The sequence below is a fragment of the Bradyrhizobium sp. BR 1432 genome, assembly GCF_051547705.1.
Lineage (GTDB): Bacteria > Pseudomonadota > Alphaproteobacteria > Rhizobiales > Xanthobacteraceae > Bradyrhizobium > Bradyrhizobium zhanjiangense.
Map to the genome: position 1 here is coordinate 3,676,851 of NZ_JBPUGF010000003.1, position 54,312 is coordinate 3,731,162.

Genomic DNA, 54,312 nt, shown 5'->3' on the forward strand with positions numbered 1-54,312 from the left:
GGAAAGGGCTATTTCGAGGTCATCGGTGGCGACCTGGCAGGCAATATCGGATCTACGCGGGCGCGTCGACGAACGTCTGCGAGATCGACGAAAAGGGCCGCCCTACGCGCGGCCTGTGTTTCATGCCGCGTGGTAATCTGCCGGTCGGAGATCCAGCCGCCGGCTTCGGCGTTGGAACCAGGGTGCCGTTGTCGAGCGACCACAGGTAGTTTTCGGTATCGATGCCGTGCGTGGCCTTGACGTCAAGCCAAAACTGCGTGTTGGCCTCTTGCACGGTACCGTTTAAAACCCCAACCACGACGTTCACGCCGTCAATCAACGCCTTGAGCTGCGCGCCGCGGTTGGCGAGTTCGCCCGACAGGTCCAGGGGTTCGGGGTGGATGCCGGCCGGAATGCCGGCGTCGGCGGCTGCCTGCGCTGTTATGCTTTCCCAAAAGATCGCGCTGGAATGCTGCGAGAATCGTGCGCTGGAGGTAGCCAGAAGGTTCGCACCGACCAGTTTCATGTTTCGGCGAAGCCGGCTCCTTGGTTGAGCCGCCACGGTCCTCGTTTGGGCATCGGCTTGTGCCGTATCGGAGATTCAGGGCGTGCCGAATGGATCGGGACACCTGTCTGCAAGGCCCGCTTGAAGACAGCAACTAAGCTGAAAAATTCAAGGCTACGCCGCTGTCAGTGTAGAGTTTTAGACTGCCGTCTCCTTCGAGAGGCTCCGACGCGGTCCCGACGGAGCATGAGATGCATGTTGCAGAGGACGTCAGTTGGCTCGCACAGGATCTCGCCCGACCGCCGAACTGGCCGAGGCATGAACGCAGTTCGAATTCTGCGTTTCGGCGGTGCGTAGACCGACGGCCCCTCCCCCGTTCGCTCGACCGAAGGATCAGCCCCTCCTATTGGCGAAGCCAAACCAGGCGAATGGGAGTGCGAGGACGCAGAGCGCCGCCATAGGAAAGAACGCCGCCCCGGCATAGGAAGCATACAGTTGGCCGGACAAGAAGGTTAGTACTGCCGTTAGCAACCCTGAGCCAAACGCATAGAGAGATTGCGCAGTTGCGGCGACGCTTGCTGCGACCAGCGTCCCCATCATTCGCATGCAAGCGAGATGAAGCAGGGCGAACGTTAGTCCGTGCAACGGCTGTATCAGCGAGAGCAGCAATACGGAGGTGGTCACGCCCGCTACGCACCAGCGGACGATTCCGGCCGCAGCCGCCAAGATAGCCGCGCCACGCACGCCAAACCTATCCAGAAGCGCTGGACCGGCCAGCATGAACACCAACACTTCAGCAACCACCGCTTCCGACCACAGGAAGCTAATCGCCGAGGTGCTGATGTCCGCATCGCTCCACCTGATCACTGCAAATGCATCGTGCACGGCATGACTGCCATAGATCAAAGCTGATGCGATGATCATGATGCGAAATTGCGATACGCTGATCAGGGCTTTCATCTCTGACACAGCGAAGAATGGCGACCTCTGCGATCGGACTTGCCCAGGTAGCAATGCAGTGGCGCCAGCGGCGGCGATCAGGAAGGCAGCGTTCATCCAGATAACCGGGGTGAGATCGGCGGGGCTTACGAGTTGTGCGGCGACCAGTGTTCCCAGGACGAAAGCCGCGGAGGCAGCCCCCCGTATCCACCCGTACTCGAATGGCCTTCCCGCCAACCGAGGCCTCGCTGTATTGACCGATAACGCATCAGCGATCGAGGTGGTGGGGGCGAGAGCGGCAGCCTGAACCAACGCGACAAGAAGCAAGAACCAGAATTTATCGGCCCAAAACAATGCGACGGCTGCTGCGGCCGCCACGGCAGCACAGCCCGCGAGCACGAGGCGCAATGACCCGAGCCGATCCGCCAGCATAGCAACTAACGGTCCGGAAACGAGCCGCGTCAGGATTGCGGCAGCGAGGATCAGAGCGATCTGCTGAGTCGCCAGAGTTCGCGTTTCGAAAAATTTTGGCCAGAACGGAGATGCGGCGCCGAACGCCGCGTAGAGGGCGACGTACAGGACTATATAGGCGATTGGTGCGGGAATGCGCACAGGGGCCTTATCGGTGCTTTATAGCCTGCATGGCGTGCGAACGATGGAGCCAAGGCGCAAGTCAAATCGGAGCACTGGCTCCGAAAGCGAAGTTTGGCCGCACAGTCCACTCGGATCAAGTCGATCCGCACGTCCTGTTCGCGATCTGACGGCCTCCTTCTCTGTTCCGGGCGGCTCCGAACGAGTACTGTAGGTAAGTCATGCCGACCAACCACTACTTCGCTCAGAACGAAAGGGCCTAGCTTGAGACCCTGATCAGAGGGACTTCCAGCGATGCCATCCCGCCGACACGCGGGACGATTCTCAAGCGCTTGAAACTCCCGTCCATTCCGGCCGTTAATTCCGCGGTCTTTGCCTACCAGCTTGGCGTTTATACCTCTGTTGCGTTGGAGTTTCCGGTGCCGGCCTCCCGACCCTACTGGAAGGGCTATCTGAAGCTGTCCTTCGTCTCATGTCCTGTTGCGCTCTATCCCGCAATCTCGGCGGCCGAGCGTATCTCGTTTCGGCAGGTCAACCGCCGAACGGGCCATCGCCTCAAACACAGACTGATCGATTCAGTCACAGGCCAAACCGTTGATGCAACAGACAGGACGCGGGGCTATGAGGTCGGTGAGAACGACTTTCTGCTGGTCGAGGACCGAGACCTTGAGCGGGCGAGACGCATGCGCTCGGGGCCTGGTGAGGAGGAGCTTACCACGCCACCCCACCGTATAAGCCCGCCAACGGCTCCGGCCGACCTTGGCGACCAGGCCGACGAAGGCGCCTCCGACTATGAGGATGAAGACGAGGAGCAGGAGGAAACTGTCCCTCGCCCGCGGCCGCAGAATACACGCACGATCCAGATCGAACGCTTCCTTCCCGCAGGGCAGATCGATGCGCGATATTTTGAGAAGCCGTACTACATCGTGCCGCGCGAGAAGATCAGTCAAGACTCGTTTGCGGTGATTCGAGACGCAATGAGGCGGGAGGTCGTTGCCGGACTTGCGCGCGTGGTGCTGTCCTCGCGCGAGCGGCCAGTTCTGCTCGAACCGGCAGGCCGCGGCCTTCTCGGCGTGACGCTGCGCTTCGCGCAGGACATCCGGAATGAGGCGGACTATTTCAGCGAAATTCCGGAAATGAAGCTGCCGTCCGAAATGCTGAAGCTCGCGCAGCACATCATCCGAACGAAGTCGGCCGACTTCGATCCCGCTATGCTGGAGGATCACTACCGCAGAGCGCTCGTGCGCATCCTGCGGGGGAAGCAGGCGAAACGCCCAGTGCAGCCGCCATCGAGCAAGCCATCACGCGAGAACGTCGTCAACCTCATGGAGGCGCTCCGCCGAAGCGTCGCCGCAGAGCGTCCCGACCAGCCTGCGGGCCGGCGCGGCACGGGGAAACCGACCCCCGCAAAGCGCGGCGTGCGCCACCACAAAGCCGGATGACCGCGCGCAGGCCGCGCGCCGTCGTCGCCAGAGCTAAGCGTTGCCTAGGCTTGGGATCAGGTCGACAGCTCAGGCCCTCATGCCTCTATCAAAACCTTATGGAACCGCCGTTCATCGCAAAAGTTCATTTAGCGCATGAAAGGAGCCGGTGTGTTGCTGGTCGAGCCACCTGATAGCGCGCAGGCGATCGTCGACCCGCGGGATGCCGCCGACTCTGCAGGCCTAAGATATGTTTCCGACGAACGAGCGGGTATTCGTCGCAAGAAGGTGGGGACCGGCTTCAGCTACATTCGGCCCGATGGCTCAAGGCTCATCGACCCTGACGCGCTGAAGCGGATCCGGGCACTGGCGATCCCGCCCGCCTGGACTGACGTGTGGATTTGCCCGTTTCCGAGTGGTCACATTTAAGCGACCGGTCGTGACGCAAAGGGACGCAAGCAATATCGCTACCATGCGCGCTTCCGTGAGGTGCGGGAGAGCACGAAGTACGAGCATGTGGTTGCGTTTGCCGATGCGCTGTCATCCATCCGACAAACCGTTCGCGAGCACATGGCATTGCGCGGCCTGCTTCGGGAAAAGGTCCTGGCAACGGTCGTGCATCTCCTGGAGACCACGCTGATCCGCGTAGGAAATGATGATTACGCCAGGCAGAACAACAGCTATGGCCTGACCACGCTGAAGAATCGGCACGTCGCGGTCGAGAAAAACGAGGTGCGTTTCCGCTTCACAGGCAAGAGCGGCAAGCAGTGGTCGTTGCGTGTACGAGACCGCCGCGTCGCTAAGATCATCAGGGCCTGTCAGGAGTTACCCGGGCAGGAACTGCTTCAGTACCTCGACGAACAAGGCAATTGCCGGGATGTCACATCAACCGACGTCAATAAGTACCTCAATGAAATCACAGGGAAGGATATCACAGCCAAAGATTTCCGAACCTGGGCCGGGACCGTGCTGGCGGCCATGGCACTGAGTGAACTTCGGAGCTTTGACAGCGCCGCGGAGGCCAAGCGCAATCTTCGCAGTGCGATCGAAAAAGTCTCCGCACGGCTTGGCAACACGCCCACGATCTGCAGGAAGTGCTACATCCACCCTGAGGTGCTGAACTGCTACTTGGACGGCATCCTGGTCCTCCAGGTCAAGTCACAAGCCGAGACCGAGCTTCGGAACGCGATGGAAAATCTAAAGCCCGAGGAAGCCGCCGTGCTCGCCTTGCTGCGCGGCCGGCTCGCCAAAGAGGCGGACAGCGCCGGTGCCGAAGGGTTTTCAGGCAAACGCCGAGCGCCCGCTCCTTGACGGCGAGTTTGTCCAACCCTGTAAGGGCACAATTGGCAGTCCTTTCGATTGACGTTGCTGCTAACGATGAACACCGGTTCGGTTAGCTTCAGGAACAAAGCCCGGCCGCCTCGATTGCCGCTCCATGAAGTGGCTCCTAGGCATCGTTGCGGTCCTCCTGCTCTGCCTTGTGGTGTATGCCGGATTGGCTTTCGTTTTCCGCGTTGGATCTCGTTTCGGCCGTTCGGACCGGAGACGCCACTCAAGTCATGGCGCGAACGGATTTGCCGAGTATCCGCCATTCCCTTGTCGATCAGGTTGTGTCCATCTACCTCGATCGACTTGCCCAAAAGCGGTCGGTGCGCCCATTCGAGCGAATGGCGATAAACGCGTTCGGCGCAACGATCGCCGATGATCTCGCGATCAAGCTCATGACGCCGGAAAACCTGTCCGTACCTTTGAAGAGCGGTACTGTTCGCAACGCCGCGGAGAACATCACTTTCGGAACGATGTCTTCATTGGCCGAGCTCGACATCTCGAATATCTTCGTTTTCGCCGGACGGATCACTCTGGTGGAGCCTCTCGAGTTTGCGTTGCGGCTTGGCGAGAGTCAGGACGCAGGTACCGTCAGCATGCATCTCTACGGGACGACCTGGAAGCTCTCGGGGATTGCGCTACCGCCGGAGGTCTTAGCGAACTTGGCTGACCGACTGCCGACGCGGTGACCCCCTTGCGCCAGCCCTCCCGCGCTCTCTTCCGTGACTGGCTGCACTTCGCTGGCACGGTTCTTGCCAATCCAGCCTATCTCCATCGGTCCTGGCAGGGAGCCGTTTCGCGATGAAATAGAAATCTCGAATCCCAAAGCCGCGCAAGCCTACTCTGGCACACATGGGCTCCGATCTGGTGAGATTGCGTAAAGCCATGGAGGACCTCGAGGGGCTGAGAAAGAAGGTTCGGCTCGCCGAGGCCGCACGAAGGTTGCACTAAGCCTCGGCGGTTCGGGCCCCTTGATGACCCCGGGTAGCAACGCTGCGGGGTGGTACCGCATTCGCTGATATGGAGCGGTTCTCTTTACATTTGACAGTGGTGGCCGCATTCACCATTTGGCCTCATCGCTGGCTATTGCATTAGGGCACTCATTTCCGCAAAGCGTCGAGCAAGCGGCCCGCCGCAGGCGCCGTGATTTCAAATGACGCCGAGGTCCAACTGTTCGCGGTGCCCCGAAGTACGAAATAGGAGGCACATGGCCGCCCGCTCGTTACTGCCTCAGCTGGAGCTGCTCCAGTCCATCCTCGATCACGACGCGCACTCTGGCATCGGCTCGAGCTGACGACAGTAGCATCGATCTACGACGAACTCCCACCCGAGACGTGGATGGCGGTCATCGTGTGGCATTCGGAAAGAGCTTATGCGGCGAACCGATCCGGAAAGCCGCCCAGCAATTCATCCAGTAGCCGCTGCTCGCGTTCGATCCGGCTTCGGTAGAGCTGGCGCTCGCTCTCGGTTTTGGCGCTCGCCAGTAGCAGCCGATAGTGTCCGATGACCTTTTCGCTGCCGCGGATCAGGAGGTCGCGAACGTCGCTCATCACTCGGCCCCAATTCGTGCGGAGCGAGCGGGACCTTCCGGCAGCATAAACGCGACGGGGAAGGTCTCTGCGGCGAGGGATTGAACTGCGGCCTGCTCCTCGGCGAGGCGGCGTTCGATGAATTGGCGTTCAAGCTCCGATAGCTTCGTCCGAAGCAGTCGCTGGTAGCGGTGGATGTTGTTGCGGTGCGCGCGAATGCGGGCCAGATCTTCATCGAGCATCGTCGTCACTCCTGACGGTCGTCGCGGTCCTTGTGTTGAGAAGAAGGGAAGAGAATCCCAGCGGAAAAATATTCGGGCGCGGATCACTGTCAAGACGCCTCTTGCCGCGCATCCGAGTCCTTCAGGAAGGTGGCGCAGGGCGCGCCATCACCGGCAAATTTTTTGCGATCCACCGCTTGAAACGACCTTCCGTTTATCTAAGTCATTTTTCGCCGCGAGAGCGGTGTGCCGGGCGCCTCATCGGGCCCGGTGCGGGCGCCGGGCCGGTGTCTTCGGACCCCGTCTGAAACCCCTGTCTTGCGCTCCTTCGTATCCATCTTGCTCTTTGGAGGACTTGGTTATGAGGACGACCTTCGACTTCGCGCCCCTGTGGCGCTCCACCATCGGCTTCGACCACCTGGCAGACCTCGTCGATAGCACCATGCGCCAGGCGACCGAGGACCACTACCCCCCGTACAACATCGAACGGTCCGGCGAGGACCACTACCGGATCTCGCTCGCCGTCGCCGGCTTCGGAGCCGACGACATCACCGTGACGGCCGAACAGAACGCGCTCACCATCGATGGCAGGAAGCCCGAGAAGGCGGCCGGCGAATATCTCTACCAGGGGATCGCCGCACGTCCATTCAGGCGCGTGTTCAATTTGGCTGACTACGTCCAGGTGAAAGAGGCCGCCTTCCGCGACGGATTGCTGATCATCGATCTCGTCCGCGAGGTGCCGGAAGCCATGAAACCGCGCCGGATCCAGATCGCAGGCGGTGCTTCTCCGTCGCAGATCGAGCAGAAGGCAGCCTGACGCCAGTCAAGGTTCGATGGCGGAACGCGGCACGCAAGCGCAGCCGCGCTCCCCGCCGCATGCAACGAAGGAGAACATCATGGCAATTCGTGATCTCATCCCCGGTCGCGGAATCAGGAACTTGCGCCGACGCGCGGCAACTACGACCCCTTCATGGCGCTTCATAGCGAGATGAACCGCCTCTTCGACGATGTCTTCGGCGGGACGGGTCTGGCGCCGCTGATGGAAGGGCAATTCGGCTGGCCCAAGATCGAGCTCAGCGAGACGGACAAGGCGCTGACGATCTCGGCCGAACTGCCCGGCATGAGGGAGAAGGACGTCCAGATCGAAATCGCCGGTGGCGTCCTGACCATCCGCGGGAAGAAGAAGGCCGAGCGCAGCGACGAAGGCAGGTACTTCACCGAGCGTACCTACGGCCTTCGAGCGGCGGATCCCGCTCGAGGACGTCGAAGAAGACAAGGCCGAGGCGTCGTTCAAGAACGGCGTCCTGACCGTGTCGCTGCCGAAGTCGGAAAATCCGCGTGCGGGCGTCAAGCGCATCGCGATCAACACCCAGTAGCAATCCGGACGGCGGCGTGGCCGCCGTCCGGCACCAACTCGAACCGATCCCGAAGAAAAGGAGCGTAAGGGAGGCAACCGATGGCCAACGCCAACACAAACACCGGCAATCTCGATCCCCTCTTCCATCCGGCCGCGCACTATGCATCTGCGGACGACGTCCTCAACGACGATGAGCTCTCCGTGCCGGAAAAGCGGTCATCCTGTCGTCTTGGGCGTCCGACATGTTCGCAGTGGAATTCCTGCCCCGCGCTACGCGAGATACCCGGCATGGTTCGCGCGATCCGGCTCGTCGACATCCTCGCCGCGCTGCGGCGGCTCGACGGCGACGACGATGACCCGTCGCGCGGCGACGTTGTGCCGATGCGGCTGCGGCGGACTTGGGCCGCCGCGCTGCGGAGGTCAGCATGATACTCACGCAGGCCGTAGTGACGATGGTTCTGCTCGGGCAGGCTTCGGCGATGTGGGCCGTTCCGTTCACTACGTTCATGAGCGAGTCGAAAGGCCGGCTCGCGCAGCAAGCGCAGGCGACGACGCTATTCGCGCGTGCGGCGCAGGGCAGCCTCGAGCTTTTCCTTCTGCTTCTCCCAGCGAGTTCTCGTCGTCCTAGGCTCGCCTCTGGAGTGCGGTCCGTTCTCTTCGATCAAGTCAACCTCGGACTCATTGGAGGGGGCCGCGATCGCCAGATCGTAGAAGCCCAGTGAGGCCTGAGATGTCTTGAGCGTCCTAGCCATGAAGCATGCAGACTCGCAAGTCTCTTAGCGCCGGCGCGCGACCCAAACACCGAGCAGGAACGCGACGAAGAGCGACTGCAACGGGGCCTTCACCGTTACCTCGCGCAGCCGGCCGGCCCAGCGCATCGCGGCGTCAGACGAAGGCGACTGGAGCGGTTGCCGCCTCCTTCCCGCCTCCGCCGAGGCGCCGGGCCCCGCACCGGAAACCTGCTCGACGCCGTCGGCATCGCTCACAAGCCCCGAGGCTTCCGTCATCGCCGAGGCTTCCCTCATATCCATGCGGCTCTCCTATTCTGGCTTCACGCAGACTTGCGCGGCGGCTACGGCCGCCGGCTTCTTCGCCGCCGCTTCCTTCGCCGGCTTCTTGCCGGCGATCGGCATAAGCATCTCCGGTTGCCCCACCGCCGCCTTCTTCCCTTTCTTGGCCGGCTTCTTCGGAGCCTTGGTCTCGGCGGAGGCACCGCCGACACTCCGGCGCAGCGCCTCCATCAGGTCGACGACGTTGCCGGCAGCGGGCCGCTCCTTCGGCGTGATCGGCTTACCGCACGTGATCTAGAGCAGAACGTGCACGGCTACGGCGCGCGAGACAAGCTCGCGTTCAGCTCGGCCATTGCTTAAAGCCGGATCGTGGAGCCTCCTGAGCTGTCCATTGTGGCGCGCGCCAACATTCGTGAAGCCTTCTCCGAGCGTACCGCGCGCCGGAGCTACCAGGTCCTACTAATAGAATTGTCGCCTCAGCTTTAAAATCGAAGCGTCTACTTTACTGCTAAACAGACGCGTACGAAGTGCCGCCGACCGACATCCCACGCAATTTGAGTAGCTCACGATGAACGCGGGCGTGTCCATCCGATCGCTGCTCATTTGGTCGGTTCGGGACGCGAACTTCCTACGGTAGCCGGAATTTTATACTCGCCGCGGAGTTCATCCCACAAGGCCGTGTCGCTGACCAGCACGACGTGGTACTCACCGCGACCCGTGATCCCTGCATATTTTCCCGTGCCGCCAGTAAACTCGAAGGTGCCGCGGAACTCCTTCGGCTTCGCGTCTTTCAAGACGTACCTGGCAAAGACCTTGGATCCGTCGCCCTCTGTGAAGGTCTTATGGCCGCCACTGGAAGTGCCAGCATCCGTCAGATCAACAACCTGATAGCGAGCTTTGTCGAGGAAGGGCTTGCCATCGGCATTGAACACGGCGCCGTCGTATTCGGTGACCGAGACCGTATGGTCAGCCCTGTCTTCGAGCTTCACGCTCTTGCTGGACAGGGTGACCAGAACGGCTCGACCGAACCATTGGCCCGCTTCTTCTGCGAAGCCCGGAACAGCGGTCGCCGGGACTGCCAAAGCGAGCACAACACAACCGCACATCCACGATGAATTGAGATGATACCTCATGGTTTCCTCCCAGATGGTTGCGGGTTAACGGTGTCGAGCAAAGACCTCTGTGTGTGAATTTCCAATGCGTCTATAAGACGCGTGATCTCCATGTCTCACCGGTCCGGTAGGCTGACCCAACTCTTCGACAAGCAACCTCGGGCGGTAAGCGCGGTGAAGAAGTAGATCCAGACGTGGGAAAATCATGGTCGCCCAGAAGATCGCGGTGAGGTGCACAGCCCGGAGGTTCGCTTCCGACAGTTTCCAGTAAGCACGGCCAGGCAAGCACACCTCTAGGCTAAGTGCGAAGCTCGCCCCTACGCTGTTTCGGCGGCGACTTGGCCGCTGGCTTGTTGCTGTCGATTGCCCGTGATCTTGTATCATGCAGTTCAAATCCGGCACGCGGTGGATTCTTCGACCCGCACGAATAACGCCAGTACCGGATACCGCGCGGGTCGTCGCGGAGCTACTTGCGACCTAGCTCACGGAGCCGGTATGCCGCCGTAATGGTGTCAACCGAGCGGGCCATCGCAGCGAGCAGTTCCAACTGCTCTCGCTACCGTACTTCGGCGCACCTCGCGGTCGACCGCCGCCGGTGCCCTAAGCCGCCGCCTCAGTCGGCCGACCGCGGCGATGCCGGCCCGCACCGCGCGTTCGGCTTCATCCTCATGGGCGCGCGGTGCTTCACGCATCGCACCCTCCGCTTCGGTGCGAGGGTCAACATCTGGACACATCGCATATCGTATCACGCCGTGATCCTGAGGCATGCTATGTGCGTCAGATCGGCTAGGGAGTGACGCTGCGTCATGGCGCGAGCACAAGCGGATTACGGCCAAATCGCGTGACCGGCCGCCATCCACGACGCTTTCGCCTACTTCGCCGCTGTGCGACTCCGGCGCGCAAGACGATCGGTGCGTTCGCAGGTCGCAGTGAAACTACAGGCCGAGCCCAGCAGCATGAGGAACAGTGCCCGACTTGCCTGGTATCTGGCCGCCGCTCTGCTGGTTTCCGATCCCTGCATGAGCAGTCGGCCATTGGACGTGCAGAGATACCACCTGAATGTCCGGCGGCGCTGCCTCAGATGGATTTCGAAGAGCGGCAGGTGATCGGGCATGGCCTTCTTGTCGGCAATATACTTCCGTGGTCCTCGATGCGTTACGCGGGGTTCAAAAGTTCACGAAAAAAGTTTTGAAACCGCAAAGGATCGAAGATAGCCTCTCGCAATCGGAGCCCGGTTGCAAAGACCGACAGACCGGCACCAAGCCGCCCGATCTTCGGCTCCGGATAGATGTGTCAATGGGGCCGCGTGCGGAGCGCACTTTCCGCATTCGAGGGTCAGGATGTCTGCCGCACCCAGCAGAATAGCCCTCTTCATCGACGGCGCCAATCTTTACTTCACGACCAAGACGCTCGGCTTCGATATCGATTACAAGCGCCTTCTGAAGGAGTTTCAGGGACGGGGCATGCTACTTCGCGCTTTCTACTATACGGCCGTCATCGAGGATCAGGAGTTCTCTTCGATCCGACCGCTGGTCGATTGGCTCGACTACAACGGCTACACCGTACCAAGGCGACCAAGGAATTCGTCGACGCCTCCGGACGCCGTAAGGTCAGAGGCAACATGGACATCGAGCTCGCGGTCGATGCCATGGAACTTGCCGGACAGATCGACGAGATAATCCTGTTCTCCGGCGATGGTGAGTTTCGATCTCTGGTCGCGGCAGTGCAGCGCCGCGGAGTCAGGGTCTCGGTAGTCTCAACCATCGCCACCCAGCCACCGATGGTCGCCGATGAGCTGCGCCGCCAGGCAGACGTCTTCATCGATCTAGCGGAGCTGCAGGCCAAAGTCGGTCGCGATCCGTCCGAGCGGCAAGCGGCACGCGAACGCGGCGAGGCGCGTGGGCAGCAGCGCCAGATCCCGTCTAGACCGCGCGGCGAAGATGATGCATTCGATCGCTGAATGTCGCGTTAGCGTTTTGGAGGCTCTCGTCGCCAAGAAGGGTGATTTCCGCCTGATCGCCGAGCAGTGCAGCGACGTGGTGATGCGCGTTGGGCTCGACGAGCGCATTCTCTACGCCACTCCCTCATGCGCCCGCATCCTCGATTGGAACCCGGCGTGGCTACTGGGGACCTCAGCTCTCGAAGGCGTCAATCCGGACGACCGGCCGCGCGTGGAGCAGGTCGTTGCGGCATTGAAGGCCGGAGAGGCCGAAGAGGCACGGATCATCTATCGCGCCAATCACCGTCAGAGGAAGGAGATCTGGGTCGAGACGGGGCTGCGGGTCACGCGGTCGTTGGAAACCCATGAGATTGACGCTGGCGATCTCGCGCGAGTGACCGAGCAGAAGGACCTGCAGGACAAGCTCGCCGCGTCCGACGGCCTGACGGGAATCGCCAACCGGCCATTTCGACGAGACGCCTTGCCGAGGAATGGGCGCGGGCCAAGCGCGACGGCACGCCGCTCTCGTTGCTGCTGGTCGATGTCGATCACTTCAAGAAGTTCAACGATCACTATGGCCACCGGCCGGCGACGCCTGCCTGCGCGCGCTGGCGCGGATCCTCTCCGCGCAGATCCGCCGGCCGGCCGATCTCGCCGCGCTATGACGGCGAGGAATTCGGCCTCCTGCTGCCAACCACCGACGCGGATGGCGGCGAGCTCGTCGGCGAGAACGTGCGCCGGGCGCTGCGCGACCTCGGCATGCTGCTCGCGCTGAACCTGCCGTCCAAGATCGTCACGGTGAGCCTCGACGGCGCGACCAACATGCTTTCCGAGGGTGCGATGGACTGCGGCTCCCTGGTAGCGGCGGCCGATCGCGCGCTCTACTCCGCCAAGGACAGCGGCCGCGACCGGCTCGTCATGTCAGGACAGGTGGTCACCTGGCCCGGCGCCAAGAGCGCCTGAGCCAGCCTCCGTCGCTGCGAAACCGACCGAAGAGGAACTCATTCTCCGCGGTGCGATTGAATTTCGCGGAGGAGTTCGATGGCCAAGATCCCGAAGTCGGATGCCCCGCCTGCGGATAACGGCGGATGGAGTTTGGCGGCAGCCCTGGGACTTCTTGCGGTCGCGTTTCTGTGGGATCGCCTCGCCCGAGAACGTAGCGCGGCCCGACAGAAGCGAAGCATTTCCTAAGAAGCAGGATGGCGATCGGGACGCTTCCCCGGCCGCCGTCGCGACGGAAGGCGATGACCGCGGCCGGCTCGCCGACGCACCCTCCGAGATTCCGCTGCGCGGATGGAAGGACATCCTGCTGCGGGTCTACGGCAACATCTCCGAGCACCGCGTCCTCGCCCTCGCCGCCGGCATGACCTAGTATAGCCTGCTCGCGATCTTCCCGGCGCTGGCGGCCCTCGTCGCAATCTATGGGCTCTTCTCGGATCCGGGCAGCATCGCCAACCACCTCGATCAGGTCTCCGGATTCATACCGGGCGGCGCCATCGACGTCGCCAGAGATCAGCTCACGCGCGTGGCCTCGAAGGGCAATCAGACGCTCGGCCTCACCTTCGCCATCGGCCTGGCGGTCTCGCTCTGGAGCGCGAACGCGGCCATGAAGTCGCTGTTCGACACGCTCAACATCGTCTACGGCGAGAAAGAGAAGCGAGGCTTCGTGAAGCTGAATGCGCTTTCCCTCTCCTTCACGCTCGCCGGCATCGCCTTCGTCCTGATCGCACTCACCGCGGTAGCGGTCCTGCCGGTGGCGCTGAACTTCGTCGGACTGTCGAACGCCGCCGATCTTCTCGTTCGCATCGCCCGGTGGCCCGCCATGTTCGTTGCGGTCGCGCTGGCGCTCGCGCTCACCTATCGCTTCGGACCAAGCCGCGAAGCGCCACGCTGGCGCTGGATCACCTGGGGCAGCGCAATCGCGACCGTCTTGTGGCTCGGCGCATCGGCGCTGTTCTCCTGGTACGCCGCCAACTTCGGCAAGTTCAATGAGACCTACGGCTCGCTCGGCGCCGCGATCGGCTTCATGACCTGGCTGTGGATCTCCGCGATCGTGATCCTGCTCGGAGCCGAGCTCGATGCCCAGATGGAGCACCAGACCGCGCGCGACACCACGACGGGCAGCGAGAAACCGATGGGCGCACGTGGCGCCAGGATGGCCGATACGGTAGGCGCGGCCCGCAGCGCCTGATGATTCAGGCGGCGGCCCGTGGCCGCGTTTCGAAGGTCCGGACGCCAAATGGCCGCAGACTGACAGCCTGCGGCCCACCGGCAAAAATATCAGCACGGATGAAATACGCCAGCCCCGGTGCTGCGGGATAGATAGCCCGTCGGCGGCGCGTTTTGGAGTCCGTGAGTCTACGGACAGGGCGGCCTCAAGAGCAAGGTGCGAGACCGCAATCACATCGGACCGGGTTCCCGCGATCAACCTTGCTTCAGCGCGTCCTTGACCTCGCGCACAGGCCAGCTTTCGCCGGCCGGTATGACGCGGACCTTAACGCCGCCGCCGACCAGCGCGGGCGAGGCCGCGTCATCGTCCGCCGCGGCGACTGTCAGATCAGTCTCGGGCTTCCAGGCGAGCGTGAGATCCAAATCGCCTGGAAACACCTGCCATTGCGATCCGTCTTCGAGCTCGACGATGTGGCTTTCGGAATGGGATCGGATCTTCATCACGCCGCATCCAGACTCCGCGGCGGGTCGTGCTGCACGAACGGGCGCCGCAGCCGGCCCGCCTCGTCACCGTGGCACCTTGAACACCTGAACCGGATATCCGGCTGCGCGGATGACGTCCGCTGCAGGTTCGCGGCCATGGGCCAGGCGCCACAGCGCGGGCATTTTTCCAAAAGGGTATCAGTTTCGATCATCGCGACGGCTCCTTCAAGGCGAGCCCCTGTGATTTCGAACGGCCTGGACTTGCGCAGGTTCCCGCTCGGAGGCGGTCTCGAGGCGGTCCTCGTCGACCCGGGCAGATACATTCGTGAACCAACAATCGCTCTTGCCGTTGTGCCGCATCGGGACCGCTCTCGACCGCGTGCATCATGAGGACCGACCCGCACCAGCATCTCGATTCAGCCGGCGCCTGGGACCGGACCTACCTCGAGTCGCTGATCCGCGAGGATTTCGAGCGATGCCATCCCGACGACACCCTGGACGACCTCAAGCGGCGCGCGTCTTTTTCGAAGGAGGACAGAGGCCTGCTGCGGGATTGGATGGCGGTAGCAGCGGCTCGCGCCGCGGCCGTGTGCACGGCCAAGGCATCGCCGCCACGCTGACGATCCGCTGATTCGAGAAGGATCGCAATCTCACAACGATCCGGATCAACCCGGCGCGGCCCCGCTATCGAGTAGCTGCGAGACGGCGGCCGCCAATTGCGCCGGCGCAAAGGGCTTCTCAATCAGGACGCTCCATCGACGCCCTGCGCTTTCCAGTCCGACGCGCTGGCGCTCGTCATGTAGAGCACGGGAAAGACAGGCGCGATTTCCCTGATCTGCCGCGCCAGCTCCCTTCCGCTGATGCCATCATCACCCAGGTTCACGTCGATGAGCAGCGCCCAACACCCCTCGCGGCCCTCGCGAAAGGTAGACATGGCCGCCTCTCCCGAATGGACCGAGCAGGCCTCGAAGCCACCGTCGAGCAAGGCGTCCACGACCAGAACACGAACGGCATTACCCACTTCAAGCCTCAAGCCACCGGCACACCGTAGTAGGCGTTCACGGAGCGCGTGGACGCGGACCCACTTGAAATCGGAATGGATCATGAAGTTGACACGGCCGCCATCAGCCCTCTCGAGAGCCCGCCGGCAATTCCGGCGCCGGCTGCGGCGACTGGCCGATAGTCGCGGAAGGATATCCACGCCAGAGTGAGCGCAAGCACTCAGGTGGCGACCACGTAGCCGTCCATCACCCGAAAGACGTGCGTGAGCCACGATGTCAGCCTGGGCCCGATCGACTGCAATTCGGCCGGCGTAAGGCTCATGTACCGGATGTCCTCCGGCAGCAATGGTGGCTGGAAAAAGCAAGTAGATGCCAACGCCGACCAGCAGGACTCCGGAGGCCGCCGAACTTTGCATAGGCCTCGCCGAACTCCGTTCTGGCGTCCCCGCTCCTCGTCGTGGGCGAGCTTCACGTACATGATCGTCAGCACCGGAAACATCGCCAGCGTGAGGATCGTCGGCCACTGCAGCAGGAAGTCGAACATCACCAGCACGAAGCCGACGTACTGCGGATGCCGCACGTGGCTGTAGGGGCCGGTGGTCCCCAGGCTCCGGGTCTGCTGCGCGTCGTGCAGAACGCGCCAGGCGGCGGAAATCAGGATGAACCCGGCGCCGATGAAGATGAAGCTGAGGATGTGGAAGGGACCGGCGTGCGGATTGGTCTTCCAGCCGAACATCATCTCGAACAGATGGCCAGCGTCATGCGAGAACCAGTCGACGTTCGGGTAGGGCGATTGCAGCCAGCCCGACAGGAAGTAGATGGTGAGCGGGAAGCCGTACATCTCTACGACGGGAAGAGCACGACGTTCCGCAGCGCTGCCGAAATGCGCGCTGCGATGCGCGAGCTCGGCATCGCCGATTACGTCGGCGGTGGTGCGCTCGAATAAGAATTGGTGATTGCGAGGAGCCGGCACAGTATTCCTTGCGGGCGACGCGGCACGTCCAATAACGGAAAGCCGTCCCGATCGTGACCGCGTCGGTGACGCCGCTGGTATATTATCTCGATGACCTTGGGCGCGGGGCCGCTAGCTCGGTATTCGACGAACCGCCGCACGAGGCGCGCGTCCCCATTAGGAACCACGGCCGATCGTCCTACTTATTCCGACCGTGCTCGGGCCGGGCTGGAAGACCTACCCAAGGGATGATCAGATGCTCGGATTAGCAATTCTGTTCGCAGCGCTGGGATTGGGTTTCGCCATCGGCTATGGAACCCGAGGGATCATTTGCACAAAAACGCCGTGCTGAATATCTGGCCTACGCGCCCTACTTAGAACCCGTAGACGGCAGCCCAGATGCCAATCGCAGGGGGCGGTCGGTCACGACGGCCAGCAGAGCTTTCTTGATCGTGGCTGACCATCTGGGGTTCGCGCTTGCCTTTGATTTCACGTTGGCGCTGCTCGTGATCCTGCTGTTACCAAGGTTGTCGTAACGCCGACGAAGCAATCAGCAGCACGACGATGAGTGCCGGGATAAGGACCTTCTCCTGCATGCGAGCGCCTAGAGAGGTCCGTACTCGATGAGTATTGGTCCTGGATTGTGCCCGCTGCTGGAGATGGTTATTCGCGGATAGGGCTTTGCCGGCTGGCTCAAATGACCACGGCCGCAATGGCGATTGCGATCAATACGAAGACACCGCAAGTCGCACCAAAAACCATCGCAGGGCCTGATACTCCACCGCCTTCCAGTTGGTGACCCAAAGAGCTTTCAGCCCTCGCATGGCCTGTCGCTTCGCCAAATCCGGAATGAACAGCGAAGGCCGTATCAACCACCAACTCAAAACCCCAGCTACCGTCAGCACCTGAACGGCCGCATGATTCCCTGATGAGCGCCCAATTCATCCCCCAGTGTCGCAGTTTCTGAATTCCCGCACATGCTCCTTCGCGCCAGTGATGCCGTGCGCGGAGACTCATTCTTTCTTTTTAGCTTTTTAGCCGCCGCAACCCACCCGGGCAACTTGGAATTCCGCACGTGCCCGCACACCCGAAGTTCCAATAAAATCAGGAGTTTAGGACATGCTTGATCTGCATGGCATTTCGCGTGCCGCGTTCGATCTCGTCATCGCGTCCGAGGTGACGAACCAGGCTGTCTATGAGCGGAAGTACCGCCGCGTGCTCGAGCCTCCGAGCGACGCGAGCGGGCCGACCGGCGGCATCGGCTACGATTTCGGCACGCAGACGCGGGCAGATCGCGGCCGATTGGGGCGACAAGGTTTCGCCCGCCATGCTCAAGATGCTGTGTGGGGCCGCTGGCCTGCGCCGCGAAAAGGCCGAGGAAAATTCGCTCAAGTCCCGCGGGCTGGTCGACATCCCTGGGACGTCGCGCTCGACGTCTTCTGCAACCACGACCTGCCGCGCTATCTGGCTATCCTTGAGCGCTACTGTCCCGGTGCCGGCGCCCTTAGCCCGGATTGCAAGGGCGTGCTGTGATCGATCGCCTTCAACCGCGACGCTGCGGGTTTCGTCAAGGCCGGTCCGAGTTATGCCGAGATGCGCGAGATCCGCGCCTGCGTGGCGAGGGGCGAGCTGGCGCGCATGCCTGGCGCGGCTCTGGCCGAAGACGAGCGGCCTCTACGCGCGGCGCGAGGCCGAGGCGCGGCTGTTCGTGGGCGGCCTGGCCGCGCACCATCCGAAGGCGCACGCGAAGCTCGAGGTGACGCCGCCGGCGCCGGATCCCGACATCGTGATCCAGATCCAGGCCCGCTTGCGCGAGCTCGGCTACTACGATGCCGGCAGGGTCGACGGTCAGCTGGTGCCGAAGGGGCGGACCGAGGCGACGATCCTGGCGTTCCGGCCTGAGCATGGCCTACCGCTGGTGCCTGCGATCAGCGATGAAGGCCACCAACCCCGAAGCCGCCGCCCGAAAGCTCGTGCAGCTCGCCGCCAGTGGCGCCGGCACTCGTTACGCGGTTGAGCAAGGCTGCCGCTCGCTTTGCTGATGGCGCATGCAACCCTCCTTCTCACCCGTAGCCAAACGCCCTGAACAGCGCCGCTCACGGGACGAGCGGAGACGCGGGCGTGCCGAGGTGTTCGGAGGCGACCGAGAGGCGGGCAGGCCTGGCGGCGGCGAGAAGCCGCCGATAGTGGGTCTCGTAGGTCCGTGCCATCCGGTCCGAGGTGAAGCGCTCTTCGAACCGCGCCCGGACCTTGCGCCGGTCGATCCGGGCCAGCTCTTTCACCGCCCGGACAGCCTCCGCTTCGTTCTCGACAATGAAGCCGGTCACTCCTTCGTCGACGACTTCCGGCACCGATCCGGCCCGATAGGCGATCACGGGCGTCCCGCATGCCATCGCCTCGATCATCACCAGGCCGAACGGCTCCGGCCACTTGATCGGAAACAGCAGAGCCGCAGCGCCCGACAGAAACGGCTGCTTGCCGCGTTCGTCCACTTCCCCAACGAGCTCGACCCGAGCGCCGTCGATCTCTGGCTGGATATGTTTCTTGAAGTAGCCGGTTTCGCCCCGAGGCACTTTCGCAGCGATCCGCAGCGGCATGCCGGCCGCCCGCGCGATCCGGATGGCGTCCTCGGGCCCCTTGTCTGGCGTGAGCCGTCCGAGGAAGGCGAGGTACGATCCGGGAGCGTCCGACGGCCGAAACAGGTTCGCCGGCAAACCGTGATGCACCGTCCCGCACCAGTTCGCGTCCTCGACCGGAGTCCGCTGGTTGTCGGAGATGGAGACGAAGTACGCCTCCCGAAACTGCCGAACCACCTCGCCGATGCCAGGCAAGTCAAGGCGCCCGTGCAGGGTGGTGAGGAGCGGGATCCCGCTCCGGCTGAGCGTCGGCAGGTGCAGCCAGTCGATGTGCGCATGGATAACGTCGAAGTCGCCTGCACGACGCGAGACCGCTTCGATCAAGAGCGTGCAGGCCGTGTTCGGATCGACGCGCGGGCGCCCGAGACGCAAGGGTCGCGGCAAAACGGCATGCAACTCTCCGCGCGTCCTGGAATCGCCGCTCGCGAACAGTATCACCTCATGGCCGAGCTCGACCAGCTCGTCGACCAGCCAGGCCACGACCCTTTCCGTGCCGCCGTAGAGCTTCGGGGGAACGCTTTCCGCCAACGGAGCTATCTGGGCGATCCGCATCGGCCTCCGCCCTCAGCTGTCCGCGGCGGTGCGCGAGGTAGCGCATACCAGCAGAAGCCCAGCGACAAGCGCGATCAAGACAGTTCCTACCGATAACTCGGGATGTCCGTGCGCTCGCCGGCGACGCGCGAAAACCGTTCTCATGGGACCTCGCAAAACCGATCGCGACCAACGGCGACGCGGCAGCTTCGTTCCTGTGCGTGACGACCGGCACCTCATAGTAATCGTCGACCGAGCGCCTCGTTTGCGCGCCCCAACTCCAATTGTTCTACACCGAGCTACGACACAGCGTGCATGTGCTCAAGGTGGTGTGAGGCCTTTCGAGCTATCTCCAAGGAGGCATCAATGGCAAGGGCTCTTTCGACTTCTATCTCGCGACGAAGCATCGTCGCAGGGTTGGCGATGACGGCCATGCCAGTCATTGGCAAGTGCGGACAAAGCGTACTCTCAGGACAGGCAAACCACGCCTGAGAAAAGTCTCTATGAGTGGCTGGGCGGCGTTTTCGCCATCGCGGCGGTAGTGGATCACTTCAGCGACGCCGTCGTGAAGAACCCCATCGTCGGTCAGGAGTCGAAGAATCCGCAGCTGCGAGAATGGCACACCAAGAACTTGGAAAGACTGCCCGGCCTCAAGTTTATGCGCACGCTATGGGTCTGCGACGTTTCGGGTGGGCCCTTTAAGTTCACAGCTACCAGGCCCGGCGCAACGCCGCTTGGCTTTGAGGAGACTCACCGCAATCTTCGGATCTCCCCCGCAGAGTTCGACGAAGTCGCTGCGGAGCTCTTAGCTGCCGCTGACGAGACGATAAGGCGAGCTGCTGTGCTAACGTTGGTTTGTGGCTCGCGACCAATCAGTTGCGCGACGTGTCAGCGTATATTCTAAGCCAACGGGACTAGCGCGCCCAGACTGGCACTGACGATCGGAAACTTTAAGATGCGCTGCCTACCATTATAGGCCACCTGGTCGCGCCTCCCAGTACGTAGGCGTTCCGTAATACTGGTGGGTGCGCGTTTCCCAGTCTCGATCCTGCCACGAGTCATCACTGAACTCAGGCGCGTCCCTCAGCTGTTGCTCGGTGATATTGGTTCGAAAACCGCGAAGCGACGTATCATAGGTCAGAGCACCCCAGGGAATGGGGTAATGGCTGTGGCCCAACCCGACAAATCCGCCAAAGCTCATGACGGCATAAGCCACGCGACCTGACACCTTGTCGATGATGAGGTGATCTATCTCACCGATATTCTTCCCGTCTACTCCATAAACTTCGGTTCCTTGAATGTCTTCGCTTGAGATGCATTGATGATCCGGATGAGCTGTCGCGCGGGCCATGGCTTCGTCTCCCTCACAAGTGGGTTTTGTCGGCTTAACTCCGCCGCTACGGGGGCGTTCCTGGCTTGGGAGAACATTTAACAACGATAGCGCGCCAACCCCTTTTTTTGAGCGCAGCGGTCGCTTTTTCAAGATCGGGTTCGACGATGCGCATTCCGCAACGCTCGATTAGACCCTTGTTGGACGTGCGAGTCAGCCCGAATGTCGGCTCTGCGTTAATGGCGCCGATGGCGCCGCCGATCTCGAGACTGTCCGCCCTGCATTTGAAGCAGCGTGCCAATGCGCCGAAGGCGATTTCCGGGCGTACCGCCGGCAATTGGGCTTCACGGACTGATGGCAATGTGGGAGCCCTCACCCGAAGCTTCCGCTGAACCGCCGTGCACCGCCGAAGGCCCGATCGAAGGTTCGGAGCCTCAGCACGATCCCGGTTCAGACAGGCGGGGTACCGGTGTCGAGCAGCTGCGACACGGCGGCGGCCAATTGCGCCGGCACAAGCGGCTTCTCGATCAGTACGCTGTCGGCAACGCCCTGCGATTTCCAGCTCGCGGCCATCGCGAAAGGTGGACAGCGCCGCCTCTCCCGAATGGACGCCGTCCTCCCTCGCTCGTTCAAGCCGCAGCGCAGCGCTCGGTTGAGCGAAGGCGCATCGGCTTGCCGCCGGGAGGCTGGCGTGGCCCGCCGTCGAGCTCGCATAGCGCCTCGAGAATCTCGTCGATGGTGACGGGAGCCTTCAGCCCTTCCGGTGCCCGCAGGGACGGGCAGGATGCGATCGCAGATGCATCCGAGGCCCATGAGGCCAAAACAGCGCGCTTCTCGCCCGGGCTGAGGTCCGGATGCGAAACCACATCCCGAGGATGCTCGAACCTAGTGCCGGGATGAAGGAGGTAGTCGAAATCGAATACGTCGGCCGCATGGTCGCCTCCTGACATGGACGAGTTGCGGGTGTCCGCCGCGCGTGTCCGCGCGGCGGCGTGGATCGTGGACGTCTCAGGCCGATCAAGCCGCCTTGGATTCGATCTGCTTGACGTTGCCCGAGGTCGCGCCGTTGATGTCGATGCGGCGCGGCTTCATCGCCTCGGGGATCTCCCGTTGCAGGTCGATGATCAGCAGGCCGTTCTCGAACCTAGCGCCTTTGACCTCGACATGATCTGCGAGCGTGAACTGGCGCTTGAAATTGCGCGCCGAGATCCCGCGATGGAGGAAGGTCTTCTCCTCCTTCTCGGCTTTGTGGCCTTCCAAGGTCAGCACGTTCTGCTCGACCGTGAGCGCGACTTCGTCCGGCGAGAAGCCGGCGAGCGCCACCGAGATCTGAAAGCGGTTCTCGTCGAAGCGTTCGATGTTGTAAGGGGGATAGGTCTCTTCGGCGGTCCGCTGGACCTCGTCGAGAACGTCGAAAAGACGGTCGAAACCGATGGTCGACCTCCACAGTGGAGTCCAATCATACCTCATAGCCAAATCCTCCTCAGAGCAAGATGGGTACGAGCCGGCACCGGACACCTGACCGGCGCCCGCCTTGCAGGGCCCCGAAGGCACCCTGACCGCGTCTGCGGCGACAAAAAAATTTAGAAGCCGCGAAAAAGTTTCAAGGGGGATGCGATTTTTTTCGCGGGAAATTGGTCAACGGATCTCGGCTCGGCTCGGCAGTTCGACCCCTTCTGGCAGATCGTCCGGGTCCAGTCTCATTTCCAACCGGAAGCCATGGAGCGTCGCCCGCCGATGGCTGAACTTCGTGCCGTGCATCACGATGAACCGGAAGCGGTCGCCAACCATCATCTGCAGAATCGGATGCATCGCATCCATAGGCGGCGGGAGCAACCCCGTGATCGGATCGCCGTAGCCGTCGAGCGATCCGATGCCGAGCGGCCGGAGCGCCTTCCGCCCCTCCAGATCCAGGTCTCTCGACGGCAGGAACGTCAGCTCGATCCGGTCGGTCCTCAGACCCTTCGGATGCAGCAACCTGCCCCGGACCTGGAGATGGCGAAATTCGTGGTAGGGGTCGGCCGCGTTGCGCTCCGTGTTGAGGCTGAGCGAATAGCCCCAACCCCAGCCGTCGATGGCGACGACGTAGTAGACGTCTGGCTCGCGCGGCCGGCGTTTTCGCTCCTTCTTCGTCGGCTTCGGATCGGCTGCCATCGGAGGATCCCGCCTCTTGGCGTAACGAGCCCAGGCCATCCGAGTCGGGTCCTGCCGAAAATCAGTCTAGTCTTCGGGGAGCGACCGCGACCGCCCGCAGCGCCGCGAACGTGCCGCCCGGCTTGAGCAGAGCCTCGACCTCGGCTTCGAAGTCGTCGCGCGGCATCTGGGCAAGCTTCCGCCAGAGCACGGAGGCGTGCGGCTCGTGGAGCGCATTGTCGAAGACCAGCATAAACTGGGTCAACACCACCTCGTCGTCGCGAAGGCGGTCGCGCAACAGAGGCACGGCGTCGGCGGCTTCGCTGACGGCGAGGTCTCGTCCCGCAGCGCCTCCCGAAGCTTCTCTTCCATGAAGTCCAGGAGGTCGAGGACGAAGTCGGTACGTCGAGATGTCATGGCAATCACTCCGTTCGATGAAGGTACGGGGACGGAGTAGCCGCCGAAGGTTTCACATGGGTCTCATTGGCGGCCGCTACGGCCAAATTTGTTGACGTGCATCGACGCGAAGTTCTTAGCTTCCGACTCACGACGAAAACCTGCGGGAGTGCATCAAAACCGCCCCGTGGCTCCCCCGCTTTACGACCTCTTGCAGGAATACGTCCGCCGAGTTTCGCGAAGATCGCGGATTTGCGCTCGTCGGGGGATTCTCAAATCGAGGGACGTCTACGCCTTGCGATCGAAATGTGCACAGCACTGCCGGCTCCCGAATGCCCCCAGTCATGATCCATTGAAGCCGCGCAGACCGCACTACATCTAGCGGGATCGACCATCCTCGTTACCCAACATCAAGCGCATCGGCGATACCGACTCGCGATCTCTTGGTTTGTACAAAAATCGACTCACGATTCTTGGTTTTTTCGACTCGCGATTTTTTGGCGCCTCTCGAAAAATCAATGACTTATGCGACTCGCAATTGATTGGTCCCGACAGGGTGGAGCAGCCGATCAAATTCGAGTTGGTGATCAACATAAAGATTGCCAAGGCACTTGGCCTCACCGTACCGCCTTCGATACTCGTCCGCGCCGACGAGGTGATCGAATGATGCTGCGCTGCATGAGTCCGGAAGTGGCCCATCGCGTCACCTGGATGTCTGCCTTTGCACCGCTCTTCGTGGCTAAGCAGACATTGGGATACACAGTTTAGTAAACGCACTGTCGGACCCAGTAGCCACCGCTCACCCGTATCCACTGGCATGGGCTTGGTGGGGGTTCTTTGATGATCGGCCAACCATGAATATCGATGTTCGTTGGCGCAGTGATGCCGCGCCAATAGACGGCATTCGCTTCGGAAGAACGGAAAACAAGGACCGCCGCAACGCAGGTAATGGCTATGCAGCACAGCAGGAAACGGCTCATTTGTTGATCCCGGTGAGACGTTAAACCTTCGCCGAAGCTATGCGAGGTCCGGGGTTAAGCCAAGGGCCCAAAATTTCAGATGAGTGTGTCCCTTGGCACTCGGCTTGACTTCCCTACCCGGGTCTTATCCACACGCACGATTGCGTGTATCTCGGCCCCGGAGCCATTCCCAACTGATTGATAAGTTGCGTATCGGCCGCCACCGCACTTTCATAAGCGCATGGGTAGCGGTCAAGTTCGCCTCGGATCTTGCTGACCACTTTGGGTATCGTCCTGGGGATGAACTCTCCGGGATCGTTGCCAAGCTGGGTGGACGCATCCTCAGTCAGAATATCTTAGATTTTGGCAAGTTTTCTTCCTCTGGCTCGATTCGCATCGAGCGCGAGGGAAATTTCGAAATTCTTCTCGCCTCACACACCGGACGTTTGCGCGACCGATTTACTATTGCGCATGAACTCGGTCACTACTTTCTGCACTTTATTTATGCGAGGCGAAACGGCGCTCAAATCGAGCGGATGGAAGCTCTGCGCTACGGTTCCGGCCAAGTAGAATGGGAAGCCAATTGGTTTGCCGCAGGATTTCTGATGCCGGCGAATGCTTTCCGGGAGGCTCATGTCTCGCTATCGGGCTCAATAACTCGGGTCGCGGATAGGTTCGGAGTCTCCAGCGAGGCGGCGAGTACCCATGATGTAGGGCGTGAAGCAGTACGCATCATGTTCTCGCACAAACTCAGTGCAAAACTTATAGACCAGCTCAGTCTTCAACGGCTCTAGGTTTTGTAACTCATCTTCTTTTCCCTCAAGAGAGGGAGATGGCTTCATGTCGATCCAGAAAATTGGATATGGAAGGCCGCCGAAGACGCCCTTGAAACTCTGTCGCCCCGCAAAGAAGAAAGACAATTCTTCATAGTCAAATGTTTGTGGTTTGTGGAGAAGATGCAGCCCAATCGCGTGACCGAGCATCAACGCAAGATCCAACGACAGGACCATCCGCCTTCTGACAGAGTTCGTACAGCGAGTTACCAGTGTCAAAGTAGGGACTGGCCGGGCTCGTGGAGCAGGCGAGCGCGGCGACGGCAGCAAACCAACGAAGCATCATCTTCCCCCTAGAGAGCGCTTACCGCGTCAAGAAGGCGGTCGCCACCGCCCGAGCGCGAGTCGAATGTGCAGGGCCGCCCGTCACCGCGGGATTTCGATCATATTGCGCCATACGGGGCGGCCAGTTGCCCTAGTGAAGCGCGCAGCAATCTCCTCCAAATTCTCATCGTCATCGGTCAAGATGAGAACGCCCTCAATTCCGTCCTCAATCATACTCGTCACCGCCGTGGGCGCGTGACCGAAGGGGCCGATCGTGATCTCGTGCCCTCGCTCCATTAGTGTCGCGGTGTACCAACCAGCAACATCTACCGCAGATAAGATTGCAATCTTCATTTTCTAAATCACCGGACAATGCTGATCTCCGCCTGCCCACCCCAATAGCAGCGTCTTGTATCTCTCGCTCGCCAAGGTGTTGCCTGAACGAACCGTTAGCTTGGAGCCAGTCGGCTGCTTATCGACACGGGCGGAAACGTAGTAATTGCGCGTGCCCATATTGATAAGAAAGTGGTGTTAGCTCTCCATAGCCGAGTTCTGAATACAATTCGGAGTCGACCGCAAAGGATGCGTAGGCGCCGACGTTGCCGGCGAAACAGCGCTTCGCCGTCGTCGAAACTCTCCGATAAATTTCTTGGTAGTTTTCGGAATACGTCTGGACGATCGGTGCCGCTTTGGCCTCGAGATCGGGCGTTCCGGTCGAAACCGTCGCGGGATCCGTCTCCCGCAGCCGCATACAAGCTCGTCCTCCTCGCGGGCCCTGAGCTGCTGCTGCGCGCCCGCTGTCGCGGCACCAATCTCTGCCGCGGATGCATGGGCGCCCGCTTCGAACGACGCAAGCCGAGCCAGGACGGCCTTGGACAGATGGTCGCGGAAGGCGGCGCCCATGTCGGGTGGGGCGGATAGCAACAGGTAAGACGTTTCGAACTCGCGGCCGATCATTTCCGCGATCGACGCCAGCGCTTTCGCCTCGTCCTTCAGGATCTGATTGCCAATGCGTCCCGGCGGTCCCGCGGGACCCGGTCCGTCAGCATGCCGCGGATGCGCTGGCCCTTGACCGGTAGACCTTTTCGACCGTACCGAGATGGCTGACAAAGAACCGGCTCGCTCGCGCGAGAGCAGGGCAACCGCATGCGGTCGCTGCGGCCCTGGTTGCGCAGCAGCGGCCGCAAGTAGGGGCGGCGCGCAATATGGATCCGATAACCGGATCGTAGGGCGATCTGGTGCCAGATCGCGCGCTCGCGGCAGGCGAAGAATGCGACCCCACGCCCCAATTCCGGCAATTGCTCGTTCAGCGCGCGCTCGATCGCCTGTATGTCGGACTCCGCCGTGGCGCGCACAGCGCGGTCGGTCGTTTGAGGGATCGTATGGACGAGCGCCGAGAAAGCCGAGTGCCATGCGCGGCCAACGCCCCGCTCGGGGGTCAGCTGCAGGTACACGCTGACCAGGGAAGGCCCGCCGGTGTCGACTCCCGCAAGTCCGCGAAAATGCTCGGGCGAGAGCAGGCGGTAAGCCGTCTTTGGCCGCCGCGCGTCGTGCGGGATCGTCTTTCGCAAATATGGATGATGGGTGAGGAAACTTTTGCGAGCAGGTGCGTTCGTTGTCGTACAAAGTGCGCGCTACGATGGGGAGGACTGCCATGCGAACCACAATTGTTGCGATGCTTATAGCTGTTGGAATTACGTTCGCCTTGCCGGCGCTGGCGCAGCAGCAGACGGCACCGAACCCGCAGGTGCAGGAGGAGGCGGACAAGGGCATCAAGACCCGCCAGTCCGGCGAGTCAGGCTATGTCGGCGAGCAGGAAAAGCCAGGTGCTTCTGCTCATCCCCCTGGAAAGACTGACACGGCTCCACCGACAACCGGCTCAACCAGTGGCACCTCCACGGGGGTGCCAGGTAGCGGCGAAAAACAGCGGTGAGCTGAGTCTCACTTGGTGCGCGACCGCGCGCCTGGCGTGTCGTCCATTGCTCTTGCGCCTCGCTCGAGAAGCCCCACGTGACTGACTTCGAGCCCGCCAGCGGGCCTGGAGACGGACCATGCGAAGTCCGAAACAAACGCGACGCTCGCTTTTTTCGCCACGCTCGGAGCGTTTCTGACGGCGAGGAGGTTCGCTGCAGCGCAGGAAGACCAGCCCGGCAGCAGCGATCGGCCCAGGAGAGGCGATCTGCTGGTGGTCTCAGAAGGTGACCGCGCCGGCGCCCTCATCGTGCCCGACGACGTGAAGCTCGGTGAAGCGCCGCTGCACGCCTGGCCAAAGGACCCAAAGACTTCGGTCGTCCGCAACGGCTCTCGGCTGAACGAGATCCTTCTCATAAGGCTGGATGCCGGCGAGATGGATGAGGAGACCCGCTCGCGCTCCGCTGACGGCATTGCAGCCTATTCGGCGATCTGTACTCATGCCGGATGTTCTGTCACCGGCTGGCTGAAGTCCGAGGTAGGCGACAAAGACGTTCTCAAGTGTTTTTGTCACAATTCCGAGTTCAATCCGCGAGAAAGCGCGCAAGTCGTGTTCGGGCCCGCGCCCCGGCGTTTGGCAGCGCTGCCGCTTGCAATAGCCGACGGCTCGCTCACTATAGCTGCAGCATTCGTGGGAAAGGTAGGTGCTCAACAAGCAGGGTGACGAGGCGCGGTCGCATCGGATTCCCGCGCCTCAGATGGTCGCATTGAAAGAGCTTAAGGAGATGACGTCCATGACCAAAAGGCAATGGCTATTGTCGGGTTGTGTTGCGTGCACGACCTTTGTTGCAACCGCCGCATTCGGCGGTCCGATTGAAACTTACAGCCCGGTGACACAAGCCCGGCTAGAAAATCCTGAACCGAGCAACTGGATGCTGTACCGACGCACCTATGACGGGCAGGGCTACAGTCCGCTCGACCAGATCAACACCTCCAACGTCAAGACTCTTGCCCCGGTGTGGACCTTCTCCACCGGCGTGATCGAGGGCCATGAGGCGCCGCCGATCGTTAACAACGGGGTGATGTTCATCACCACCCCGATGGGGCAGGTGATCGCGCTGAACGCCAAGACCGGCGAAGAGTATTGGCGCTACAAGCGCCAGCTACCGGATGATTTATTCCAGCTGCATCCGACCAATCGCGGCGTCGGTCTGTGGCAGGACAAGATCTATCTGGCCACAACCGATGATCACGTGGTTGCCCTGGACGCGAAGACCGGCAAGGTGGTCTGGGACACCAAAGTCCAGGACTACAAGAAGGGTCAGTATCTCACCCTGATGCCTCTCGTCATCGACGGCAAGGTCATCGTCGGCGGCTCTGGCGGTGAGCTCGGCGTCCGTGGTTATGTCGTGGCCTTTGACGCGGATAGCGGCAAGGAGCTGTGGCGCACCTTCACCATTCCAGCGCCGGGTGAACCCGGCAGCGAAACGTGGACCGGCGACGACTGGAAGACCGGCGGCGGATCGGCTTGGATGACCGGCAATTACGACAAGGACACCAAGACCATCTACTGGGGCATTGGTAATGCTGCGCCGTGGCCGGGGGACGCACACCCCGGTGACAATCTCTATACGAGCTCCGTGCTCGGCCTCGATCCCGATACCGGCAAGATCAAGACACATTTCCAGTACCACCAGAACGACTCCTGGGACTGGGATGAAGTAGAGGCTCCGATACTGGTCGACCTGCAAAGAGATGGCCGCATGGTCAAGAGCCTGATTCATCCGGGGCGCAACGCGATCTTCTGGATCTTGGAGCGTAAGCCGGAGAAGATCAGCTACGTAGCCGGCTGGCCCTATGTTCATACCGACGTCTGGAAAGGCATCGAGCATGAGACCGGTAAGCCGATCGTCGACCCCGCGCACAAGCCGGTGGTCGGCAAGCGGGTCGAGTTCTGCCCGTCACTGTGGGGCGGCAAGGATTGGCCTTCGGCTGCCTATAGCCAGAGGACCAAGTACGTCTATGTGCCGGCCAACGAGAATACCTGCGGCGGCTTCACCGGCGAGAAGGTTGCGCTGAAGCCCGGCGAATTATGGCTCGGCACTAAGCCAGAGGACATCGGACTGACGCTCCGTCCCGGCGCCACACACATTGGCGAATTGCAGGCTTGGGATCCCTCAACCGGCAAGAAAGTCTGGTCGCACACGTTCCCGAAATCGCAACTGTTCGGGTCGGTACTCGCCACTGCCGGCGATCTCGTCTTTGTTGGTGGAACCAACGATCGCAACTTCCGCGCCTTTGATGCCAAAAGCGGCGAACTCTTGTGGGAGCTGAAGACCAACTCGGGCATCATGGGCATGCCGGTGTCCTACGAGGTGGACGGCACGCAGTACATCGCAATTCAGTCCGGCTGGGGCGTCGATGCACAACGCATCCAGGATGCGCTCGTCACCCAGAATGTAGGGGTGGAAAACAACGTGCCGCAAGGCGGCGTGGTCTGGGTGTTCGCCGTCAAGAAGTAGACTAACGGCAGGGTCGAGGAGAGAAGCGGCGGACTGCCAGTCCTGCCGCTTCTGCCTTCATTTGCCCTTGGTTTCGACCTTGGCTTTCTCGTCCTCGTTCATCTTCTTTACCATCGGATCGCGGCTGCTCTCGCCGGTGGTCTGGGTCGTGGTAGCGGGCGGAGCATTGCTGGGCACGGAGATTTGACCGGAGGGGTTCGCTTCCGGCCGGGTGGCGGTGGCCGGCGGCGGATTTGTCTGCGCGCTCGCAACCTGTGCATTCAGAACAAGGGCGCCCGACAATAGCGATGCCGCAAGTGCCGCTGGGGTGGCTTTCATTGATCCGTCTCCTGTTCAATTTTGTGTTCGGAACGACGAAACGGCCGCACACAGGCGTACCGTCTCACGTCTCCAACTGCTTACCGATCGGCAGCGCCCGAATGCGTTTCCCCGTTGCGGCGAAGATCGCGTTGATCAGGGCCGGCGCAAAGGGCGGCACGCCCGGCTCGCCGACGCCACTCGGCGGCGTCTCGGGACCGGGCGGCACAATGTGGACATTGGTCACCGCGGGAGACTCATCGATTCGGATCACCGGGAAGTCATCGAAGTTCTTCTGCTGAACCTTGCCATCCTTGAAGGTGATCTCGCCATATTTGGCGAGGCTGAGGCCCATGATCGCAGCACCCTCGATCTGGGATTGGATGCGCTCGGGGTTGACATAGGTGCCGCAATCGATCGCCGTGTCGACGCGTGGCACCGCCAGCTTGCCCTTGTCGTCGACGGCCACCTCGACGATGGTCGCGATGTAGCTGACGAAGCTGCGATGCGCGGCGATGCCGAGGCCGTGGCCCTTCGGGACCTGACGGCCCCATTCGCCCTTCTCGGCTACCAGCTCGACCACTCTGCGCAGCCGTGCGGTGTCAATCGGGTAGCTGTCATAGGGCTCGCCGTAGTTCCAGAGGTCCTTCACCGAGTTCGAGCTTGAGGATGCGGGGCGAGCCGATCAGCTCGAGCAGCATCTCCTTCTGGTCGCGGCCGGTCGCATGCGCGATCTCGGCGACCATCGACTGCACCGCGAAAGCACGCGGGATGTTCGACACCGATCGGAACCAGCCGATGCGAGTATGCGCAGCCGCTTCCGGGTTCTCGCAGCTGACGTTGGCAATCTCGAAGGGCATGTCGACCAAGCCCATGCCAAGCTCGAACGGAGCCTGATGCACCGTTCCGGCGGCAAAGGTCGAGGCGATGCTGGGTGCCACGCTGCGGTGGCGCCAGGCGATCACCTTGCCGCTCTTATCGAGCCCTGCCTCGATCCGTTCCACGGATACGGTATGCAGGAAGCCATTATGGATGTCATCTTCCCGTGTCCATTGCACCTTGACCGGTGCGCCGAGCTCCTTGGAGAGCAGGGCAGCCTCGATCGCGAAGTCGCATTTAGATTTGCGGCCAAAACCGCCGCCCAGCAGCGTCACGTTCACGGTGACGTTCTCCTGGGGAATGTCCAGCGTCTTGGCCACGTCTTCACGTGTTCCGCCGGCGCTTTGAACCGGCGCCCAGATCTCGGCCTTGTCGCCTTTGACATCAGCGACCGCGACCGGTGGCTCCATGGCGACGTGAGCAAGGTGCGGCAGAAAGTACTCGCCCACGATCACCTTATCGGCGCCCGTCAGCGCGGCTTCCACGTCGCCTTCCTTGCGCACCACGAGGCCCGGCTTGCGCGCGGCCTCTTCGAGCTCCTTGCGATAGGCACCCGACTCGTACTTGCCGTTCGGTCCATCTTCCCAGAGGATCTTCAGCGCATCCCGCCCCTTGATCGCCGCCCCCGTGTTCCGGGCGATCACGGCCACGCCGCCGAGCGGCTGGAATTTGGACGGCCACGGCCATCCCTTGACCTCCATGACCTTCTCGACGCCCGAGACCTTCATGGCTTCGGACCCGTCAAACGAGACGAGCTTGCCGCCAGTCACAGGCGGCCGAGCGATTACGGCGTATTTCATGCCGGGCAGCCGCACGTCGGCGCCGTAACGCGCTGCACCGGTCGTAATATCATGCAGATCGACAATTCCGATCTCGCCTTTGCCGAGATAGCGGAAATCCTTTGGGTCCTTCAGCTTCAAGCCTTCGACGCTCGGCACTGATTGCTGAGCGGCGTCGGCGGCCAGCTCGCCAAAGCCAAGCTTGCGGCCGCTTGCGCCATGGACAACCTCGTGGTTGGAGGCTTTCACCTCGGTGGCGGGCACGCCCCAGCGCTTTGCCGCGGCCTGCTCGAGCATGGTGCGTGCGGACGCACCGATCTGGCGCATGGGCATCAGATAGTGCCGCGTGCTGCGCGAGCCGTCGGTGTCCTGGTTGCCGTACTTGACCTCATCACCATGAGCCTGCTGGACGCGCACACGCTTCCAGTCGGCTTCCATTTCTTCGGCGACGATCATGGGCAGGCTAGTCCGCACGCCGGTGCCCATCTCGGCGCGGTGCGCGAGGACTGTCACGATGCCGTCCGGCGCGATCGACACGAACACGCGCGGATCGACCACGGTGCCGTGTGGCATCTGACTGGCGCCGGTTTCGTAAGCTAGGGCTGGGCGCATCATGACGGGAGCGGCGAGCACAAAGCCACCGGCGAGGCCAAGCCCCTTGAGAATGCTGCGGCGCGAAACGTTCTCGATCTTAATGTGCTTCTCAAAACCGCGAAGCTTGCTGGGATTGGTAAGGATGTTCATGTCACACCCCCGTCGACGCGAGATGGATGGCGTTTTCGATGCGCTGATAGCAGCCGCATCGGCAAATATTCCCGGACAGGGATTGGCGAATTTGGTCACGCGACGGCCTGGGATTCTCAATCAACAGCGCCGCAGCCTGCATGATTTGACCGGTCTGGCAGAATCCGCATTGTGGGACGTTAAGCTGCCGCCACGCCTTTTGAACGGGGTGATCGCCGGTTGGGTGAAGGCCTTCGATGGTGATGACCTCGCGGTCCTTGACGTCTGACACCGAGGTGACGCAGGCACGCGCCGCCTGCTTATCGACGAGCACCGTGCATGAGCCGCAGAGGGCCTGGCCACAGCCGAACTTCGTGCCCGTCAGTCCGATCTCGTCACGGATGAACCAGAGTAGCGGCAGATCGGGATCGCCGTCCCAGTTCTGTTCTTGGCCATTAATCTTCACCTTGATCATGATGATCTCTCCTCTCGGTACGGAACCGCCTGGAGCGTCTCATCGAGATGAGCGAGAAGATCTTTCCTGGGATCCCTTACAGTCAGCGCGAAACGACTGAGCTCGCTGAAGGACGGCACCGTGGAAGGCTGATTTAAATGTATGTGTCTGGCGTCCATCCTCCTGTATTGCTTTTGCTGTGTTCAAGGTATGGACGTTCATGAAGCTATCACAAAGCCGCAGGGCGTAGGGTTCACAACGACTTGTTGGCTGTTGCATTTTCCGACCGTCGCGCCTGCTTGAGCGTTTTTGATCATGGTCAGGCACGAAGAAACGAGCTTCCACCTCAGGGACCGCTTCTTCGCGCTTAGCGGGGGCCCGGCACGATCAGGCCACCCTCGGGGTGCCTGAGAAAGAACGATGCTGACCTTCAGGCGGCTGCCGGTAAGCCCTTCTGAGGTCGAAGTCACCAGGCTATTCCGGCTGGGACGCCTGAAGGCTTGAGGCACGGCTCGGTAAGCAAAGGCTGCGCACCCAAACTCGCTATGCATTTCACCGGCAAAATGGCCTCAAGCCGCGCGAGCCCGCCCTTTGCGAGAGGACATAGTCACAGGACGCTTACTGCGACAATGCTTGCGCAGTTCATAGCCCCATCCTGGGTCCTTTAATCCGAGCGCCAGGGCCGGAATAGGTCGGGCTTGCGAAGCATTGGCTGTCTACAATTGCAGCTACAGGGCAAAAAGGTATCAAATCAAGGTCGCGGACGTGGCGGAACTGGTAGACGCAAGGACTTAGAATCGCGCGGCGCCAATGAAATCGCTCCTCTTCCGATCTAACGCGGGCAGGCAATCTGCGTGAAGCGGATGGGAGACACGGCCGACGCCGCGATCGGGATCGATCGCGTTCATTCCGGGCGTAGGACCACGCCGCACGTGATCGGCAGCCAGAATTCAGGACCGCTCCGTTGGTAGTCGAGCTTAGCTCGGCTGGCCACGCCGCTCCATCTGTGGCAAGCTCGATTTTATTCAACGAGCTCAACAGGTATCTCGCCACCCGACATCGGGTGCCGTAGAGGCCAGCAGTTGAACCCCGTCTTTCGGTTCGGCGCGCATGGACAGCGACTTCCAGGTGTTATGGGAGGACGACGACCGCATCTTTTGCCGGGCATCGCGCCAGGGCTCCGATGGTGGCCGCAAAACTGTGCTGGCCGTGCTTCCCGCTGAGCACGCCCCATCAACTAGCCGGGATCGCCTGGCTCACGAATATGCACTAAAGGACGAACTCGACAGCGCGTGGGCCTTGCGGCCGCTCGAACTTGTCAGTGAGGGCGGCCGGCCCGTGCTGTTGCTCGAGGATCCCGGCGGCGAGCCGCTGGAGCGCCAGCTCCAAGCGCCCATGCAAGTGGGAACATTCTTGCATCTCGCCGTCCACATCACGGCAGCTCTTGGCAAGGTCCATCAGCGTGGGCTCGTGCACAAAGACATCAAGCCGCACAACATCATCGTGAATCGCGCGACCGGCGAAGTCAGACTCACGGGTTTCGGCATTGCCTCGCGACTCCCGCGCGAGCGCCAATCACCCGAACCGCCTGAAACCATCGCCGGCACCCTCGCCTATATGGCACCCGAGCAGACCGGACGAATGAACCGCTCGATCGACGCGCGCAGTGATCTATACGCGCTGGGCGTCACCTTCTATCAGATGCTCGCCGGGGCGCTCCCGTTTACCGCAGCCGATCCGATGGAATGGGTGCACTGCCATATCGCCAGGAGGCCTGTGCCGCCCGCCGAGCGTCGGAAGCAAGTGCCCAATTTCCTTTCGGCCATCATCATGAAGCTCCTCGCCAAGACGGCCGAGGAGCGCTTTCAGACCGCGGCCGGTCTGGAGAGCGATCTCCGGCGCTGCCTCGCCGCCTGGGAGGCTCGGCAGGGGATCGACCACTTCCCCCTGGGCGAGCGCGACATCCCGGACCGACTGCTCATCCCCGAGACGCTGTATGGGCGCGCGCGAGACATCGAAGTCTTGCTCGCGGCCTTCGACCGCATGGTCCAGAGCGGCACGCCTGAGCTGGTGTTGGTCTCGGGATACGCCGGCATCGGCAAGTCAGCTGTCGTCAACGAGCTGCACAAGGTGCTGGTGCCCTCGCGCGGCCTGTTCGCCGACGGCAAATTCGACCAATACAAGCGCGACATTCCCTATGCCACACTGGCGCAGGCGTTCCGCAGCCTGCTCCGGGGCCTTCTGGCGAAGAGCGAGGTCGAGCTGGCGCCCTGGCGCGATGCCCTGCACAAGACGTTAGGCCCGAACGGCGGGCTATTGGTGGACCTCGTCCCCGAGCTGAGGCTCATCATCGGCGAGCCGCCGCGGGTACCCGACCTGGCTCTGCAGGATGCGCAAAGGCGCTTCCACCAAGTGGTGCGGCAGTTCATCGGCGTGTTCGCGCGACCGGAGCATCCGCTGGCGCTATTCCTCGACGACCTGCAATGGCTCGACTCGGCGACGCTGGACCTGCTCGAGGATCTGCTGACTCAGGCGGATGTGAGCCATCTGCTGATGATCGGCGCTTACCGCGATAACGGGGTCGATGCCGCGCATCCTCTGCGGCGCAAGATCGCCGCCATCAAGAACCGCAGCGGCATCGTTGAGGAGATCGCGCTGGCGCCGCTTGCCACCGAGCATGTCGGGCAGCTGATCGCCGACTCGTTGCGTTGCGAGCCGACTTATGCCGCATCCCTGGTGCAGTTAGTGCAGGAGAAAGCGGGCGGCAATCCGTTCTTCGCCATCCAGTTTCTCCACGAGCTCGTCGAGGAGCGTTTGCTTGCGTTCGATCATACGTCGTCGTGCTGGACGTGGGATCTCGATCTCATTCGCGCCAAGGGCTATACCGACAATGTGGTGGACCTCATGGTCGGCAAACTCGCGCGCCTTCCGGCCAACACGCAGGCAGCGTTGCAGCAGCTCGCCTGTCTCGGTAACACCGCCACGATCACGCTGTTGGCCCTTGTTCTGGGAAGATCGGCGGCTGAAGTCGACGCAGCGCTGTGGGAAGCCGCGCACGAGGAGCTGGTCGAGCGACGGCAAGGCTACTACAGATTCACCCACGACCGGGTGCAGGAAGCCGCCTATTCAAGCAAACCGGAAGCCGAGCGTGCGGAAACCCATCTCGCCATCGGCCGACTGCTCGCGGCGAATACTCCCACAGAGCAACACGGGGACGTGATCTTCGACATTGTCAATCAGCTCAACCGCGGCGTTGCGTTGATCACCTCACGAGACGAACAAGCCAAGCTGACCGAGCTCAACCTGCTCGCAGCCAAGCGCGCCAAAGCGTCTACCGCCTATGACTCGGCACTGACTTATATCAATGCCGGCGTGGCCCTGTTGCTGGAGGATTGCTGGGAGAGCAGGCATGAACTTGCCTTCTCGCTGGAGATCAACCGGGCAGAATGCGAGTTTCTGACCGGTGCGCTGGCGGAAGCGGAGCGACGCCTGATGGCTCTCTCAGACCGTGCGGCCGGCCCTGTCGAGTTAGCCACGGTCTCATGCCTGCGCATCGACCTGTACACGAGGCTCGATCGGAGTAGCGATGCAATTGCTGTTGCTCTCGATTACCTCCGCCACCTGACCATCGACTGGCCACCCCATCCCACGGAGGAGGAGGCGCGAGGTGAATACGACCGCGTCCGGTCCCAACTTGGCGGGCGCCGTATCGAAGCTCTGATCGATCTGCCCTTAATGAGTGATCCGGTGTCTCTCGCGACTCTGGGCGTGCTGACCAGGCTGCTGCCGCCTGCACTATTCACGGATTTGAACCTCTTTTCCTTGACCGTTTGTCGAGCGGTTAATCTCAGCCTTGAGCACGGAAACTGCGATGCCTCGTGCGTTGCCTATATGAGGCTTGGGATGATTGCCGGTCCTCGCTTCGGCGACTACGAGACGGGATTTCGATTTGGTCTGCTCGGATATGAATTGGTCGAACGGGGCGGATTGACGCGATTTCATGCGCAGACCTACATGCTCTTCGGAGCGCACCTCGCGCCATGGACGCGACATGTCCGGAGTGCGCGGGATTCGCTGCTTCGGGCTTTCGACGTCGCAAACAAAACAGGCGACCTCACGTTCGCCGCGTACGCCCGCGTCAATCTGAATTCGAATCTGCTCGCGGCTGGTGACCCGCTCGCCGAGGTACAACGCGAAGTCGAGAGTGGCCTCGCGTTTGCGAAAACGGCACAGTTCGGGCTGGTCGTTGACGTTGTCGTCAGCCAACTGCAGCTCATCCGGACCCTGCGGGGGCTGACGTCGAAATTCGGCTCCTTCGACGATGAGCAGTTTGAAGAGCTTCAGACGGAGCGCCGGTTCGCCGAGAATGCCAACCTCATGCGAGCGGACTGCTGGTATTGGATCCGAAAGCAGCAGGCGCGCTTTTTTGCAGGCGACTACGCGGCTGCGATTGAGGCGTCACAAAGGGCGCAGCGGCTGCTGTGGACGTCTATATCTCAGCTCGAAACTGCCGAATACGAATTCTATGGTGCATTGTCCCTTGCGATGGCCTGCGCCTCCGCCGCGCCTCCCCAGTACCGGGAGTACCTCGCGGCACTGGCGGGGCACCGGCGACAGATCCAAATCTGGGCAAAGAATTGTCCGGAGAATTTCGAGAATCGCGCTGCGCTGGTCGAGGCGGAGGTCGCCCGCTTGGAGGGCCGCGAGCTCGATGCCGAGCGCCTCTATGAACACGCTATCCGCTCGGCCCGCGCCAATGGCTTTGTTCAAAACGACGCGCTTGCCAACGAACTGGCCGCACGCTTCTACGCGGCCCGCGGATTTGAGAGAATCGCTCGTGCGTACTTGGCCGACGCTCGGCGTGCTTATTTGCGGTGGGGGGCTGATGGCAAGGTGCGGCAACTCGACCGCGTCTATGCCCATCTGGCAGAGGAAACAGCGGCGGCCGGCCCGACGAGCACGATCGGGACCCCCCTGGAGCAGCTCGACCTCGCCACCGTCATCAAGTTGTCGCAAGCGGTCTCGGGCGCAATCGTCCGGGAGAAGCTGCTCATCACCGTCATGCGCACCGCTATCGAACACGCGGGCGCCGAGCGCGGCTTGTTGGTTCTGTCGCACGGGACCGAGTTGCGAATTGCCGCCGAAGCGACCACCGACGGCGACACGGTCGTCGTGCAGCTGCGCGACGAACCCGTGACTGCAGCACTCTTGCCGGAGGCGATCCTCCACTACATCTTGCGTACGCGGGAGAGCATCATTCTCGATGATGCCGCAGCCCAGAAAACGTTTTCAGCGGATCCCTACATCATTCAGCGCCAAGCGCGCTCTGTTCTCGGCCTGCCGGTGATCGCTCATGCCAATTTCATCGGTGTGCTGTACCTGGAAAACAATCTGGCTACGCATGTCTTCGCGTCGGGTCGGATCGCGGTGCTAAAGCTGCTCGCCTCGCAGGCGGCAATCGCGCTGGAGAATGCTCACTTGTACCAGGATCTCGCAGAACGCGAGGCTAGGATTCGGCGCCTGGTCGAGGCCAACATCATCGGGATTATCATCTGGGAGCTTGGAGGTCGGATTCTGGAGGCGAATGATGCGTTTCTCCGCATCGTAGGATACGATCGCGAGGATCTCATTTCGGGCCGCCTACGCTGGACTGACCTTACACCGCCGGAGTGGCTTGACCGCCACATGCGATTGTGGATCCCGGAGCTAAAGATGATGGGGAGTGTGCAGCCGTTCGAGAAGGAATATTTCCGCAAGGACGGCAGCCGCGTGCCCGTGTTGATCGGCATGGCTGCATTCGACGAGCGACGAGATTACGGCGTCTCTTTTGTCGTCGACCTGACGGAGCGCAAGCGGTCGGAAGAGGCGCTGCGGCAGAGCGAGGAGCGCTTTCGCACCCTTGTACAATTCTCCTTCGACGTGTACTGGGAATCCGATACGCAGCATCGCTTCACCCGCCAGGAGTTCGGCGAACGTCTTGCCGACGCGCCGGCGCCTGGCTCTGAAATTGGGAAGACGTGGTGGGAAGTGCCCTATTTGGAGCCTGACGCGGAGGCCTGGCGCAAGCACCGGGAGACGCTCGATGCCCACCTGCCATTCCGTGATTTCGAGCTGGCGCGGCCTACGCCCGACGGCGGCAAACGCTACGTGTCCATCTCGGGACTGCCGGTCCTCGACAATGCAGGGCGCTTCATAGGTTACCGCGGCGTCGGACGGGACACCACCGAGCGCAAGCGGGCCGAAGAGACCTTGCGGGAGGTGCAAAGGGAATTGGCGCATGCGAACCGCCTCGCCACCATGGGTGAGCTCACGGCCTCGATCGCCCATGAAGTAAGCCAGCCGATCGCTGGCGCATCGATGAATGCCGATGCCGCCCTGCATTTCTTGGACAGAAACCCGCCGGCTGTTGGGAGAGCCAGGGACATGCTCGGCTATGTTGTGAACGACACTGATCGAGCCCGCGACATCATCGGGCGGATACGTGATCTCATCAAAAAAGCACCGCCGCTGAAGGATCGCCTGGATATCAACGAGGCCATTCGGGGCGTGATCGAGCTCGCCCGCAGCGAAGCGGTGAAGAACGACGTCGCGATGCAGACGGAACTCGGAGACGGTTTGCCACTCGTCGAAGGTGATCGCGTCCAATTGCAGCAAGTGATCCTGAACCTGATGGTCAATGCCATCCAAGCCATGGGCACGGTCGCAAGGGGATCGCGAAGCCTGCTCATTACGACCGCTCGGGCCGAATCTGACGGCATTATCGTCGCGGTGAAGGATTCGGGACCAGGATTGGCCCCGGACGCTCTCAAGCGCATCTTCGACCCCTTCTACACGACGAAGCCTGGCGGTCTGGGGATGGGACTGTCGATCTGCCGCTCGATCATCGAAGCGCATGCTGGGCGCCTGTGGGTGACGTCCAATGCGCCCCATGGCGCGACTTTCCACTTCACGGTGCCAGCCCACCCGGGCAGCGCGTCGTGACCATCCCGCATGGGTTGCTTTTGAGACCCCGCTCCGGCGTTCACGCCAGTTCCGAAGTGTCAATCTGGAGTGGGCCCTGGGCCGGACAGGGGCGAATTTAAGATTTGACGGCTATGCCGGGCTTTCGAAGGACGAAAGCCCATGGCCGAGCACCGCATTCAGAGCATCGAGTTCAAGCGTCAGCCGCCATGTTGCAACGACTGACAGCGATCACGACCAACCTCCCCGGGGGCCGCCACAGTTGGCGGCCCCGTTCATGTCCGGCTGAGATGTCGCCTATTGGCCCAGGCCGTGTGAAAATCCCGCAACTTGGGGCGCACCGGCGCATTTCGCGGCCGCCGAGCTTCTTACTCAGTGGAATCGACCTCTCATCTCAGTGGCAACCAAGAGTTCATGTAGGCGCTGATTTGGTCGCGCAGAGGCCGGCCTCACGCCTGCATCGCCTCCAGCAATCCGCCTACGCCCACGAGCATCATCACGCGCTTCATGTTGTAGGCGAGCACGTTGAGCGCCATCTCGGTGGCCACCTTTGGCAGCTTTTTCGTGAGAAAGTGTGTTGCTCCCATCCAACACTTCATCGTGCCGAACGGATGCTCCGCTTCTGACGGCGGACCCCCATTGCATTGGGGTTGTGGTCGAGCCGATCCTGAACCTTTTCCAGAACGGCCTCATGCTCCCAGCGTGAGATGCGGCGCTCGGGACCTGTCGTGCACTGAGCTTTGAGCGCGCAGGTCTTGCAGGTGCTTGTCCAATAGCGGCGCAGTGTCTTTCCGTCCTCTACGTTCGTATAGTGATAAGTTAGCCGCTCGCCGGCGGGACAGCGATAAACATCATTGGCGGCGACATAGACGAAGTCCTGTTTGCCGAAGCGGCCAGCAGCCTTGGCGCCCGAAGTCATCGGCTTCGGCAACGTCACCGTGATGTCGGCTTCCTCGCAGGCCCTGATCTCCTCGCCATCGTAATAGCCGCGATCTGCCACGACTTCGAGAGTCTCGACGTCGCGTGCCTGCCTGGCCATGTTGGCGAGTTGGTGGCGATCGCTGCCCACGTTGGTCACCTCGTGAGCCACAATGAGATGATGCTGCGTATCAACTGCAATCTACGTTGTAGCCAACGATCCCGGTGTCCTTGCCACTTGTCGCCATCGAGCGCGCGCGTCAGGATCGGTCAGCGAGATCTGTTTGTCCTCACTCTTTATCATCTCCGCATTGATCGCATTGAGTCGGCCGATCTCCTCCTTGAGCTTCTCGATCTTGCCCTTCTCAACCTTCGCCTCCGGCACCGTGTCGCCATGCCGATCAGCGGTCTCGAGCTGCGAGAGATAGCGGGCGATGCTCTCATCGATCCGCTCCAGACGCCGCTTCATCTTGGCCTCGGTAAAGCTCTTGTCCCGCGCATTGACAGCCTTGAACTTTGACCCGTCAATGGCGACGCTTGCTGCACTGAACAGATCAAGCTTGCGGCACAGTGCGACGAACTCGCGACAGACCTCACGAATGGCCTTGCCATTGTCCTTGCGGAAGTCCGCAATGGTCTTGAAGTCCGGCGCCCACTGCCCGGTCAACCAGATCATCTCGATATTGCGCTGGCATTCCCGCTCCAGCCGTCGGCTCGACGGCACGCGATTGAGGTAGCCGTAGATGTAGATCTTGAGCATCATGCCGGGATGGTAGCCGGGTCGCCCCGTGTCGAAGTGGCTGGACGCCAACGAAGCCGAGCTTATCCAGATCGAGACCGTCGACGAATATGTCGACCGCTCGGACCGGATTATCCCCGCTCACATAGTCATCGAGCGACGACGGAAACAGCGTGCTCTGCCCCCGATCCAACCCTTCAACAAAGCGCTTCATCAGATGCCCCGCAAAATCGCCGGGAATCTTATCGCCCGAATCACAGCAAACAGAGCCTTTTCACACAGCCTGGGCCCTAAGCTGAACAACGAAAGGGCCGCCGCCATGTCGGCTGCCTGCGGGAGACCAGACGTTGCACGATGGTTGCGTTGACGGGCGCTCCTGACCCAAAGCAGTCATGCAGCCAACCACCTCACTTTCGACAACGAGAGACGTGCAGCACGATCCACGTCAGAACTTGACCCGCTTTGGCCCCTGCGCAAATTGCGAGCTGAAGCTCTGTTGCGAAACCATTGCTGGCACACCGATCATCGCTGCGTATCGACTTTGTAAGCCAGAACAGTGCCGTCCATCATCATCGGGATCATGATGATATTGTCCGGCCCCACGCCGAGATCGGCGCTCCCCTTCGTGAGCGGAAGGAGGCGCGTCGGCTTGCCATCTTTCGCAACGTGGAATAGGCCGCCGCTCATCCAGTCGGTGACAAGATAGTTGCCCTTGCCATCGGGCACGACACCATCGAAATTGCCGGCCGGTGTCGAGTCACCAAGAGCAGACACTTTCTTCGTCGCGAGATCGACCACCTTCATGTGGCCGGGCACCTTGGTTGAGAAATCCGGGGCCATCTTGCCCCACGACGCGACCACAAGCCTTCCGTCCTCGGCGAGGAGCCCGTTCGGGTTGTCGAGCGCGTCATCCTGCATCAGGAGAGACAGCTTGCCGCCGTCGAGCACCCAAATGCTGTTTGTCACCATGTCGGATGCGTAGACCCGTCCCGTCTTGTCAGCCGTGAGGTCGTTCAAGAACTTGGATCCAGGTGCCTCGTATCTCTGGATGATTTCGCCCTTGGCGACGTCGATTTCTGCAATTCGATCCACATCTGCCGCGTACAGCTTGCCGTTGGCAAGCGCGAGCCCGGTCGGACTGTCGAGGCCTTTGACCCACTCCATTGTCACGACCTTTCCATCCGGCCCGAGCTTTGAAATGAAACCGTTGCCATCCTTTTTCATCGCATCGCCGTTGACGTTCGACACATAAATAGCCCCCGCTGCTCGGTCAAAGACGACCGACTCGGGCTGCTTGAAGCCACTCGCCTCCCACACCTTCTGAGGTTCTGCGGCGACGGCACTGAAGCTGAGCATAGCAAACACTAATGCCGAGAGTTGAGGTGTCCTCATGATAGCCTCCTCGTGATTGCCCGCAGCTAGGCTACCACGCCAGATGTTCCCGCCCGTTTCACGATTTATGTCCCGCATACCGGAAGACGGAACGAACGATTATTCCATTCCTGTGCGGGTCGAATGTTGCGCTTCAGGGAGAAGCGCGGCGCGGAACGATGGCGATGTTGAAGGTCGGGTACAGCGACCTCAACACGGGTGAACTCGATTGCGCTCGGAAAACAATAGTAATCAACAGTGGCCTAGCAAGACGCCCGCGCCGAAGCGCGGGTCAGAGCGTGACCGAGTTGGAGTTTGGCCCATCAGCGAAGTGGCGGCACGTCTGCTTGAGGTCTGCTCAGTGGGGTGGAGCGGACTAGATTTCCTCAGGTTGAGTTCTTCGCATTATGACGCAAAGCGGCTGGACTAAATCGTCGGCATTGCGGGGCGACGCTTGTAGTTGACTTTGGCCCTGCTTCCGTCGGAGCTGTCCTCATAGGTCGGCGGCCCGCCCCTGCGTCACGGATCGAGTGAAGCAAGATAGGCTACTATCGCCAGCATGTCGTCCTGATCGAGGTTGTTCACCACCTGCGCCATCAGCGGGCTCCACTCGCCGCGCCGCGCGCCATGCCCGAAATCGTAGAGCTGGCGAAACATGTAGCTCGGCGAGCGGCCGGCGATGCTCGGTAACGGCCCGAGCCCCTTGAGCTCCAGCCCGTGGCACGTGGCGCATACGATAGTCTTTCCCGACCCGCCTTTCACCAGTGCCTCGCCTTTCGCTAGGCTGCCGACCGGCACATAGGCGGTGAAGGTCGAGCGCGGATCGCGGCTCTCGAAACGCAGCAGGTCGTCGGGAATTTCGAGAATGCGTTGCCCAAGCGGCTCACGTTCACCGCCCTCCACCGCTGCCCAGAGGAACGCCGCGATGTAACTTTTCGGCGCGGCATCGCTCTCGACCACCTTGATGCGTTTGCGCGGCTGGAGGCCGGAAAAATAGGCCGCCGCTGCTTCCACTTCCGTATCGGTGATCGGCTTGGAAAGGGCGATCATCAAACTCGGCGGCAGGCGGCCAGCGACGGCGGTGCCGCGCAAGCCGCTCTTATAATCAGCCATTTGTTGGATGATGTAGCTCTTCGGAAGACCTGCGAGGTCAGCGTTTTCCGGACCCCCAGGCCCGTCGGCGCGGTGACAATACCCGCAGGCGAACACGTTGGGCTTGCGGCCGTTGGCTACGATGTCCGGCAGTGGCCGATGGTCGGCCGGGTGCCAAATCGGCGCGATGAATGGGTCCCGGAGCTGGCTCCAGGTATAACCGGCCGTGCTGTTCGGCACACGCACAACGTTACCGTCATCGACCGGCGGCTTGTAGTTGGGATTGTTCTCCGGATAAGCCCACTGTGGCGGCGAGTTCGCCATGGCCGTCGTGATGGATAGCGCCACGCAAACTGTTGCCAACGCAAGGAAAGCTATGGCGATTTTTATCGCGCCCTTTAACCTCTTCATGATAAGCCCTCCTGCTTCTCAGGCCGTGTTCCGCGGCGGAACACACACGAGAGGACGCCACTGCAAAAAGGTGATCAGTGGAGAAGGCGATGCCTGCCGACAATTGCTGCTCATCACAATAGTCGGGGGGACTTCGGCACATCCCGTTGAGCCGCTCAATCGTTAGGCTACATCGATCACATGGTGGGGGAAAGAGGCTTGACTGCTCTTGGCCCTTCGGAGACCTGGATCAGGGCCGGTACCCACGTCTGCTGTTCGGGGTAGACCGGAAGTGGTCGGCGCACTGCTAGAACGGCGCGAATGACCCGACCAACCTTTAATCCAAATCATTTCAGTGGCTATGATGGCTCGTCGCGCACTGCCGAAATCGGAGGAAATGACATGATCGGAGCGATCATGATTGGGCGCCGGTGTTTTATAAGTTTGATGGGAGCGGCCACCGTCGTCGCGCCGCTCTCGACAAGCGCGCAGCAGCCGGCCACACCGGTCATTGGATTCCTCAACAACCTGTCGCCTGATGCGATCGCCCGCCCCGTAGCCGCGTTCCGCGACGGCCTGAAGGAAGCCGGCTTTATCGAAGGCCACAACCTCGTGATCGAATATCGCTGGGCCGAGAATCACAATGATCGCTTGCCCGCGCTGGCTGCCGATCTGGTCCGGCGCCAGGTTGCGGTGATTGTTGCGACCGGCGGTGGCGCCTCGGCGCTAGCCGCAAAGGCTGCGACCACCACAATTCCGACCGTGTTTTCCTCAGCCACTGATCCTGTCGAGCTGGGCCTTGTTGTTAGCCTAAACCGACCCGGCGGAAACGCCACCGGCGTTCACGTGATGACCAACTCTTTGGAAGCCAAGCGGCTGGACCTGCTGCACGAACTGGTGCCAACCGCCGCGACCATCGCCATGCTGGTCAATCCGGGTACCCCCGGCGCCGACAGCCAGTTGACGGAAGCGAACGCGGGTGCGCAAAGCCTCGCGCGGAAGATTCACGTTCTGAGGGCACACAACGAGCCGGAACTTGACAGGGCCTTCGCGATCCTGGCCGAGCAGCATGCCGACGCTCTCCTTGTCGCGGCCGATCCGTTCTTCAACGCTCACCGCCAGCAGATCGTCACACTGGCAGCGCGCTACGCCGTTCCCGGAATCTACGAGTTCCGAGAGTTTGCCGTGGCCGGCGGCCTGATGAGCTACGGGATCAGCCTGGCCGACGCGTACCGGCAGGTTGGACTTTATACCGGCAAAATTCTTCAGGGCGCCAAGCCCGCCGACTTGCCGGTTATGCAGCCGACCAAATTCGAGTTGGTCATCAATCTCAAAGCCGCGAAGGCGCTGGGCATCACTGTCCCGCCGATGCTGCACGCCCGCGCCGACGAGGTGATCGAATAGAGACGCCTCTGCTGCGTTGCACGAGTCCGGAATTGGCCCGATGGCGAAGTTCGGTTTGACTCAGATATGGTCTGCTGATCGGGGCAGACCGGAAGTGACACGGCGCCATTCAAATCGGCGCTGTTGACCCGACGCCGACGTGGCAACGTGCGTCGTCGTGCAGCCGATCAACTCGACTTTACGCCATTGGAGCATCCGAGCTGACGTTCGCCGCTGTGCCGCTGGTCTCGAAGGCACGGCGGCGTCCACGCGCGTCACCGCGCGCTGCCCGTGGTTAGCTCTTGCGAGTGCACCGGGATCATCAGGTGCTCATTGGGTTTGCCGGGGAACATGACGTAAGGCCGATATCGTCCGTGAAAGCTTCGAGTGAACCGAGCATCGTCTCTTCGCCATCCCGATTGAAAGTAGGACCAGGGTGCGCGTTGACGGTGATCATCCCTTTGAGGATCGGAATAATGATTTGCTCCGGTCCTGTTCCCCCACTTTTGGCAGCCTCAAATCCATCGGCAACGTGCCGCATGAGGCGATAGATCCGGGAAGCCTGCTCTTCGACGATTTTCCTCACCATCGGCTTTTGGTCCGCCGTCGCCAATCTACGGGTTGCGTTAAACCGATTGAGGACAAGGGCCATTTCCTTCCCGAACTTCCACTCCTCGATCCGCTCGAGGAGCTTCTGTAGGCTTTTTTGGCCCGTGCCTTCGCTGACGGTCTTGGCGAGATGAGCATGTAGTGGCTCAGGCCGTACCACATCGATTAGGACTGCGCCGTGGCGGGTCGATCGAATGTCGTCCGGGGGGCGCTCTGCCTGCGGGATCGATGAAGACCACTATGGTTTCGTCGGAAAGCCCGTCTACCTCGCCTAGAGCCGGCCCGAAATTAAGGCTGCCAAAGAATGACACGAAGGCATTCGCCTTCCCCGTCGCCGCCGCGGTCGTGAGCACGATTGTATGACCAAAAGCGAAGGGATTCGGAGGCAGGCTCTCCAGATGCGCTCCGCTCTCCCACCACACGAATTCATTTGCGCCCGGAGCAAGAAGAAAGTCTTTGATGGGCTTAAGGCCTGGCTTGCGCGCATAGTCCTGATAATGGTGTGCGAAGAAAGTCACGGCAATATAGGCCACTGCCTTGAGACCCTCGTCTCTGCCAAAGACGAGCTGAACATGTAGCCGCTCGTCCTTATTGGCGGCGGTTGTTGTTGCGCGATGAACCCTTCCGTCGAAGATGACGAGTTGATCACCCTCGGGCGAAGTGTAGTGAAAAGGTTCGGCGTCATCCTTATGATCTGGACGAACGGCCAGCAGGGCGTTGATTGCCTTAAGCTGATCTCCGATGGCCTTTGCCAGGGGAGAGAACCCATTGTTGTGCGGCCCGCAATAGATGCCTCGATTGGTGCGCCTGCCGGCGAGCACCGCAGGAAATACATGTTCCGCCGAACCGGCCCGTTTTCCGCAAATGATACACGTCTTTGTCATCTTGTGTGCCAACACCAACGACCTGTGATTACGACATTGCTCCGGCCCCCGATCCTGCTATGAGAGGCCATGGTGATTGAGAAGCATACAATCGCGATCTGGAAGGATGTAGACGCCGACCGCGGGCAGACTCCGCTCATCGAAGCGCTTTGGCGCGCCCGAGAAGCATCGAACCTGCCACATTCACTGATAAGCTTTCGTATGAAAGCTTATCAGTTGCGCTAGTCTGCGGTGCGGACAATTTCAGGCATCTCGATGATCTTTTTTGGCGACGATCTCCGTGATGGGATCGTCGCGGTCCACTGGCCAAGGCTGCCCACCGACACGGACGAGAGAGCGCCATCTTGCGTATGGAAGCGCCAGCCGAACTGCGTCAGCCTGCCAAGACGAGCATCGTTGAGTTGAAACGTCACGATTGTTGAGCACGTCCGCTAAGAAGCATGCTCCAGGACACGATCCGCCTGTGCGCTGCGCCCACCTTCGTCCGGCCGCATGGCGATCACCGCGACGAGGCCGAGACCGACACCGATCATGACGTAAAAGATCGGCGCGAGCGGGGAGCCGGTGAGCGCGATCAGCCAGGTCACGAAGAACTGGGCAAAGCCGCCAAACACCAGCACCGCGACATTGTTGACGATCGACAGCGAGGTGGAGCGGACCCGGATCGGGAACAGTTCGACCAGCGTGGTACAGTAGACGCCAAGGAAGAAGGCGCTGAAGGACCCGATCACGACCTGGCAGACCAGGAGCTTTGCGATCGAGGGCTCGGCGACCACCCAGGCGTAGAGGGGATAGAGCAGCACGAAATAGCCGATCAGGGAGGCCAGCAGCAGCGGCTTGCGCGGATAGCGGTCCGACACGGCGCCGGCGATCGGGACGACAATGACCATCACGATCGCCGCAATCATCTGTACCAGGAAACTCTGCATCAACGGCAGCTTCAGGGTCTCCTTGGCGTAGGTCACGGTGTAGCCGAAGGTGACGTAGAATGAGACTGCGCTCGCGACCACCATGCCCATGCCGATCAGGAAATTGCGACCGGGATTTCTCAGAGCCTCGATGAAGCTCTCGCGGTGCGCCGTCGCCATGTTGCGCCGGGACGCTTCGGGCTCCAGCACGCTCGTGCGCATGTAGAGCAGGACCGGCACGATCGCGAGACCAACGAAGAAGGGAATGCGCCAGGCACCCGCGGTGAGCTGCTCCTGGGTGAAAGCGAGCGTCAGGATCGCGCCGAGAACCGCGCCGAGCACGTTGGCCATGAGCTGGCCTGCGATTTGCCAGGAACCATAGAAACCGGTGCGGCCGGGCGGCGCCGCCTCGATGAGATAGGCCGTCGAGGTCCCGAACTCGCCGCCGACCGAAAATCCCTGCAACAAGCGGGCGAGGAGAACGATGAGCGGCGCCGCGATGCCCGCGGTGGCGTAGGTCGGCGTCAGCGCCAGCAACGCGACCGCGACGGCCATCAGCCCCATGCCGAGCGTCATGGCGGCCTTGCGCCCCCGCCGATCGCCGAAATAGCCGAGCACGATGCCGCCAATCGGCCGCATGAAGAAGCCGGTGCCGAACAGCGCCGTCGTGAGCAGCAGCGCGTTGATCTCGCTGCTCGGCACCTTGGGATCGACCGGGAAGAACAAGTTCTTGATGACGGGCGTCATCAATGCAAACACCGTGAAGTCGTACCATTCCATCGCGTTGCCGGCGATCGCCGCCACGATAGCCTTCCTGTTCGTCTGCATGTGCGCCTGCCCTTGTTGATGGTGCTAGTCGATGAGGCCGTGAGCTACGTCGGCGTCCGCATCCCGCCATTCGTCGCCGAGGATCTCAGTGGTGGAAAATGCCTTGAGGTTGGCGAGGTGAATCTCACGGTCGTCGACGAAGAGGCGGCGGACGATGCCGCGCGTAAGCCGGTCCGCGCCCTCGCTGATCGCCGGGATGTCACCGGAGAGCTTGCCGTGGCTGAGCGTGGCGGGATAGTTGAAGCAGTGCAGCCGCGACAGCATCGGGCAGCTGCCCGGCACCTTCTCCAGGAATTCGAAGCTGTCGCCGAGATCCGGCGAGCCCGACAGTTCCGCATTGTCCATTCCGGCCGGCGCCGGAAAGCGGTCACGCCAGAATCGGATATGCGCTGCGAATTCCGCAAGCTCCGGCCGCAGCGCCAGATCGGCCTTGAAGCCGGTGCCGAAAATGACGAAGTCGGTGTCGTAGCGACCCTTCGGAGTCGTCACGACCAGATGATCGCGCTCGACGATGAGATCCTCGATCGGACTCGCCAGATGGAAATGCGCCTGGGGATAGGCGGAGACGCGTAGCACGCTTTGGCGCGGCGGCGGCGTCTGTGCCTTCAAGGTGTAGTCGAGAAAGCGCCACTTCCATTCATCGGACAGGCCGGCAAAGCCGTGCACAACACCCTGGCTGCCGATCCCTGTGAACTTGTTGACGCGTGGAATATCCGGCCGGCGGATGAAGATATCGAGCCTGGCGGCGCCGGCCTCGAGCGCAACGGCCGCATTGTCCATCGCCGAGGCGCCGGCACCCACGACAGCGACGCGCTTGCCAACAAGCCTTGCGAAATCGATTGCGTGGGCCGAATGCGCCCAGAACCGCCTGTCCAGACGATTGGCGAGCGGCGGCACGTAAGCGCCGCCGAGGCCGTCGCGTCCCGTCGCCAGCACCACATGACGCGCCAGGATCCGTCGCGCGCGACCGCCTTCGACTGTATCGAGCGCGAACAGCGCGCCATGGGCACGGATGCGCTCCACCGAGACCTCGTTGTGGACCGGAAGGTCGAGTACCTTGCGATACCAGATCAGGTAATCCATCCACATCGTGCGCGGCGCCCGATCGAGCGCCTGCCAGGCCGCCTTGCCATACTGCGCTTCATAGAAAGCGCGGAACGTGAGCGCGGGCATGCCCATCGCGGGACCCGTCAATTCCTTGGGCGAGCGCAAGGTCCGCATCCGCGCGAACGTGACCCACGGCCCCTCCTCTCCTGGCCGCGCGCGATCGAGCACGAGATGGTTGTCGACGCCGAGCCGTTTCAGCATCGCGGATGCCACGAGACCCGCCATGCCGGCGCCGACAATCACGACGTCAACGATAGTTTCGCCATCCACGACGCGGCGGGGCACCCAGGACTTGGCCGGCAATTCCAGCCAGGCGAGATCCTGCTTCAGGCGCTCTTCAAGCGCGGCAAGACCCGCTGGATTCGGCGCGACCGTCATCATGAACTTGCTTTCTCGGCTTCGTCTGCTTCGTCGTCGGCCTCGCTCAGCGCGGCCGAACCGGCGTGGAGCTTGGCGCCCCGCATCATTGCGACGGCGGCGCGCAGCGCATCATTGAGGGCTGCAATCGTGGGCGTCAGTTCGCGCCCTGTCGGCGACAATGCAGCAAACAGGAAGGGAATGGAGACGTCGAGGCTGCGCGTGACGACGCCTTCCACCGGAAGGCTCGATGTCAGCACCGGTTCGACGATGGCAATGCCAAGCGACTGCTTGGCCATCGCGATCGCGGTCAGCGAGGAATTGGTATCGATGACTTCACCCGCCGCAACGCCCTCGCGTTCGAGCGCCTCGTCGACCCGGCGACGCAGCCGGTAGGGGTTGGCCATGGTCAGGAGGCGCCGGCCGCCAAGGTCCTTCAAGCGGATCACTTTCTTCTTGGCGAGCGGATGATCCGTGGCGAGGCAGGCCACACAGGGCACCTGGCAGACCCATTGCACATCGAGGCCGGGATGCTGGACAGGCAGGCTCGCGAGACCGAAGTCCACCGACTGCGACAGCACCGATTGGACCACGTTCTCGGCCGACAGCGCCTGCACATGCACTTGGCTCGGCAACAATTCGCGCTCGAGTGCGGCAAGCGCCGCCGGAACGAAGCCTGCGGCCAGCGCCGGAATCGCCGCCACGCTGAGCACCGGAAGCACGCCCGCACCAATCGCGTTGGCGCGCTGGCGGATGTGCTTCAGCCCCATCAGCAGCCGCTCGACCTCGGCATGAAATAGAATGGCCTTTGGCGTGGGACTGATGCGAGGTCCGTTTCTGGTGAACAGGAGATAGCCGACGTCTGTCTCCAGATCCTGAATCTGGCGCGTGACCACCGGTTGCGAGCGGCCAAGCAGGCGCGCAGCCCCGGTGATGCTGCCGGCCGACATCACGGCCGCAAAGGCCTCGAGCCAGCGAATGTCGATGACGTCATGATTCATGGGCCGCCGTCCTACTATGCGAATATAGAATGAACAATATTTCTTGATGTGCAATAGGCATTATGAGATATTTGCTCTCATGCTGATGGAATCTTCGTCCGCCCACCCCGAAAATTCGTCCCGACCGGCTTATCGCCGCGGCTGGGTCGACGACGCGGTGGCCGCAATCGAGGCGGACCAGTGCCGCACGGCCGATACCCATCTGATCCGGCTGATCGTGCCGGCCCTTTCCGGCATCAACATCTATCTGAAGGATGAATCGACCCATCCGACCGGCAGCCTCAAGCATCGCCTGGCGCGCTCACTGTTCCTCTATGCACTCTGCAATGGTCACATCCGCGAGGGTACGCCCGTGGTCGAGGCCTCGTCGGGATCGACCGCGGTTTCGGAAGCCTATTTCGCAGAGATGATCGGTGTGCCGTTCTACGCGGTGATGCCGCGCACGACATCCGCCGAGAAGATCGCCGCGATCGCGCACTATGGCGGCAAGTGCCATCTGATCGACGACGGCCGCGCGCTCTATGCGGAAGCTGGTGCGCTCGCCTCGCGCCTCGGCGGCCACTACATGGACCAGTTCACCTTCGCCGAGCGCGCCACGGACTGGCGCGGCAACAACAATATCGCGGAATCGATCTTCACCCAGCTGAAGGGCGAGCCCCGCCCGCTGCCGGACTGGATCGTGATGGGCGCGGGCACCGGCGGTACCTCGGCGACCATCGGCCGCTATCTGCGCTATCGCCAGTTCCCGACACGACTCTGCGTCGCCGACGTCGAGCATTCCGCCTTCTTCGACTGCTTCCGTGACCAGGACTGCTCGCAGACCTGCGAGCGGCCGTCCCTGATCGAAGGCGTCGGCCGTCCGCGCTGCGAGCCCTCCTTCGTGCCGGGCGTGGTCGATCGGATGATGAAGATTCCGGATGCGGCGACCATTGCCGCCATGAACGTGCTCTCGCGCCGCCTACGACGGGCGGTCGGCGGCTCCACGGGCACCAACTTCCTGGCGTTGTGCCGGCTGGCGTCGGAGATGCGGCTCGCCGGCCGGACGGGATCGCTGGTCACCCTGATCTGCGACTCCGGCGAGCGTTATCGGCAGACTTATTACGAGCCGCAATGGCTCGCGGCGCGCGGGCTCAATCCGGAGCCCCATGAGACCGCGCTGATGTCATTCCTGGCTACCGGAGAGCCTCTCGACCTCACCGTCGAGGACACAATCAATCCAAGAATGCAGGGTGCTGCATGACGACGCTGATCGAGACAATGGCCGCCGTTCCCACCGCGTCGCGGCTCGGCGAAGCGCTGAAGGCGCGTGCCGAGATTTTGCGCCTCAGCGAGGCTGCCCACGATGCGGTGATCGTGCCGCGCGAGCCCGGCGGACTGAGCCATGGCCTGCGGGCTGCGCTTGCCGCGCGCATGTGCCGGCATCTCCGCGACGACGCCCTCGCAGCGCATTACCAATCCTATCTCGCGCATTCGAACGATCTCGACGTCGCAGCGCTCGCCCATCCCAACGGCAAGTCCGGCGCCGCACGACACGATGCCATGGCCGATCATGCCGATCTCCTGACGCTCGCGCCACGCGAGGCCACACGGCAGGATATCGAAACGCTCAAGGCAGCCTCCATCGATGAAGCTGATATCGTACGCCTGTCCGAGCTCGCCGCCTTTGTGAATTACCAGTTGCGGGTCGTCGTCGGCCTGAAGCTTCTGAAGAGGATTGGGGGCCGATGAGCGAACCGGTACGCAGCTTCACAACCACCGTCCCGACCTGGGCGCCCTATGTCACGCCAGTCGAGCTCGCCAAGGCCTCCCCGGAGCAACTCGCCGCGATGAAGGTGACCCCGTCTAACAAGGGCGTGTCGCCTTACATCCTGACCCTGGCACACGATCCGGAGTCGCTCGAGGTGCGCTCGCCGCTATTCAATCTCATCATGTACGGCAAGGACGGCCTGTCGCCAGCGGAGCGGGAGCTGGGCGCGCTCTCCGCCTCCATCGTCAATCGCTGCATCTATTGCGCGGCGGTGCATTCGTCGCGCTTCATCGGCCTCACCAAGCGCAACGATATCGTCGATACCATCTTTGCCGACGAGCGCGATGCGAAGCTCGAATCGCGGCAGCAGGCGTTGTTCGCCTTCGCTACGAAACTTTCGACCATGCCGGTCGAAGCCGGCGCGGAGGACGCACAAGCGCTCGTTGACGCCGGACTGAGCGAACTCGAACAGTTTGACCTCGTACTGTCGGCGGCGATCTTCGGCTGGGCCAACCGGCTGATGCATACGCTGGGCGAGCCGGTGACGCGATCCAGTCTACTGCAACTGCGCCTGAAACGGTGATCACATCAAACTGAAATCACGCGAGGCAATCTCGTAGTGCTTCGATCACCAAACGTCGTAGATACCTTGCGCGCTTATGGAGACGCCGCTCGATATGCCGTTTCAGTCGGACGAGAATAGGCGCCCGGGCTAGACTGATAAGGTTTTGTTAGATTCCTTATCTGTCGCGATCTTCGGCGATCCGTGTACCGATCTCTAGCCGCACTCTGACCATGGTGAATGAGTGGACGACGAGCTTTGTGTCCAACAGCCTT

The 54,312-nt window shown here is 61.7% G+C and carries 54 protein-coding genes and 9 pseudogenes; 27 read left to right on the plus strand and 36 right to left on the minus strand.

Annotated features, from left to right (window positions below):
- Nucleotides 1–52: 52 nt before the first annotated feature.
- A complete protein-coding gene (locus ACSKB8_RS17660; RefSeq protein ID WP_438105457.1) occupies nt 53–505 on the minus strand; it encodes a hypothetical protein in 453 nt (150 codons plus the stop codon).
- Nucleotides 506–877: 372 nt separating this feature from the next.
- A complete protein-coding gene (locus tag ACSKB8_RS17665; RefSeq protein ID WP_438105458.1) occupies nt 878–2,035 on the minus strand; it encodes an MFS transporter in 1,158 nt (385 codons plus the stop codon).
- Nucleotides 2,036–2,433: 398 nt separating this feature from the next.
- Between ACSKB8_RS17665 and ACSKB8_RS17670 the strand changes: the two genes are divergently transcribed.
- From ACSKB8_RS17670 to ACSKB8_RS17680, 3 genes and pseudogenes are all read left to right on the plus strand, one after another.
- Complete coding sequence (locus tag ACSKB8_RS17670) at nt 2,434–3,456, plus strand: Ku protein (RefSeq protein WP_438105459.1); 1,023 nt, start codon at nt 2,434–2,436, stop codon at nt 3,454–3,456.
- Nucleotides 3,457–3,591: 135 nt separating this feature from the next.
- Nucleotides 3,592–4,746, plus strand: a pseudogene (locus ACSKB8_RS17675) (DNA topoisomerase IB).
- Nucleotides 4,747–4,994: 248 nt separating this feature from the next.
- Complete coding sequence (locus ACSKB8_RS17680; RefSeq protein ID WP_438105460.1) at nt 4,995–5,450, plus strand: hypothetical protein; 456 nt, start codon at nt 4,995–4,997, stop codon at nt 5,448–5,450.
- A 681-nt stretch (nt 5,451–6,131) separates the two neighbouring features.
- On the opposite strand, the gene ACSKB8_RS17685 is transcribed toward ACSKB8_RS17680, so the two are convergent.
- Together ACSKB8_RS17685 and ACSKB8_RS17690 are read right to left on the minus strand one after the other, a co-directional pair.
- A complete protein-coding gene (locus ACSKB8_RS17685; protein WP_438105461.1) occupies nt 6,132–6,311 on the minus strand; it encodes a hypothetical protein in 180 nt (59 codons plus the stop codon).
- Nucleotides 6,311–6,532, minus strand: a complete 222-nt coding sequence (locus tag ACSKB8_RS17690; protein ID WP_438105462.1) for a hypothetical protein — start codon at nt 6,530–6,532, stop codon at nt 6,311–6,313. Before ACSKB8_RS17690 ends, ACSKB8_RS17685 begins: the two co-directional genes overlap by 1 nt.
- A 340-nt stretch (nt 6,533–6,872) precedes the next feature.
- Here ACSKB8_RS17690 and ACSKB8_RS17695 point away from each other — a divergent pair, with 340 nt between their 5' ends.
- The 4 genes and pseudogenes from ACSKB8_RS17695 to ACSKB8_RS17710 all read left to right on the plus strand — a co-directional run bounded on the left by ACSKB8_RS17695 (nt 6,873) and on the right by ACSKB8_RS17710 (nt 8,590).
- On the plus strand, nt 6,873–7,328 hold the full coding sequence (locus tag ACSKB8_RS17695) for an Hsp20 family protein (protein WP_438105463.1): 456 nt from the start codon (nt 6,873–6,875) through the stop codon (nt 7,326–7,328).
- A 79-nt stretch (nt 7,329–7,407) separates the two neighbouring features.
- Nucleotides 7,408–7,887: pseudogene (locus tag ACSKB8_RS17700) on the plus strand (Hsp20/alpha crystallin family protein).
- An 80-nt stretch (nt 7,888–7,967) separates the two neighbouring features.
- A complete protein-coding gene (locus tag ACSKB8_RS17705; RefSeq protein WP_438105464.1) occupies nt 7,968–8,297 on the plus strand; it encodes a hypothetical protein in 330 nt (109 codons plus the stop codon).
- A complete protein-coding gene (locus tag ACSKB8_RS17710) occupies nt 8,294–8,590 on the plus strand; it encodes a hypothetical protein (RefSeq protein ID WP_438105465.1) in 297 nt (98 codons plus the stop codon). Before ACSKB8_RS17705 ends, ACSKB8_RS17710 begins: the two co-directional genes overlap by 4 nt.
- A 54-nt stretch (nt 8,591–8,644) precedes the next feature.
- On the opposite strand, the gene ACSKB8_RS17715 is transcribed toward ACSKB8_RS17710, so the two are convergent.
- The 4 genes and pseudogenes from ACSKB8_RS17715 to ACSKB8_RS17730 all read right to left on the minus strand — a co-directional run bounded on the left by ACSKB8_RS17715 (nt 8,645) and on the right by ACSKB8_RS17730 (nt 10,682).
- Complete coding sequence (locus ACSKB8_RS17715; RefSeq protein WP_438105466.1) at nt 8,645–8,899, minus strand: hypothetical protein; 255 nt, start codon at nt 8,897–8,899, stop codon at nt 8,645–8,647.
- Nucleotides 8,900–8,919: 20 nt separating this feature from the next.
- A pseudogene (locus ACSKB8_RS17720) lies at nt 8,920–9,163 on the minus strand (Ku protein); the annotation flags it as partial.
- A 314-nt stretch (nt 9,164–9,477) separates the two neighbouring features.
- The gene (locus ACSKB8_RS17725; RefSeq protein WP_438105467.1) at nt 9,478–10,011 is read right to left on the minus strand and encodes a hypothetical protein; all 534 of its coding nucleotides are present in this window, start codon (nt 10,009–10,011) and stop codon (nt 9,478–9,480) included.
- 491 nt (nt 10,012–10,502) lie between these two features.
- Entirely contained in the window at nt 10,503–10,682 is a 180-nt protein-coding gene (locus ACSKB8_RS17730) for a hypothetical protein (RefSeq protein ID WP_438105468.1), read from the minus strand.
- Nucleotides 10,683–11,330: 648 nt separating this feature from the next.
- Between ACSKB8_RS17730 and ACSKB8_RS17735 the strand changes: the two are divergent.
- From ACSKB8_RS17735 to ACSKB8_RS17750, 4 genes and pseudogenes are all read left to right on the plus strand, one after another.
- A pseudogene (locus tag ACSKB8_RS17735) lies at nt 11,331–11,950 on the plus strand (LabA-like NYN domain-containing protein).
- Between the two features lie 82 nt (nt 11,951–12,032).
- A pseudogene (locus ACSKB8_RS17740) lies at nt 12,033–12,287 on the plus strand (PAS domain-containing protein); the annotation flags it as partial.
- A 170-nt stretch (nt 12,288–12,457) separates the two neighbouring features.
- Nucleotides 12,458–12,892 carry a GGDEF domain-containing protein gene (locus ACSKB8_RS17745; protein WP_438105469.1) on the plus strand — a complete coding sequence of 145 codons (435 nt, stop codon included), beginning with the start codon at nt 12,458–12,460 and terminating at the stop codon, nt 12,890–12,892.
- Nucleotides 12,893–12,970: 78 nt separating this feature from the next.
- Nucleotides 12,971–14,120 (plus strand): annotated as a pseudogene (locus ACSKB8_RS17750) (YihY/virulence factor BrkB family protein).
- 233 nt (nt 14,121–14,353) lie between these two features.
- Here ACSKB8_RS17750 and ACSKB8_RS17755 read toward each other — a convergent pair.
- Entirely contained in the window at nt 14,354–14,599 is a 246-nt protein-coding gene (locus tag ACSKB8_RS17755; RefSeq protein ID WP_438105470.1) for a hypothetical protein, read from the minus strand.
- Nucleotides 14,599–14,793, minus strand: a complete 195-nt coding sequence (locus ACSKB8_RS17760) for a hypothetical protein (protein WP_438105471.1) — start codon at nt 14,791–14,793, stop codon at nt 14,599–14,601. Before ACSKB8_RS17760 ends, ACSKB8_RS17755 begins: the two co-directional genes overlap by 1 nt.
- 174 nt (nt 14,794–14,967) lie before the next feature.
- Between ACSKB8_RS17760 and ACSKB8_RS17765 the strand changes: the two genes are divergently transcribed.
- Complete coding sequence (locus tag ACSKB8_RS17765) at nt 14,968–15,201, plus strand: hypothetical protein (protein WP_438105472.1); 234 nt, start codon at nt 14,968–14,970, stop codon at nt 15,199–15,201.
- 122 nt (nt 15,202–15,323) lie between these two features.
- Here ACSKB8_RS17765 and ACSKB8_RS17770 read toward each other — a convergent pair whose 3' ends face one another.
- From ACSKB8_RS17770 to ACSKB8_RS17780, 3 genes and pseudogenes are all read right to left on the minus strand, one after another.
- On the minus strand, nt 15,324–15,686 hold the full coding sequence (locus ACSKB8_RS17770) for a response regulator (protein WP_438105473.1): 363 nt from the start codon (nt 15,684–15,686) through the stop codon (nt 15,324–15,326).
- Nucleotides 15,687–15,987: 301 nt separating this feature from the next.
- Nucleotides 15,988–16,429 (minus strand): annotated as a pseudogene (locus ACSKB8_RS17775) (methyltransferase family protein); the annotation flags it as partial.
- Between the two features lie 798 nt (nt 16,430–17,227).
- Nucleotides 17,228–17,413 carry a hypothetical protein gene (locus tag ACSKB8_RS17780; RefSeq protein WP_438105474.1) on the minus strand — a complete coding sequence of 62 codons (186 nt, stop codon included), beginning with the start codon at nt 17,411–17,413 and terminating at the stop codon, nt 17,228–17,230.
- Between the two features lie 240 nt (nt 17,414–17,653).
- On the opposite strand from ACSKB8_RS17780, the gene ACSKB8_RS17785 reads away from it, so the two are divergent.
- Nucleotides 17,654–18,067, plus strand: a complete 414-nt coding sequence (locus tag ACSKB8_RS17785; protein WP_438105475.1) for a hypothetical protein — start codon at nt 17,654–17,656, stop codon at nt 18,065–18,067.
- A 52-nt stretch (nt 18,068–18,119) separates the two neighbouring features.
- Nucleotides 18,120–18,551: a peptidoglycan-binding domain-containing protein gene (locus tag ACSKB8_RS17790; RefSeq protein ID WP_438105476.1), complete on the plus strand. Its 432-nt coding sequence runs from the start codon at nt 18,120–18,122 to the stop codon at nt 18,549–18,551.
- Between the two features lie 79 nt (nt 18,552–18,630).
- Here ACSKB8_RS17790 and ACSKB8_RS17795 read toward each other — a convergent pair whose 3' ends face one another.
- Nucleotides 18,631–19,722, minus strand: coding sequence for a glycosyltransferase family 4 protein (locus tag ACSKB8_RS17795; RefSeq protein ID WP_438105477.1), 1,092 nt, complete (start codon nt 19,720–19,722; stop codon nt 18,631–18,633).
- Nucleotides 19,723–20,242: 520 nt separating this feature from the next.
- Here ACSKB8_RS17795 and ACSKB8_RS17800 point away from each other — a divergent pair.
- Nucleotides 20,243–20,605 (plus strand): hypothetical protein, encoded by a 363-nt coding sequence (locus ACSKB8_RS17800; RefSeq protein WP_438110575.1) that lies wholly within the window; start codon nt 20,243–20,245, stop codon nt 20,603–20,605.
- A 66-nt stretch (nt 20,606–20,671) separates the two neighbouring features.
- Here ACSKB8_RS17800 and ACSKB8_RS17805 read toward each other — a convergent pair whose 3' ends face one another.
- The 7 genes from ACSKB8_RS17805 to ACSKB8_RS17835 form a co-directional block, all read right to left on the minus strand.
- Nucleotides 20,672–21,052, minus strand: coding sequence for a PRC-barrel domain-containing protein (locus ACSKB8_RS17805; RefSeq protein WP_438105478.1), 381 nt, complete (start codon nt 21,050–21,052; stop codon nt 20,672–20,674).
- 429 nt (nt 21,053–21,481) lie between these two features.
- On the minus strand, nt 21,482–21,604 hold the full coding sequence (locus ACSKB8_RS17810; RefSeq protein WP_438105479.1) for a hypothetical protein: 123 nt from the start codon (nt 21,602–21,604) through the stop codon (nt 21,482–21,484).
- 56 nt (nt 21,605–21,660) lie between these two features.
- Complete coding sequence (locus ACSKB8_RS17815; protein ID WP_438105480.1) at nt 21,661–21,981, minus strand: hypothetical protein; 321 nt, start codon at nt 21,979–21,981, stop codon at nt 21,661–21,663.
- Nucleotides 21,982–22,048: 67 nt separating this feature from the next.
- Complete coding sequence (locus ACSKB8_RS17820) at nt 22,049–22,501, minus strand: Hsp20 family protein (RefSeq protein ID WP_438105481.1); 453 nt, start codon at nt 22,499–22,501, stop codon at nt 22,049–22,051.
- 168 nt (nt 22,502–22,669) lie between these two features.
- On the minus strand, nt 22,670–23,185 hold the full coding sequence (locus ACSKB8_RS17825; RefSeq protein ID WP_438105482.1) for a hypothetical protein: 516 nt from the start codon (nt 23,183–23,185) through the stop codon (nt 22,670–22,672).
- Between the two features lie 61 nt (nt 23,186–23,246).
- Nucleotides 23,247–23,429: a hypothetical protein gene (locus ACSKB8_RS17830; protein ID WP_438105483.1), complete on the minus strand. Its 183-nt coding sequence runs from the start codon at nt 23,427–23,429 to the stop codon at nt 23,247–23,249.
- Complete coding sequence (locus ACSKB8_RS17835) at nt 23,426–23,581, minus strand: hypothetical protein (RefSeq protein ID WP_438105484.1); 156 nt, start codon at nt 23,579–23,581, stop codon at nt 23,426–23,428. The genes ACSKB8_RS17830 and ACSKB8_RS17835 overlap by 4 nt, the downstream gene beginning before the upstream one ends.
- Nucleotides 23,582–24,008: 427 nt before the next feature.
- Between ACSKB8_RS17835 and ACSKB8_RS17840 the strand changes: the two genes are divergently transcribed.
- From ACSKB8_RS17840 to ACSKB8_RS17850, 3 genes are all read left to right on the plus strand, one after another.
- Nucleotides 24,009–24,227 carry a hypothetical protein gene (locus ACSKB8_RS17840; protein ID WP_438105485.1) on the plus strand — a complete coding sequence of 73 codons (219 nt, stop codon included), beginning with the start codon at nt 24,009–24,011 and terminating at the stop codon, nt 24,225–24,227.
- A gap of 187 nt (nt 24,228–24,414) precedes the next feature.
- Nucleotides 24,415–24,564, plus strand: coding sequence for a hypothetical protein (locus ACSKB8_RS17845; RefSeq protein ID WP_438105486.1), 150 nt, complete (start codon nt 24,415–24,417; stop codon nt 24,562–24,564).
- Between the two features lie 161 nt (nt 24,565–24,725).
- Nucleotides 24,726–25,313, plus strand: a complete 588-nt coding sequence (locus ACSKB8_RS17850; RefSeq protein WP_438105487.1) for an ImmA/IrrE family metallo-endopeptidase — start codon at nt 24,726–24,728, stop codon at nt 25,311–25,313.
- Between the two features lie 405 nt (nt 25,314–25,718).
- Here the strand turns inward: ACSKB8_RS17850 and ACSKB8_RS17855 are convergent, their stop codons facing one another.
- The 3 genes from ACSKB8_RS17855 to ACSKB8_RS17865 form a co-directional block, all read right to left on the minus strand.
- On the minus strand, nt 25,719–25,970 hold the full coding sequence (locus tag ACSKB8_RS17855) for a hypothetical protein (protein WP_438105488.1): 252 nt from the start codon (nt 25,968–25,970) through the stop codon (nt 25,719–25,721).
- Between the two features lie 118 nt (nt 25,971–26,088).
- On the minus strand, nt 26,089–26,367 hold the full coding sequence (locus ACSKB8_RS17860) for a hypothetical protein (protein WP_438105489.1): 279 nt from the start codon (nt 26,365–26,367) through the stop codon (nt 26,089–26,091).
- 241 nt (nt 26,368–26,608) lie between these two features.
- Entirely contained in the window at nt 26,609–27,187 is a 579-nt protein-coding gene (locus tag ACSKB8_RS17865; protein WP_438105490.1) for a hypothetical protein, read from the minus strand.
- An 83-nt stretch (nt 27,188–27,270) separates the two neighbouring features.
- Between ACSKB8_RS17865 and ACSKB8_RS17870 the strand changes: the two genes are divergently transcribed.
- From ACSKB8_RS17870 to ACSKB8_RS17880, 3 genes are all read left to right on the plus strand, one after another.
- On the plus strand, nt 27,271–27,549 hold the full coding sequence (locus tag ACSKB8_RS17870) for a hypothetical protein (RefSeq protein WP_438105491.1): 279 nt from the start codon (nt 27,271–27,273) through the stop codon (nt 27,547–27,549).
- A 288-nt stretch (nt 27,550–27,837) separates the two neighbouring features.
- On the plus strand, nt 27,838–28,251 hold the full coding sequence (locus tag ACSKB8_RS17875) for a ubiquinol-cytochrome c reductase iron-sulfur subunit (RefSeq protein ID WP_438105492.1): 414 nt from the start codon (nt 27,838–27,840) through the stop codon (nt 28,249–28,251).
- Between the two features lie 70 nt (nt 28,252–28,321).
- Nucleotides 28,322–30,049: a methanol/ethanol family PQQ-dependent dehydrogenase gene (locus tag ACSKB8_RS17880; RefSeq protein WP_438110577.1), complete on the plus strand. Its 1,728-nt coding sequence runs from the start codon at nt 28,322–28,324 to the stop codon at nt 30,047–30,049.
- A 57-nt stretch (nt 30,050–30,106) separates the two neighbouring features.
- On the opposite strand, the gene ACSKB8_RS17885 is transcribed toward ACSKB8_RS17880, so the two are convergent.
- The 3 genes and pseudogenes from ACSKB8_RS17885 to ACSKB8_RS17895 all read right to left on the minus strand — a co-directional run bounded on the left by ACSKB8_RS17885 (nt 30,107) and on the right by ACSKB8_RS17895 (nt 33,202).
- Complete coding sequence (locus tag ACSKB8_RS17885; RefSeq protein ID WP_438105493.1) at nt 30,107–30,367, minus strand: hypothetical protein; 261 nt, start codon at nt 30,365–30,367, stop codon at nt 30,107–30,109.
- Between the two features lie 64 nt (nt 30,368–30,431).
- Nucleotides 30,432–32,748, minus strand: a pseudogene (locus ACSKB8_RS17890) (molybdopterin cofactor-binding domain-containing protein).
- A 1-nt stretch (nt 32,749) separates the two neighbouring features.
- Entirely contained in the window at nt 32,750–33,202 is a 453-nt protein-coding gene (locus tag ACSKB8_RS17895; protein ID WP_438105494.1) for a (2Fe-2S)-binding protein, read from the minus strand.
- A gap of 1,089 nt (nt 33,203–34,291) precedes the next feature.
- Here ACSKB8_RS17895 and ACSKB8_RS17900 point away from each other — a divergent pair.
- Complete coding sequence (locus ACSKB8_RS17900; RefSeq protein ID WP_438105495.1) at nt 34,292–40,162, plus strand: ATP-binding sensor histidine kinase; 5,871 nt, start codon at nt 34,292–34,294, stop codon at nt 40,160–40,162.
- 428 nt (nt 40,163–40,590) lie between these two features.
- Here the strand turns inward: ACSKB8_RS17900 and ACSKB8_RS17905 are convergent.
- The 3 genes and pseudogenes from ACSKB8_RS17905 to ACSKB8_RS17915 all read right to left on the minus strand — a co-directional run bounded on the left by ACSKB8_RS17905 (nt 40,591) and on the right by ACSKB8_RS17915 (nt 44,585).
- Nucleotides 40,591–42,012: pseudogene (locus tag ACSKB8_RS17905) on the minus strand (IS1182 family transposase).
- 308 nt (nt 42,013–42,320) lie between these two features.
- On the minus strand, nt 42,321–43,190 hold the full coding sequence (locus tag ACSKB8_RS17910; protein WP_438105496.1) for an SMP-30/gluconolactonase/LRE family protein: 870 nt from the start codon (nt 43,188–43,190) through the stop codon (nt 42,321–42,323).
- Nucleotides 43,191–43,688: 498 nt separating this feature from the next.
- Nucleotides 43,689–44,585: a c-type cytochrome gene (locus ACSKB8_RS17915; RefSeq protein ID WP_438105497.1), complete on the minus strand. Its 897-nt coding sequence runs from the start codon at nt 44,583–44,585 to the stop codon at nt 43,689–43,691.
- Here ACSKB8_RS17915 and ACSKB8_RS17920 point away from each other — a divergent pair.
- Together ACSKB8_RS17920 and ACSKB8_RS17925 are read left to right on the plus strand one after the other, a co-directional pair.
- A complete protein-coding gene (locus ACSKB8_RS17920; RefSeq protein ID WP_438105498.1) occupies nt 44,584–44,838 on the plus strand; it encodes a hypothetical protein in 255 nt (84 codons plus the stop codon). The two genes, ACSKB8_RS17915 and ACSKB8_RS17920, sit on opposite strands and share 2 nt — an antisense overlap.
- Nucleotides 44,839–45,053: 215 nt before the next feature.
- A complete protein-coding gene (locus ACSKB8_RS17925; protein ID WP_438105499.1) occupies nt 45,054–46,055 on the plus strand; it encodes an ABC transporter substrate-binding protein in 1,002 nt (333 codons plus the stop codon).
- Between the two features lie 301 nt (nt 46,056–46,356).
- Here the strand turns inward: ACSKB8_RS17925 and ACSKB8_RS17930 are convergent, their stop codons facing one another.
- The 6 genes from ACSKB8_RS17930 to ACSKB8_RS17955 all read right to left on the minus strand — a co-directional run bounded on the left by ACSKB8_RS17930 (nt 46,357) and on the right by ACSKB8_RS17955 (nt 51,728).
- On the minus strand, nt 46,357–46,803 hold the full coding sequence (locus tag ACSKB8_RS17930) for a hypothetical protein (protein ID WP_438105500.1): 447 nt from the start codon (nt 46,801–46,803) through the stop codon (nt 46,357–46,359).
- Nucleotides 46,790–47,527: a hypothetical protein gene (locus ACSKB8_RS17935; protein WP_438105501.1), complete on the minus strand. Its 738-nt coding sequence runs from the start codon at nt 47,525–47,527 to the stop codon at nt 46,790–46,792. The genes ACSKB8_RS17930 and ACSKB8_RS17935 overlap by 14 nt, the downstream gene beginning before the upstream one ends.
- 221 nt (nt 47,528–47,748) lie before the next feature.
- Nucleotides 47,749–47,940, minus strand: coding sequence for a hypothetical protein (locus tag ACSKB8_RS17940; protein ID WP_438105502.1), 192 nt, complete (start codon nt 47,938–47,940; stop codon nt 47,749–47,751).
- Between the two features lie 18 nt (nt 47,941–47,958).
- On the minus strand, nt 47,959–49,263 hold the full coding sequence (locus ACSKB8_RS17945) for a citrate-proton symporter (RefSeq protein WP_438105503.1): 1,305 nt from the start codon (nt 49,261–49,263) through the stop codon (nt 47,959–47,961).
- Nucleotides 49,264–49,287: 24 nt separating this feature from the next.
- Entirely contained in the window at nt 49,288–50,751 is a 1,464-nt protein-coding gene (locus tag ACSKB8_RS17950; protein ID WP_438105504.1) for an NAD(P)-binding domain-containing protein, read from the minus strand.
- Nucleotides 50,748–51,728, minus strand: coding sequence for a LysR family transcriptional regulator (locus ACSKB8_RS17955; protein ID WP_438105505.1), 981 nt, complete (start codon nt 51,726–51,728; stop codon nt 50,748–50,750). Before ACSKB8_RS17955 ends, ACSKB8_RS17950 begins: the two co-directional genes overlap by 4 nt.
- Nucleotides 51,729–51,813: 85 nt before the next feature.
- Between ACSKB8_RS17955 and ACSKB8_RS17960 the strand changes: the two genes are divergently transcribed.
- The 3 genes from ACSKB8_RS17960 to ACSKB8_RS17970 are packed head-to-tail and all read left to right on the plus strand — an operon-like array spanning nt 51,814 to nt 54,058.
- The gene (locus tag ACSKB8_RS17960; protein ID WP_438110578.1) at nt 51,814–52,968 is read left to right on the plus strand and encodes a PLP-dependent cysteine synthase family protein; all 1,155 of its coding nucleotides are present in this window, start codon (nt 51,814–51,816) and stop codon (nt 52,966–52,968) included.
- Nucleotides 52,965–53,456, plus strand: coding sequence for a CMD domain-containing protein (locus tag ACSKB8_RS17965; protein ID WP_438105506.1), 492 nt, complete (start codon nt 52,965–52,967; stop codon nt 53,454–53,456). The genes ACSKB8_RS17960 and ACSKB8_RS17965 overlap by 4 nt, the downstream gene beginning before the upstream one ends.
- A complete protein-coding gene (locus ACSKB8_RS17970) occupies nt 53,453–54,058 on the plus strand; it encodes a peroxidase-related enzyme (RefSeq protein WP_438105507.1) in 606 nt (201 codons plus the stop codon). Before ACSKB8_RS17965 ends, ACSKB8_RS17970 begins: the two co-directional genes overlap by 4 nt.
- Nucleotides 54,059–54,312: the final 254 nt, after the last annotated feature.

What these genes read in the sequence shown, in the direction of transcription:
- ACSKB8_RS17885 (WP_438105493.1), bottom strand. Translation starts at nt 30,367, where the DNA reads ATGAAAGCCACCCCAGCGGCACTTGCGGCATCGCTATTGTCGGGCGCC.
- ACSKB8_RS17900 (WP_438105495.1), top strand. Translation starts at nt 34,292, where the DNA reads ATGGACAGCGACTTCCAGGTGTTATGGGAGGACGACGACCGCATCTTT.
- ACSKB8_RS17725 (WP_438105467.1), bottom strand. Translation starts at nt 10,011, where the DNA reads ATGAGGTATCATCTCAATTCATCGTGGATGTGCGGTTGTGTTGTGCTC.
- ACSKB8_RS17955 (WP_438105505.1), bottom strand. Translation starts at nt 51,728, where the DNA reads ATGAATCATGACGTCATCGACATTCGCTGGCTCGAGGCCTTTGCGGCC.
- ACSKB8_RS17820 (WP_438105481.1), bottom strand. Translation starts at nt 22,501, where the DNA reads ATGAGGTATGATTGGACTCCACTGTGGAGGTCGACCATCGGTTTCGAC.
- ACSKB8_RS17790 (WP_438105476.1), top strand. Translation starts at nt 18,120, where the DNA reads ATGCCGAGATGCGCGAGATCCGCGCCTGCGTGGCGAGGGGCGAGCTGG.
- ACSKB8_RS17680 (WP_438105460.1), top strand. Translation starts at nt 4,995, where the DNA reads ATGGCGCGAACGGATTTGCCGAGTATCCGCCATTCCCTTGTCGATCAG.
- ACSKB8_RS17660 (WP_438105457.1), bottom strand. Translation starts at nt 505, where the DNA reads ATGAAACTGGTCGGTGCGAACCTTCTGGCTACCTCCAGCGCACGATTC.
- ACSKB8_RS17880 (WP_438110577.1), top strand. Translation starts at nt 28,322, where the DNA reads ATGACCAAAAGGCAATGGCTATTGTCGGGTTGTGTTGCGTGCACGACC.
- ACSKB8_RS17835 (WP_438105484.1), bottom strand. Translation starts at nt 23,581, where the DNA reads ATGACATCTCGACGTACCGACTTCGTCCTCGACCTCCTGGACTTCATG.
- ACSKB8_RS17920 (WP_438105498.1), top strand. Translation starts at nt 44,584, where the DNA reads ATGGCCGTCGTGATGGATAGCGCCACGCAAACTGTTGCCAACGCAAGG.
- ACSKB8_RS17770 (WP_438105473.1), bottom strand. Translation starts at nt 15,686, where the DNA reads ATGATCCATTCCGATTTCAAGTGGGTCCGCGTCCACGCGCTCCGTGAA.
- ACSKB8_RS17810 (WP_438105479.1), bottom strand. Translation starts at nt 21,604, where the DNA reads ATGGCCGCGAGCTGGAAATCGCAGGGCGTTGCCGACAGCGTACTGATC.
- ACSKB8_RS17690 (WP_438105462.1), bottom strand. Translation starts at nt 6,532, where the DNA reads ATGCTCGATGAAGATCTGGCCCGCATTCGCGCGCACCGCAACAACATC.
- ACSKB8_RS17715 (WP_438105466.1), bottom strand. Translation starts at nt 8,899, where the DNA reads ATGGATATGAGGGAAGCCTCGGCGATGACGGAAGCCTCGGGGCTTGTG.
- ACSKB8_RS17845 (WP_438105486.1), top strand. Translation starts at nt 24,415, where the DNA reads ATGAATATCGATGTTCGTTGGCGCAGTGATGCCGCGCCAATAGACGGC.
- ACSKB8_RS17685 (WP_438105461.1), bottom strand. Translation starts at nt 6,311, where the DNA reads ATGAGCGACGTTCGCGACCTCCTGATCCGCGGCAGCGAAAAGGTCATC.
- ACSKB8_RS17695 (WP_438105463.1), top strand. Translation starts at nt 6,873, where the DNA reads ATGAGGACGACCTTCGACTTCGCGCCCCTGTGGCGCTCCACCATCGGC.
- ACSKB8_RS17925 (WP_438105499.1), top strand. Translation starts at nt 45,054, where the DNA reads ATGATCGGAGCGATCATGATTGGGCGCCGGTGTTTTATAAGTTTGATG.
- ACSKB8_RS17705 (WP_438105464.1), top strand. Translation starts at nt 7,968, where the DNA reads ATGGCCAACGCCAACACAAACACCGGCAATCTCGATCCCCTCTTCCAT.
- ACSKB8_RS17860 (WP_438105489.1), bottom strand. Translation starts at nt 26,367, where the DNA reads ATGCGGCTGCGGGAGACGGATCCCGCGACGGTTTCGACCGGAACGCCC.
- ACSKB8_RS17960 (WP_438110578.1), top strand. Translation starts at nt 51,814, where the DNA reads ATGGAATCTTCGTCCGCCCACCCCGAAAATTCGTCCCGACCGGCTTAT.
- ACSKB8_RS17945 (WP_438105503.1), bottom strand. Translation starts at nt 49,263, where the DNA reads ATGCAGACGAACAGGAAGGCTATCGTGGCGGCGATCGCCGGCAACGCG.
- ACSKB8_RS17935 (WP_438105501.1), bottom strand. Translation starts at nt 47,527, where the DNA reads ATGACAAAGACGTGTATCATTTGCGGAAAACGGGCCGGTTCGGCGGAA.
- ACSKB8_RS17730 (WP_438105468.1), bottom strand. Translation starts at nt 10,682, where the DNA reads ATGCGTGAAGCACCGCGCGCCCATGAGGATGAAGCCGAACGCGCGGTG.
- ACSKB8_RS17950 (WP_438105504.1), bottom strand. Translation starts at nt 50,751, where the DNA reads ATGATGACGGTCGCGCCGAATCCAGCGGGTCTTGCCGCGCTTGAAGAG.
- ACSKB8_RS17805 (WP_438105478.1), bottom strand. Translation starts at nt 21,052, where the DNA reads ATGGCCCGCGCGACAGCTCATCCGGATCATCAATGCATCTCAAGCGAA.
- ACSKB8_RS17855 (WP_438105488.1), bottom strand. Translation starts at nt 25,970, where the DNA reads ATGAAGATTGCAATCTTATCTGCGGTAGATGTTGCTGGTTGGTACACC.
- ACSKB8_RS17785 (WP_438105475.1), top strand. Translation starts at nt 17,654, where the DNA reads ATGCTTGATCTGCATGGCATTTCGCGTGCCGCGTTCGATCTCGTCATC.
- ACSKB8_RS17795 (WP_438105477.1), bottom strand. Translation starts at nt 19,722, where the DNA reads ATGCGGATCGCCCAGATAGCTCCGTTGGCGGAAAGCGTTCCCCCGAAG.
- ACSKB8_RS17965 (WP_438105506.1), top strand. Translation starts at nt 52,965, where the DNA reads ATGACGACGCTGATCGAGACAATGGCCGCCGTTCCCACCGCGTCGCGG.
- ACSKB8_RS17815 (WP_438105480.1), bottom strand. Translation starts at nt 21,981, where the DNA reads ATGTCAGGAGGCGACCATGCGGCCGACGTATTCGATTTCGACTACCTC.
- ACSKB8_RS17915 (WP_438105497.1), bottom strand. Translation starts at nt 44,585, where the DNA reads ATGGCGAACTCGCCGCCACAGTGGGCTTATCCGGAGAACAATCCCAAC.
- ACSKB8_RS17760 (WP_438105471.1), bottom strand. Translation starts at nt 14,793, where the DNA reads ATGATCGAAACTGATACCCTTTTGGAAAAATGCCCGCGCTGTGGCGCC.
- ACSKB8_RS17825 (WP_438105482.1), bottom strand. Translation starts at nt 23,185, where the DNA reads ATGGCAGCCGATCCGAAGCCGACGAAGAAGGAGCGAAAACGCCGGCCG.
- ACSKB8_RS17895 (WP_438105494.1), bottom strand. Translation starts at nt 33,202, where the DNA reads ATGATCAAGGTGAAGATTAATGGCCAAGAACAGAACTGGGACGGCGAT.
- ACSKB8_RS17910 (WP_438105496.1), bottom strand. Translation starts at nt 43,190, where the DNA reads ATGAGGACACCTCAACTCTCGGCATTAGTGTTTGCTATGCTCAGCTTC.
- ACSKB8_RS17970 (WP_438105507.1), top strand. Translation starts at nt 53,453, where the DNA reads ATGAGCGAACCGGTACGCAGCTTCACAACCACCGTCCCGACCTGGGCG.
- ACSKB8_RS17710 (WP_438105465.1), top strand. Translation starts at nt 8,294, where the DNA reads ATGATACTCACGCAGGCCGTAGTGACGATGGTTCTGCTCGGGCAGGCT.
- ACSKB8_RS17755 (WP_438105470.1), bottom strand. Translation starts at nt 14,599, where the DNA reads ATGAAGATCCGATCCCATTCCGAAAGCCACATCGTCGAGCTCGAAGAC.
- ACSKB8_RS17765 (WP_438105472.1), top strand. Translation starts at nt 14,968, where the DNA reads ATGAGGACCGACCCGCACCAGCATCTCGATTCAGCCGGCGCCTGGGAC.
- ACSKB8_RS17870 (WP_438105491.1), top strand. Translation starts at nt 27,271, where the DNA reads ATGCGAACCACAATTGTTGCGATGCTTATAGCTGTTGGAATTACGTTC.